We start from the raw sequence: 57,671 nt of genomic DNA on the forward strand, positions 1-57,671 counted from the left end.
CCTGACCATAGCCACGGTGCTGGACCTGGTGGACGGCCTATTGCCAGATGCACAGTTGGCAAGCTATGATGCCATTGAAAAACTGGTGCTGAAAGAAAAGAGCTAAAAAAAACAATCCGTTCCCAATAAGAAGACAGACCAGCCATTTTTTTCAACCAAAAGGGATTTTTGTGAAATCATTACGGAACAAAAGCCCCAACATCTATCGAACTAATACTATGCAATGTTTTTGGTAAATTCAAGGGATGGTTTCGTTTTTCATTAAAATACTCCTTGGTTTTACTGGGACAAGAAGCTTTTTTAATAAAAAAATAGTGAACCGATACCCTTTTATGACCTATAAAAACCAAAAGCCGGCAATACCGATCAACAAAAATTGGCCATATGTTTTTTCCTGTAAATTATTCCCTGTTCATGGGGCTTACGGGGCTTTTTACCGTAAAAATGGGATAAGCAGAATTTGACAGACCCTACAACGGTCCAATATCCACCAGATCATATGAAATCCTATTGGTTTGCCGCAAATAAGTGCCATTTTAATGGGGTCTCAAGAGCTTTTGCCGCAAATCCAAAATAAATGCAACCAATCAAAATTGTTAAATAGCTGGTTTTAAACGGAATATGAACCAGTAACATCGCGCAGCGTGTTACCCTCTTGCTCTTCCCCCTTAGTTTTATAATCACGCTTATGTAGAGAATTTTTTATGATAGTAAATACTTGTAATAAGTAACTTTATATAGGGGGAAAACTCTCAATAATTATAATCTGTGACCAATGAAGAACATAGAGGAACTCAATACGCTAGTTATAAATTCACCAATATCTTAAAGAGCTATAAGGGACTTATAAAACAATCTATGAGCAGGAAAGGAAACTGCTGGAATAATGCAATAGCTGAAAGTTTCTTTAAAAGTTTAAAGGTAGAATGGGTATATAAACACAATTACTGGCTTAGATTAGAAGCTGAGTTATCTATATTTCAATGGATAGAAACTTGGTATAACAGAAGAAGAATACACTCTTATTTAGGGTATAAATCTATAGAAGAGTTTAAAATTGAAATGTTTAATCAAAAAGTAGCTGCATGACTCTTATCTAATTGTCCACTTTTTTATTGCAAGTCCAGCTTTTTTTCAGAAATATATTTTGTAGCTGTTTTTCCATGATGCTTTTTAAATAAGTAATTGAAATGAGTATAGTTGTTTATTCCAATGGCATCCATTGCTTCTTGTATTCTGTCACAACCTTCATCAAACATTTTTGCAACATATTGCATTTTAATAGTATTTACAAAGGAGGTTGTTGTTTGTCCAGATAATGCTTTTAATTTTCGATGAAGTTGCATCCTGCTAAGCCCTATTTCTGATGCAAAATCCTTTGTAGAAAATTCTGGATTGCTCATGTTATCTTCAATTATTTTTGAAATTTTTGCAATTAGTTTTTGATCATAAGGTGAATAGTGGTTTTTTACTTCTACTGTGATATTTTGTGAAATTAAAAATTCTCTGAATTTGTTTCTAGTATCTAAAATATTTACGATTTTTTGATGAAGAGATTGCGTATTGAAAGGTTTTGTAATATAATCCCAAGCACCAGCTTCTAAACCTATTTTTATATGTTCTTCAGCTGTTTTAGCAGTCAGTAAGAGGATGGGTATATGTGATGTCTTAATATTTTGTTTGATTTCTTTACACATTTCAATACCATCCTTTTCAGGCATCATAATATCGCTTATAATGATATCGGGAAGGTGTTCAACAGCTTGTTTAATTCCTTCTAGTCCATTTGATGCCTCCAAAATCGTGTAATGGGTTTTAAGGCTGTTTTTAAGATAGGCGCGTAAATCATGATCGTCTTCAATAACTAGAATGCTCTCAAGTTTTTCTGAACTTTCCTTTTTCGGGTTGTCAAATTCAATGGATAAATCACTGAAGGAATTAATTGATTTACTTGCTTGGGTAAGTTCTTCATTTTGGTAGTCATTTTCAGAAACAGGTATTGTTACAATAAATTCTGTACCACCATAATTACTATCAGAGACATCTATTTCTCCCTTGTGAGCTCGTATTAAGTGATAACTTAAATGAAGTCCTATGCCTGAAGATGAACGATTTTTACCATGAAAAAACCGCTCAAAAACTCTATTCTTTTCTTTATCAGGAATGCCTTTTCCACTATCTTTAATAATAATACTTGCAAACTTTCTGTTCTTTTTCCAAATAGGTTTTATTTCAATTTCAATAATTCCATGTTTTGGAGTAAATTTAAAGGCGTTGGACAATAAGTTGTACAAAACTTTTTCAATGATATCTTTATCAAAAAAGCATTCAAATGAATCTGGCGTTATAACATTAAAGTTAATCTCTTCATTTTTTGCCTGCCACAAAAATGCTTTAGTTGTTTCCTTTGTAAAATCAGAAAGATCATTATGAGATACTTTTAGAATATTGAGATTAGCATTTACTTTACGAAAATCCAAAAGCTGATTTACCAAAAACATCATGCGTTTAGTGTTACGCTTGACTATCTGAAAACAAAAATCACGATGTTCTTTGCTTATTGAAGGGGACATAAGATCGTTAAGAGGCCCAATTATTAGTGATAATGGAGTTTTGAATTCATGTGCTACATCAGTAAAAAAATTGAGTTTAAGTTCATTTATTTCTTGATCCTTGACATGTTGGATGTTTTCTAACTCTAATTGATGTTTTAATTTTTGTCTATTATTCAGAAAAAATATAAAACCTAAAATAATCCCCAATACCAAGGCAAAGTAAAGTAAATAGGCCCATATGGAAAACCATGGCGCAGGTAATATTTTCAAAATGATTTTTTTTTGGCTACCATTCCAAACACCATCGTTATTGGCTGCTTCAACATAAAAAGTATAACTTCCTTGTTTTAAATTTGAGTAAGTAGCGAATCGATGGTTACCAACATCATGTATCCAATCTGTGTCATAGCCCTCTAACTTATATTTATACATGTTTTCGTAGGCATTAGCATAATTGGTGCCAGTAAATTCAAAGAGAAAATTATTTTGTTTGTAATTTAAAGTAAGTTCTTTAGTAAGATTTATTGATTTCTGAAGTACTTCTCGACCAAAATAACTTTTCCCCGGAGAAATACTAATGTTGTGTATTTTAAAATCAGAAATGGCAACATCAGTTCTATATGGGTTATCTATTATTTCATCAGGATTAAAATAGTTTATACCATGAATGCTTCCAAAAAAGAATTTGCCATCTTTATCATTTCCAACAGCTTCAGTGAATGTGCTAGATTGCAGTCCATCGTTATAGGTATAACGACGAGCATTATTTTTATTGATATCGTAGCGAATTAGCCCCTGTGAATTGGTAAGCCAAAGATTATTATGGTCATCCTCAAGAATCCCCATAATTTTTCTGTCTACAATACCATCAATAGTAATTTGGCTTATTTTGTTCGAATCCTTGGGTTTTTTTAAAAGTCCTGCATCCGTCCCAATCCATAGGTTTCCGTCTTTACCTTTAAGAAAGCACCATATAGTATTGTTAGCGATATGGTAATCATTCTGCATGGATTCTTTATAAACTTCAAGCGAAATAAAATTGCCTTCATTGGTCAAATTCAATTTGTAAAGCCCATCTGAAATAGTCCCAATCCATATACAACTTGCATCCTTATCATAAAGTAAGCGAAATATTCTTTTGCCTCTTAAAATTTCTGTTTGTGGGTATAGATAGTGAATCCAGTCAGTATGATCACCATTTCTAACAATAAGTCCTGAAAATGAACCAAAATAAATGTGGCCGTTTTCATCTTTGCATATTGAAGAAACTTGTAACGGGAAAACAGGATCATGTCTTGTAATTAATTTATCTTGCCTTAAAGACACGTCATTTTTGTCATATAAAAATAAACCGATATCTGATCCAATAAAAACCGTTTCATTTATTTTGGTAAGACAAAGTGGATCAAAATTGAATGCAGTATTAATTTTTTGTGTTTTATGATCTTTCAGTGAATATTGAAAACAGCCTTTATTTTGAACACCATAATAGAGGTCATCATCATCTAACATTAAAGTGCTAATGTTTACGTTTTGTAAAAGTTTGGTTGATTCTTCTAACGGAATACTTTTGAATTTTTTTTGAGAAAGATTTGTATAACAAAGCCCTTGACGGTTTCCTATCCATAAGGTATTGGTATTATCCAAAAAAAGTGACAAAGCCGTGTTGCTCAATAAACTTCGTTCTTCATAAAAACTTGATGTGTAATTTTGCTTAATCTTATAATTTCTAGCATCTAAATTAAAAAGCCCTGAATTTAATGTTCCAATCCAAATATTGCCATCATTGGATTTACAAAGGGAAATAATATCCATACCAGAAAATGCTTCTATTTGATCTACTACAACCTTGTTGCCCTGATGTTTTATAACATTTAAGCGTCCATATCCCCCTGCTAAGATATTGTGGTTCTTGTCTTCAATTAATTCAGAAAATTGTTCGCTTTCTATTTCTTTAAGCTGAATGCAATTATTATTTTTTAATATCCATATGCCCCTGTTTGTAGCAAAGTAAATAGAATTATCGAGAGTTATTAAAATCTTATGAACGTTTAAACCCGTTAATGGAAGTTGAACGATTTCTGCTTTTGGTTTTTCATCATCAATAATCTTTAGTAAACCGTTCCCAGTTGCTATAAGTATTTCGCCATTAGCATTTTCAGAAATGTCATATATTAGATTAAATTCTTGGGGAGTATTGATCCTCGTGAATTTTTCTGTTATTAAAGAATAATAATTCAGCCCATTGCCATCAGTTCCAATCCATATTCTTTTTTTAGAGTCTTCAAATAAACATGTTATTCGGTTACTAGAGAGGCTTTCTATGTCTCCTGTTTTATGTGAAAAATTTGTTACTTTAAAACCATCGTATCTGTTTAAACCATCATACGTTCCAATCCAAATAAATCCATAGCTATCTTGTATTATGGAACTTACGTCGTGTTGTGTAAGTCCATCATTAACCGTCAAGGATTTAAATTGTAACTCCTGTGCGTACAAATAATTTTGAGAAGTTAAAGGACACACATAAAATATCAGCCATAATAACAAAATTTTGGGGTTCTCTAGTATTGTTTTCATTTGAATATGGTGCCCTAATATGCTGTAATTATAAATGACTAGGATGAGTTTCCCTTTCTTGATTATTCAGAAAATAAATATGACCAAAAACAAAGCTATAAAAAAGTATGAAGATTTTTAGGGATTAATAAAAGATGTTACAATATATACTAAAAATGTTACATGGTAAGATGTAATGTATATAATCAAGATTATTGTCAATCAATTCATTGAAAAAAAATAACAATTGAATAGGGTGTGCTTTTTTTGAAATAGTAAATTGTTACAATGTATTTGATTGTTGTTACATTATTTATGACGACTTTCTGCAATCCTAAATAAATTTGTTTATCAATGCTTTATAGTCAGTGAAATAAAAAAAAAAATCGTTGATGTTAGTATTGTCAAACTAAAACTAAATAAACTATAACCTTATGAAAAAATTATTACTGTATTATCCTTTAAGGTCTTTACTTTATGCTTTATTAGGATTATTGGTGTTTACCTCATGTGAGAGTGATAGTGTAAACAATCAGCGAACAAAAGAACTATTGGCAACAGTTTCAACTGATAAAACAGTGGCAAATGGTGCTGAAGTGAAATTCATTGATCTATCTCTTGGGGTTTTAAATAGAACCTGGACTTTTCCGGGCGGTGACCCTGCTACTTCGGATCGGCCTGAAGCTGACGTTGTTTTTCAAGAAGAAGGAGATATAACGGCTACATTGGAAGTAGAATATTTTGATGGAACCAAAGAAACAAAGGAATTTCCTATTAAAGTGTATCCTGAGCTAATAGCAGATTTTACACCATCAGCTACTAGAATAAAGGTTGGTGAATCTGTCACGTTTACAGATGCAACAATTGGTAATGCTACTTCATGGAACTGGGTATTTGAAGGTGGCACACCTGCAACCTCAACTGAGCAAAACCCAACAGTAACATTTAATGTTAACAAACCTGTTACTATTTCATTATCGGTAACAAGATCTGGAGATGGAAGTGTCTCCTCGGTTGAGAAAACCGATTTAGTTCAGGTTGGTCCTCCAGAATTAATGCTCAACGGTAATTTTGAAGATGGTTTGATTGTAGGTTGGCAAACCTGGAATGGAGCAGGTTTCCCTTATGCTGTTGAAGATGGTGGCGCCAATGGAACAGCTAAAACATCTTACTTTAATTATGACAGTACCTGGGCTTTTGCTCAATTAATTTCTCGCGACAAAGACCCGAGCATTACCGTAGCTGTTGAAAACGGCAGGGATTACACTATAAGTGCCTATGTAAAAGCTGCTACAGCAGGTGTTGCAAATTTGAACACATTTCGTTTAGTAAATCATCTTCCAGCTTGGAGTAGTTCATTGCCAGTAGGAGGTACACCTGAAGGTTATTCTGAGTATTATCCTATTTCAGGTACAAGTCTCCCAGTGGTTTTAACTACCAATTGGCAACTTGTTTCTGTAGTTGTCAGGATACCTGATGATGGGAATTCAAGGACGAACTGTTTTCCTGATTTAGTATTTGGAAGTAGTTCTAATGTGAAAATTTCAGTTGATGAGATATCGATAAAAGTTGTAGAATAGAAAAATGAAAAAACTAAACATAATTATCATGAAAATAGGTACAATTAAAAATATATTGCTTGTGGTATCATTACTGTTTACCGGTATGATTTATTCTCAAACAAAAATTACGGGAACAGTTACGGATGATAATGGGTTGCCATTACCAGGTGTAAATATCTCAATAAAAGGAACTCAAAAAGGAACAGTTTCTGATTTTGACGGCAAATATTCAATAGATGCCAGCTCCAATGACATACTTGAGTATTCGTATATTGGATACTTGACCCAAGCAATAAATATAGGAGGGAAAACTACAATTAATGTCACAATGAAGCCTTCTATAGAGTCAATGGATGAAGTTGTTGTGATAGGGTATGGATCACAAAAGCGTTCGGATGTTACAGGGGCTGTAACCTCAATAAACACTGATGCTTTAGAGTCTAGACCTATTACAAATATTGAACAAGCGCTACAAGGTCAAGCAGCAGGTTTATCTGTTAGTTCAACAGGTGGACAACCTGGTGCTGCAACAAAAATGAACATTAGGGGTATTAGTTCAGTAAGTGGAAGTTCTCAACCTTTAATTGTTATTGATGGTTTTCCTATTGATCAAGTAAGTACTTCAGGTGGAGGAGGTTTAGAAGCATTTAGCTCACAAATTAGTGCTTTTGCATATGTTAATCCTGATGATATTGCGACAATAGAAGTATTAAAAGATGCATCAGCAACTGCAATATATGGTAATCGTGGTGCTAATGGAGTCATTATGATTACTACTAAAAAGGGGAATAAAAAAGGAGAAGCAGGCATAACATACAGTACTTATATGGGTTTACATGAGATGAATAAAAGGTTAGATGTCTTGGATTTTGCTGGATATGTAAAATACCAACAAACAAGTAATCCAAACAATAGGCTTTTTACTTCAGAGACTGGTGTTCCATATGTTTTTTCTAATCCAGATGCGATGAATGTCAATTGGCAAGACGTAATATATAGAACAGGCTTTACTCAAAATCATTCTTTATCTGCGCAAGGAAGGTCCGATAAAACAAACTATGCGGTTTCGGCTTCTTATACTCAAGATAAGTCAGTTTTAATAGAAACTAATTATAAGAAACTTACCAACCGTATTTCAGTTGATCACAAATTTAATGACATCCTCAAAGTAGGTGGAAGCCTTACTTACAGCAATATTGTTAATAATGGGGTTCCTACTGATGGAAGAGAGGGAACGGCCGCAGGTGTTACTATCACGGCATTAGTGGCAGCTCCATTCCACATGGATAATGATACTCAAGCTTATTTTAGAAGAGCTGGAGTCTCTCAGAGTAACATTGATAATGTAATACAAGGAAATTTAGGCGAACCTGATAATGTTGCTAAAAACACAGATCTTGACAAAAATATTAACCGTACAATTAGTAATCTCTATGCAGATTTCAAATTCTTGGACTGGTTGTCTTTTAAAACTACTTTAGGAATAGATATTTACAATCTTAAAGATCAGCAATTTTATTCTACAAAAACGCCATCAGGTCAATTAAATAATGGTCTTGCAATTCAAGCAAGTGTTAATGCCAAAAATATTGTAAGTGAAAATTACTTTACTTTTTCAGAAGAATTTGGAAAACACAATGTTAATCTTGTAGCAGGGTTTTCATACCAAAAGCACCAGAATGAGTTTAATAGAATTGAAGGTAGAGATTTCCAAAACGAGACTTTAGGTTATAATTCCCTGCAGGGAGCTGGAGAATTTACAGCTCAATCTTCTGCTGATGATTTGGTCATGCAATCCTATTTAGCTAGAGCAAATTATTCCTATGATAATCGGTTTCTTCTTACAGGATCATTTCGTAGAGATGGCACCTCTAGGTTCCAAAAGAATAAATGGGGTAACTTCTATTCAGGGGCTTTGGCATGGAACGTTCATAATGAAGCTTTTCTTAAAGATTCAGAACTTATATCAAATTTAAAATTGAGAGCAAGTATTGGACAAGTTGGTAACGCTAGTGTACCGGTTCAAGGGGCTTTACTGGATCAGACATATTCAAATTATACTTTTAATGGAACTTCAGCCAATGGCGTTAGTCCTCTAAATTTAGAAAATAAAGATCTTACATGGGAGACCACAACACAAACGAATGCTGGTATTGATTTAGGGTTATTTAAAAACGCTCTTAATATTACTGCTGACTATTATATTAAAAAAACTACTAATCTCTTATTGAACACACCTGTAAGTATTTCTACAGGGTTTGCCTCAGGATGGTTTAACATTGGTGAAATAGAAAATAGCGGTTTTGAGTTGTCTCTTGATTACGCATTAACAACTAAAAGAGGTTTTGGATGGAGCACAAAATTTAATTTCACTACACAACAAAATAAAATCAATGCTTTAGGTGGTGACGGTGAACCCATTTATATTGACGTGAATTACGACGCAATTAATACAGATGAGGTTATTCTTCAAGTAGGAGGTTCAATCAATGACCTTTACGGATATACTACTGATGGTATATATTTACCAAGCGATTTTAATCCAGATGGTTCACCAAAAGCTGGGGTAGCTACAGCAGGAGCTGGTGAGAAACCAGGTGATATTAAGTACGCCGATATAAATAATGACGGAGCAATTGATGGTTTTGATCGATCTGTGATTGGAAACACGTTACCAAACTTTTTTGGTTCATGGAGTAATAACTTCTCCTTTAAAGGAATTGAACTAGATGTAGTGCTTCAATATTCATACGGGAATGACGTATTTAATGCAACAACAACAAGAGTTGCATCTTTTCCTGGTGGAAATGGTAATCAATCTGCAGCCTGGCTAGATAGATGGACTCCACAGACTCCAAATAATACGCAATATGCAAGAGTACCATCGTTAAGACCAGCAGATTATTTAATTGAGGATGGTTCATTCATTCGTTTGCAAACAGTTAGGTTGGGATTCAATTTACCATCCAAATTGACAGATGCTCTTAAAATTAAAAGCGCAAAAGTATATGTTGCAGGAGACAATTTAGCGGTATTCACAAAATACTCTGGGTATGACCCAGAAGTCACTTCAAACCAAGTTGACTACAGATATCCATTTGTACAAGGATTTGATTATGGTGCATTCCCACGGGCAAAAACATATTTGATGGGCTTAAACATTCATTTTTAACATTTAAATTATTTAACTATGAAAAATTTAGTATTAATTATATTTTCAACTATTTTGCTTTCATCCTGTAATGATCAATTAGACATTGCTCCTAAAAGCAATTTAGAATTAGGCAACTTCTTTGCCACGCCTGAAGATTTTGATTTAGCTCTTACTGGGGCTTATGATCCAATTGCTGTTCACCAAGGTGATAGGGGGTTTGGCACCTATTTTAAAGGGTTGTTGATGATGGGACGTGCAGGAACTGATGAAATGTACGTTAATCAAGGGTTTTGGGATGCCACTGGTAAAGAAATAGGCAATTATACATTTACTTCCTTTTCAAGGATACCAAGTGCAGTTTGGCAATTGCAATACATTGGTATAAATAGATGCAACGTTTTAATTGATAAAATTAAAAATACCAGTGTTTCTATGCCTGAGGCAACAAAACAAAGAATTCTTGGTGAGGCAAGTTTTTTAAGGGCTTTTTACTATTTCCAACTAGCACGTTTTTATGGAGGCGTACCTATTATAACTGAGGATACAAATTTAAATGAATTTAGAAATATTAGAAGTTCCTTGTCTGATACCTATGATTTTATCATTAATGATTTAAAAGTTGCTGAAGAAAATATTCCAGTAATTAATGAACCAGGAAGAGCAACTAAGTATGCTGCCAAAACATATTTGGCAAAGGTTTATTTGCAAATGTCTGGTGAACCCTTAAAAGATCAAACTGCTGCTGCAAAAGCTGCTGCATACGCAAAGGATGTTATTGATAATGGCCCTTATGACCTTGAACCCAACTATGAAGATATTTTTAAATTGGACCACGAGCATGGAGTGGAATATATTTTTAGTGCAGAATATATTGCAACAGACCTTGAAGGAGGAGAAGTTGCAACTTGGGATGGTCCTCCTGGAAACTATACATACACAATTTCATATTCAATATGTCGTGCCATGCCAGAATTATATAATTCATATACACCGGGAGATGTTAGAAGAGACCACAATATTGTTGACTATGTTGTTATAGATGCTGATGGAAATACACAACCAACTAACGATGGTAATTATTATGCTTATAAATGGAGACATGACCCAAATCCAGCAACTCGTGGATATGCTACAGAATGGCAATCACCATTTAATTTTCCGCTCACGCGTTTTGCAGATGTATTGTTAATGTATGCTGAAGCACAATGTCGTGCTGATGGCAGTCCTAATGCAGATGCTTATACTGCTATTAACAGGGTGCGCACAAGAGCTGGATTAGGTAACTTAAGTGGGCTTTCAGGACCAGCATTTTTACAGGCAGTTCTTGATGAAAGAAAGTGGGAACTTTGTTTTGAAGGCCATCGTTGGGTAGATTTAGTACGATATGGTAAATTGATTGAAGCGGTGCGAGCATCAAGCACAGGTAATCCTATTGCTGCGGCTAATATCAAGGATTATCACGTATTATTTCCTGTACCAGATAGAGAAATACAAGTAAGTGGTGGTGATTTAGAACAAAATCCAGGGTATTTAGCAAATTAATGAGTTTAGTTTAGTTAAAAAAGAGAAAAGTGGATTAAGAATCATCTCTTTTCTCTTTTTAAAAAACTAAAACAAAAAATATTAATTACATGAAGCATATTATTCTTTTATTTTTTGCAGTTTTTTTGCTTTTAAGTTGTAGTAAAGATGCTGCAGTTAATAAAAACGAACCTGATCCTATTGATGAACCTAATCCTATACCTGATCCTGATCCCGTACCTGATCCCGATCCAACTCCTGCAGTTGATTATACCGTAGGTATAGAGGGAGAATGGCGAGCTGATATATACGAATCTGAGGACGTAGGTAACCCTGTTAATTATCCTTATTTCGCATGGTATCCTGACGGACATATATCCGTGCTACCAGATGGAAACCAATATATTATGTTTTGGGCTGAATTTGAATCACATCGATCAATTGGTTCAACCCAATTTGTAGAGGATCAAACAACCCTCCAACCGAGCAATCCAGTATTTGGTGGAAGAGGAGACTATGATGCTTATAATAATGGAGGTTCTTGGCTAATGTCAGTATTTCGTCAAGAAAATGACAATTTTATTGGGTTTTATCATGCAGAAGACCATTGGTATCCTCGAAACAGTAGTGGTATTGCATGGAAATCTATTGGAGTGACCTACTCAACCGATAAGGGAACAACATGGAGCGAAGGAGAGCAGATTATAACAAGCCCCAAAGCAAAACCTGCAGCCCCTGAATGGGGTGGATCAGGCGATTGCTGTGTAGTTTGGGATCATTTTAATAATCGGTGGGTTTGTTATTATCAGGAAAATTGGATATATATGGCTATTTCAGAAGATCCAAATGGAGCTCCAGGCACATGGAAAAAATATTATAACGGAGCATTCACAGAACCTGGACTTGGAGGACAACAAACACAAGTACCGGGGTTGTCTCCTGGAGCCAACCCTTCTGTACACTGGAACACACACCTTGAAAAGTGGGTTATGGTATGGCATGGATGGGGTAATACGGCTAAAATTTTTCTTTCAGTAAGTGCTGATGGCATTAATTGGAGTACTCCAGTAAGCATAATTGGTTCAGAACAAGGTGGTAGGGCTTGGTATGCAACTATAATAGGTAACACAGATGTTGAAGCAGGACAGGTTGCAAAAATTTATTACGCCGATATGACAAATAGTGGTAGAAAGTTTAAAGTTCGAACCATAAAATTTTTTAAACCTGGTGAATAATATTTCTTGTTTTCAATGAATCCCCGAGTAGGTTAAGCTACAGATGGAAATATAATTTTAACAGAAAAAGTTGAATTAAAATCAAGGGTAATTTTTTTAAATCAATTACCATTTATTCTTAAAAAACGGCAAGAATGCGAAGATATATAGCCCTTATAACAATATTAGTAGTTGTATTAACTAGTTGTTCGGCACAAACAAATAAAATAAAACATTATTTTTCTGAAGCATCAAACAATGATGAGGATTTTACATCCAAAGTCTTTGATGTGCTTAATAATGATAAAGAATCAGAATGCACAATAGAGTTCAAGACTGGAATATATAATTTTTATCCAGAGAAAGCTTATGAAAAATATGTAAAAATTTCTAATAATGATAATGGACTTCGCAAGTTTATTTTTGCTTTAGAAGGAAGAAAGAATATAACTATCAACGGTAATGGAGCCACTTTTATATTTCATGGGAGCGTTATTCCTTTTTTGGTTGAAAATTCCACAAATATTAAAATAGAAAATATAAACATAGAATATGATTTTCCTTTTGATTTAGAAGGAGTTGTTGTTGCTAATAACCAAAAAGAAAAAACATTTGACTTAAAGATCAATAAAGAAAACAAATACAAAATAAAAGATGATATCCTATACTTTAGCGGATACGACTGGGAAATAGGTATGGGAGAAAACATTGTTTACAACGCCATAACTAAATCACCGGAATACTTTACTTCAAAATATGAACATAATTTTAATAAGCATTTTTTAAAAGCAACAGATCTTGGCAATAACATTGTTAGGTTCTCAAATTTGGATGCGGCCAAAGTTCCACCAGTAGGTAGCATATATTCTGATAAAGGCCCACATGGTAAAAACAGGAATATAGTTGGTTTTAGGGTTTATAAGTCTAAAAATCTAGTACTGAACAACATCAATGTTTATCATTCTGGGGCAATGGCACTTATCGCCGAAAAGACAGAAACAATTTCATTGAATAAATTTAATGTCATCTTAAAAGAAGGATCTACAAGGGTAATTTCAGCTACTGCTGATGCAACACATTTTATAAACTGTAAAGGTAAGATATCTATGGATGATTGTAGATTCGAAAATATGCTTGACGATGCTACAAATGTTCATGGTACATATATGATTTGTGATGAAGTGATTGATGCTTCAACTGTTGCATTAAAGTTTGGTCACTTTCAGCAACAAGGATTTGATTTTGCAGAAAAAGGTGATACTTTAAGATTTATAGATAGAACTAATCTGCTTCCTGTAGGTATTGGTGTAGTTAAAAGCATTGATATGATTAATGAAAATTACTATAAGATTGCTTTTGAAGATAAAATTCCTGATTTCACCAAAAAAAATATAGCCATTGAAAACATTACATGGATGCCTTCTTTAGAAGTGAAAAATTGTTCTGTAAAACAAAACCGGGCACGCAGTCTATTGATTTCAACTTCAAAGCCTGTATTGATTGAAAACAATTACTTTGCTTCAATGATGGCCGGCATTAGAATATGTGGAGATGCAAATTATTGGTTTGAATCTGGGCCTGTATCAAATGTAACCATTAGGGGTAATACTTTTGAAAATTTAGGTGTTGGAGGTCATTCACCACAGGCAATATTGCAAATAGATCCTATCATTGGGAAAGAATATAGAAAAGACGGTTATTATCATAAAAATATAGTTTTTGAAAACAATAAAATAAGAACATTTGATCCTCTTGTTATTTATGCCCTAAGTGTTGACGGATTAATAATAAGGAATAACACAATTATCCAAACAAAAAAATATCCACAGATTTTCAATGATTTATCTCCGTTTGATCTTCAAAATTGCACAAACATAAAAATAGAAGGAAATACTTATAAAGGTGACAATGAAGCTTCAATTAGCTTAATTAATTGTCAGAAATTGGAAATTGATTCAAAGCAGGAAGGGTTTTTGGAAAACACTATTAAAAATCCAAATAAATATTTCTATCAAAATTAAGTTATTTAATGCTTACGTAATTTGAGTTAGTTTGAGTTTAAGCAGTTTGGATGGGGCTGTTAGATACAGTCCCATCTAATTTAAACAGAAATTACAACTAATTTAGTAACCAGAAGTAATGGAGAGGTCTAAGAAAGAACTAAGAAATAAATTACAACATAAACACAAATTCACTTGACAATAAACAAATGTTTTAAAAATCATAAAATGAAAACAAAATATTTTCAGTTGATTTTTGTTTGGTTTTCAGTAACTATATGTTTTTCGCAGATTAATTTTGATGAAAATCAGGTTCCTGATTACATTTTGCCTGAGATTTTGCTGACTCAAAATGGAAAAAAAATCGAGACTTCCAGTCAATGGGATTCCATTAGAAGACCTGAGATTTTGGACATGTTTAAAAATCATGTTTATGGAGATGTTTGTGATGATGACATTAAAATCAAGTTTGAAACAACAGATGTTGATGATTATGCCTTGTGTGGCAAAGCAATCAGGAAGAACGTAGCCATACATTTTATCAATGGGACAGACACCTTGACGGCTAATTTGCTTATTTACATTCCATCAAAGCATCCCGATGGGCCTGCGCCGTTATTTTTAGGAATGAATTTTTTTGGAAATCATACTATTCATTATGATTTGAGTATTCCAATTTCTGACAGCTATGTTAGAAATAATCCTGGGTTTAATATTTTCAATAACAAGGGAACGGAGGAATCTCGAGGTGTACGTGAAAGCAGATGGCCAGTAGAAAGAATCATTGATAGAGGATATGGAATAGCAACCATTTATTATGGAGATATTGATCCAGATTTTGATGACGGTTTTAAAAATGGTCTGTATAAACTAACAGCCAATTGTGCAAGTAAGAATCCTGATAAAAGAAGTTCCATTTCGGCTTGGGCTTATGCTTTATCAAGAGCAATGGACTATTTTGAAACAGACGATGACATTAATCAAAGCCAAATAATTGTTTTTGGACATTCAAGATTGGGTAAAGTAGCCCTTTGGGCTGGAGCAGTTGATAAAAGGTTTGCTATTGTTATTTCCAATGATTCAGGTTGTGGAGGGGCCGCTCTCTCTAGAAGAAAATTTGGAGAAACCGTTAAACAAATCAATGAAAGTTTTCCACATTGGTTCTGCAAGGCATTCAAAGATTTTAATGATAAGGAAGATTCATTACCATTAGATCAGCATATGTTGATAGGATTGATAGCTCCTAGACCGGTATATGTTGCTAGTGCGGAAAATGATAAATGGGCTGACCCTAAAGGAGAATATCTCTCTTTGTTTTATTCTGGGCCCGTTTATAGGCTTTATGGTTTGCAAACTTTTGAACAAGATTCATTGCCACTAATTAATAAACCACTTTGGATTGGTAACATGGGATATCATATTCGATCTGGCGATCATGATATCACAAGATTTGATTGGGAAAGGTATTTAGATTTTGCGGATAATCATTTTAATAAAATTAAATAATCATGCTTTACGGTAAAATAAACTTTTTACAACTACTATTATTTCTTGTAGTAGTACAACATTCTTTATTCGCTCAAGAATTTAAACTAAGTGATTATCTTATAGAAGGTGAAAAAGATGCAACCCTCTCTGTATTGACGATGTTGCAAGATGCTGCAAAACACAAAAACAGTAAAGTAATTATTGAAAAGGGCACTTATAATTTTTATCCCGAAAAAGCGTATGAACAGTATTGTTTTGTGACAAACCATGACAACGGCATGAGGAGAATTGCCTTTAACATCAAAAATTTTGATGGTTTAACAATTGATGCTCAAGGATCTACCTTTATTTTTCATGGTGTGATGATGCCATTTAATATTGAAAATTCGAAAAATATAGACATTTCCGGTCTAAACATTGACTGGTTTCTCCCTCTGCACAGTGAAGGTTTAATAGAAGCAAATGATACCACCAATCATTCGTTTGATTTAAGACTAGCTGATAATATGCCATATACAATCAGGAATGAGCAACTAATCTTTATCAAAGAAGGATTTGAGCATGATTTAAACCAAGCTATTTTGTTCGATCCCGAGCGAAAAGCTGTGTCATATAATACTAGCAAGTATACACCACTGAAAATGATTGACCATATTGTAATTAGGAATAAAGACAAATTTGATTATCACAATTATATTGATTTTCGAAGACCGGAGTATGAAACTCAGGACTTGGAGTATGCCATAAAAGCCAAAGAACTGGAACCGGGCTTGGTGAGAATTTCAGGACTTAAAGGTATGCCGCCTCCTATAGGAATGGTTTTGGTTTGCAAAGGTCAGTTCGGAAAGGCAAGAATTGCAAATGCGTTTCATATTAATGAAAGCAGCAATGTGAAATTACACGACTTGAACATTTATTACGCTGGAGGAATGGGCGTTATTGGTGAACGCAGTCAGGATATCACTCTTGATCATGTTAATATATTACCAAATCCAGAAAAAAAACTTATGGTGTCTATAACAGCTGATGCAGCACATTTTGCTGGCTGTAAGGGTAAAGTAGTTATTGATTATTGCAATTTTAGAAATCAACTTGATGACGGCTTGAACGTGCATGGAGCGTTTGTTATTGTTGAAGATATACTTGGACCAGACAAAGTAGGTGTAAGAATTGGGCATTTTCAGCAAGCAGGATTTCAGTTTGCGGAAAAAGGAGATCGTGTAGGGATTATTGATGTTGATAAATCCCCGGAAGTCGCATTTCAAACAACAGTAAATTCATTAAACAAACTAAACCAGGACTATTATATCATTACGTTCGATGAAAATATTACAGAGAAACTTAACAAAGGTTTTATTCTTGAAAATTTAGACTGGTATCCGGAAGTTACCATTACAAATAGCCAGTTTGCTGATAATAGAGCAAGAGGGCTTTTACTGAAGTCACCAAAAAAGACAATCATCAAAAACAACTATTTCAGTAATATGATGCAGGCCTTGATCATTAGTGGTGGAATAAATACTTGGTGGTATGAATCTGGAGGTGCGCAGGATTTGCTTATAGAAGGCAATACCTTTGGAGATTGTAGTTACGATGGCAGAAAAAGACCCGTGATAAGTATCGGCGGCGATGAGGATTATAAAGGACGCCAGTTAGGCAAAATCATTATTAAAAATAATACATTCAATAATTTCAATCCTTCTATACTTAAGGCAGGTGGAGTAAACAGACTGGAATTTATTAATAATACCATCAATAATTCTAAAACCTTTCCTCCAACTGATTTTGATGCATATGTTATTGATGTAAAACAGGTTGATACCCTTAATATTAAAAATGTAAAAATCAGTAAGGATTTTGTCAACAAGGAGAACATAAAAGCTGTAAAACATAATCTATCTAATTAGGATTAAGTTAATCAAAGCAATTTGTGTTAAAAATATTCATTTCATAAATTCCAAGAACAAATAAAATATAAGACAAATGCAAAAAAAAGTGATTATTGTTTTGGTATTAACACATATGCTTTCGATTGCTTTGGCTCAAAACAATGAAAAAGAGACATTTAGGCTTTTCTTTTTAGGCGGACAATCAAATATGGAAGGTCATGGACTGAACACTGAATTACCAGACTCCCTCAGGGGTACGATTGAAAATGTATGGATTTATCAAGGATGTGCCGTAGGAGATGAAAATCAAAAAGGCGGGTTGGGGAAATGGGATAACTTAAAACCGGGAAATGGAGCCGGATTCATTTCAGATGGCGTGACAAACAAACTCTCGCGTAAGTTTGGACCAGAACTATCTTTTGGCAAAAAATTACAGGAGTTGTATCCTGGTGAAAAAATTGCCTTAATTAAATATGCTAGAGGTGGTTCTTCAATTGATAGTTTGGCTGCTCGTGAATATGGTTCATGGGAATTTGATTACCAAGGCTCCAATGGGATTAATCAATTCGATCATTTTTTGACTACAATTATTGGAGCATTATGTGTAAAAGACATAGATGGCAATGGGATTGAAGATGTATTAGTCCCAAGTGGAATCATTTGGATGCAGGGGGAAAGTGATGCTGTGTTATCAAAAGATATTGCATTTCGGTATTATGCGAATCTCAAGAGGCTCATGGATTTGATACGGGCAGTATTTCGCAATGATGATATTCCAGTAGTGATAGGCAAAATTTCAGATTCTGGAATGGATAACCAAGGGAAGACCTGGGAATTTGGCGAATTGATACAATATGCACAAGAGGAGTATGTTAGAAAGGATAAAAATGCAGCTATCGTAAGAGATACCCAGTTTTATCAATATTCTGATCCTTGGCATTATGACAGCAAGGGATATATTGACCTTGGAATAAAATTCGCAGAAGCAATCTCTATTCTCAGTAAAGCCAAATGATTATCTTTATTAAATCATAAAAATCAAGAATGAAAAACATATATACCACAGTTCTTTCTATTTTATTCATTTTAAACACCATTGGACTTCTGGCCCAAACTGAAACAATTGCTTCAAACAGGAAAAGCATAAGTCTGGATGGCAAATGGAAGTACATAGTAGACCCCATGCAGAATGGTTATTATAATTACAGGTATCAAGTAAATCCAAATGGTTTTTTCAAAGACAAAAGGCCAACGGATGAAAGTGACTTGGTAGAGTACAGTTTTGACAATTCAGATCAATTGAATGTCCCTGGAGATTGGAATACCCAAAAAGAGAATTTGTTTTTTTACGAAGGAACTATTTGGTACAAAAAATCATTTATTTATGTTAAGAATGGCTCGCGTGTATTTCTCTACTTCGGAGCGGTCAATTATGAAGCTAGGGTTTATCTGAATGGCGAGGAACTAGCTGTGCATCAAGGAGGTTTTACCCCATTTAATTTTGAAGTGACTGACTTGTTAAAATCAGGAAAAAACGATGTGGTAGTTAAGGTGGACAATACTCGTAAACCAGAGCAAATCCCTACTGTTAATAGCGACTGGTACAACTTTGGAGGTATCACGCGTTCCGTTAGATTGATTGAAGTGCCTCAGACATTCATTCAGGACTATTCAATACAACTAAAAAAAGGTTCACTATCAGAAGTGGAAGGATGGGTCAAACTTCAAGGGCCTTCCCGTAGTTTGGTGAAGATAGAGATTCCTGAAGAAAAAATATCAATAATAGCACAGCCTGATGCAAATGGTTTGGCCAAAGTGACTTTCAAAAGCAAGTTAAATCTGTGGTCAGATATCAATCCAAAGCTTTATGAGGTGAAGATTACCACTAAAGAAGACACAATTACAGACAAAATCGGATTTAGAAGCATTGAGGTAAATGGACGTGATATTCTGCTTAATGGTAAATCAGTTTTTTTAAAAGGGATTTCTATCCATGAAGTAGCTCCTTTTACTGCCGGAAGAGTGATTGCACCCGAGCAATGTCGTACATTGCTTAATTGGGCCAAAGAACTTGGATGTAATTTTGTGAGGTTGGCACATTATCCCCACAATGAGGATATGGTTCGCATGGCCGATGAAATGGGACTTATGGTTTGGTCAGAGATTCCTGTCTATTGGACTATCGATTGGAAAAATGAGAACGTTTTTTCTCATGCACAAAAACAATTGCTTGACATGATAGCCCGGGACAAAAACAGAGCTGCGGTGATTATGTGGTCTGTTGCCAATGAAACACCAATTAGTGAAGCAAGAACAGACTTTCTAAGAAGATTGGTAGAAACTGCTCGTGAAGTTGATTCTACAAGGCTTCTAACCGGAGCCCTAGAACCTCATGGTAGTGATAGTTTACGACTTTTGGATGATCCCTTTGGTCAATACCTTGATGTGATAGGGGTTAACAACTATTGTGGTTGGTATTATGAAACCCCTTCGTTCTGTTCTGATGTTAAATGGAAAATGATCTACGAAAAACCACTAATAATAAGCGAATTTGGGGGTGGTGCGCTCCAAGGACTGCATGGCAACGAATCAGAGAGGTGGACCGAGGAATATCAAGAAGCCGTTTATAAAAACAACATTGATATGCTTGAAAACATACCTTATTTAAGAGGTACTACGCCATGGATATTAATGGATTTTTTGTCGGCAAGGCGTCCGCTACCTAATATTCAAGATTATTGGAACCGTAAAGGGTTAATTTCTGATCGAGGCATAAAAAAGAAAGCATTTTATACTTTACAAAAGTATTACTTAAAAGAGAATAGCAATTAATAAAACTTAATGATTGAGTTTTTTCATTGGATTTACAAAAATTTTATACAATTAAGTTTAAACTGGTTTGCTAATTTTTTTTAATAGTGAAGTAATTCAAATATTAGGGTAAATAAAAAAATATTAATGTCCAAAAGGTTTCATTCATAAAAATATTGGATCATTAAAGTATAAACTGGACTTACTATATTTGACTGGACATTAAGTTTAGGGAATAACAGTTACATAATTTACCTTCGGATTATGTCAAAACGCAAAAGAAATTACACAACAGACTTTAAGAAAAAAGCTGTAGAATTAATTTATGCCAGGGGCAGTATAGCCCAAGTATGCAGAGAAATGGATATTCCTTCCTCAGTACTGAGTAGCTGGCGAAGAGGAATTATTGAATATGATAAAAATAGTTTTCCAGGACGCGGTAAGTCAAAATTAACAGAAGAACAACGAGAGATTGCCAACTTGAAGAAACAATTAAAAGATATGCAATTAGAACGTGATATCTTAAAAAAGGCGATCAGCATCTTCTCCGAGAGCGACAGGAAAATTTAGGCTCATAAAACATCATAAGTTTAAATTTCCAGTTGAGAAGATTTGTAGTACATTAGAAGTAAGTAAAAGCGGGTATTATAATTAGTTGAAATCAGGCACATCCAATCGATGGTTAGAAAACGAAGCTGTATCTCTAGAAATGCATGATATTTTTCAAGATAGTTTTGAGAGTTACGGAGCTCCAAGAATTAGAATTGAATTGTTAAAACGAGGTTATCGTATTTCCAGACCTAGAGTCGCTAGACTGATGATGGCTAACAAATTATTTGCTAGAAGAAGACGTAAATTTATAGTGACTACGGATGCAAACCATAACTATCCTATAGCTCCTAATATCTTGAATCAAAATTTTTTAGTTAATAGAGAAAATCAAGTTTGGGTCTCGGACATTACTTATATATAACTTGGTCAAGGCTGGATGTATTTGACTGTCATTATAGACCTGTTCCATAGAAAAGTTGTAGGATGTTCAATGAGTCAAACATTAAGTACTAATGATACTATCATTCCTGCTTTCAATATGGCTGTAGCATCAAATACTATTACTGAAGAACTTATATTCCATTCTGATAGAGGGACTCAATACGCTAGTTATAAATTTACCAATATCTTAAAAAGCTATAAAGGACTTATAAAACAATCTATGAGCAGGAAAGGAAACTGCTGGGATAATGCAGTAGCTGAAAATTTCTTTAAAAGTTTAAAGGTAGAATGGGTATATAAGCACAATTACTGGCTTAGTTCAGAAGCTGATTTATCTATATTTCAATGGATAGAAACTTGGTATAACAGAAGAAGAATACACTCTTCTTTAGGGTATAAATCTATAGAAGGGTTTAAAATAGAAATGTTTAATCAAAAAGTAGCTGAATGACTCTTATCTAATTGTCCTCTTTTTTATTGAAAGTCCATTTTACAAATTATTATAATTTATAAATCGCTATAAAATTATGGTTACAATTAACATCACATAAACATGTGATTTTTAATTTTTGATTACGTTGAAATAAATGTTTTCTTAACTTTACTTTAAAAGCAATAAATGATCCGTTTAATTTGTTTGAGCATTTTTTTTGTCGTCAATTTTTCAACATTTGGTCAAACCCGTAATGTGTTTAATCGGCTTTCTACTGCCGATGGTTTGAACTCAAATAAGATTAACTGCATTTGGCAAGATAAAAAAGGCTTTTTTTGGATAGGAACTGAAAATGGAATTCAACGGTTTGATGGTAAAAAGTTTGTAACTTTTAGATCAGATGGATTGGACAATTCAATGCCCCCAATTGGGGTTGATCAAATATTGGATGCTGGAAATGGCAGATTCTGGCTGCGTCAGGGAAGAAATATAGGGCTGTATGATCCATTATCATTTAAATATTTTCCAGTATCGGTTTTATCAGATAATAAATCAACCACAAATTGGGATCCAACACTATTTAAAGATAGCAAGGGAAATGTTTTTCTTTATAATATTGGCTCAAATTTGATGTGCTTTGACAAAACAAGCAATGCATTTTCAGACAAGAAATTACCAATTAAAATACCCGAAAAATGGTTGGTCAATTATCTTTATGAAGATGTTGAAGATAACAAATACTACATATGTAGTAACAAAGGTATAGCTGTTTATAACGCCAACACTCAAGAGCTAAACTTTGATAATCTTAATCATGATAAAAAATCAAATCCTGGTTTGTCAGGCTTTAAGTTTGTTTATAATTTTTACATAGACAGCAAAAAAACCTGGTGGATATTTTATTGGGATACTCAACCACGTAATGAAGCATATGTGGTTAGCCATATAAACCCTGAAACTGGAGTATTGATTGATAATGTTTCAGCGAAATTAGTTGATAATGATAGACACGAACAGTTTGATTGGATATTTGAAACAAATGATGATCAGCTTTGGATAGGAGGGGTTAACACCCTTTTAAATAAAGACGAAATCAATCACACATTTATTCAAAATAATAAATCTTTTAAAGCCGAATTTGATATAAACTGTAGAGTAATAAAACAAATGTTTGAAGATAGAGAAAACAATTTGTGGTTTTGTACAGATAATGGTTTATATGTAATTGGAAATGATCAAAAAAGTGTTTTCAATTATGTGTTTGAAAACGGTTATAATGATGATTTATTAATTAATTCTATTTTGGAGACTAATGATCTTGAAAGTTGGATAAGCGTTTGGGGGAAAGAAATTCAAGTTTTTGACGAGCATTTCAAAAAGCAAGATGTTAATCTTTATAAAGGATTGAAAGATGATTATTTAAAAATGTCATGGTCATTATGTCAGCATAGTTCAAGCGGTTTAATTTGGGCAGGCTGTCAAAACGGAAATATAGTAGTCTTTGAACCAAAAGCCAAAAAAGCTATTCATGTTTTAAATCCCCCTGGAATACAGATGGCTTCTGTGCGTCAGATTATTGAAGACAAAAAAGGGGATTTATGGTTTGGTGCACAAAACGGAAAATTATTTAAATGGAATAAAGGAGATAAAATCATCAATCAGAATTTTAAAGTAGTAAATGATTTTAATGCAGCAATTTTCTGTTTATATATTGATTCACTTGATCGTATTTGGATTGGAACAAGGAAGAGAGGGGTATTTGTTCTAGATAGTACAGGTACTAAAGAGCTATTTCATTTTTTTGATGAGGAAGATAATGGCTCAAAGCAATTTAGTAATAATGTTTATGATATAGAACAATATAATGACAGTATTTTTTTTGTTAGCAACGGCCTTTTGAATATTTTGGATATTAACTCTCAAAAAGTAAAACAATTATCACAATATGATGGATTACCAGGGACTAATGTGTCAAAACTAATAAAAGATAAGGAAGATATACTATGGTTTACTTGTAACAATGGATTGGGAAGCTTTAATTATAAGAAAAATATATTTGCTTCTTACACCAATAAAAATGGTTTTGCATATGCTGAAAAACCAGCCTATGCAAAGTTTAAAATGCAAAATGGGGAAATATGGTTTGGAGGGGAAAACTCTCTTTATGGGTTCGTTCCAGAAGAATTATCTCCTAAATCAACTCCATTTAATGTAACGTTAACAGATTTTAAATTATTAAACAAGTTTATACCACTTGACTCGCTTATGGCTTATAAAAAAGTTTATTTAAAGCCTGATCAAAATACATTCACTATTTATTTTTCATCTTTAAGTTACTCACAACAAGATAGACTATTGTATTATTATAAAATGGATGGAATAAACAATGACTGGATTAGAGCGGACCAAGAACATGCTGCCAAATACACTGTTTTGCCTCCCGGAGATTATACTTTCAATGTTAAGTGTGTCAATTTGCAAGGAGAGGAGTCAAGTAGTATTACGTCTCTAAGTTTAATTGTCTTGCCTCAATTTTATCAAACGTGGTGGTTTATAGCTATGGCCTTGGTTGTTATTTGTGCAATTACATATTTTATTTATCGCCAACATATCAACAAGATATTAGCTGTGGAATTAATAAGAAACAAGGTTGCTAGAGATTTACATGATGATATTGGCTCCACTTTAAGTACTATAAATATTCTTAGCTCAATGGCTAAAAGTAAGATGAATACAGATCCCGTTAAAACCAGTTCATATATTAGTAGGATTACAGATAATAGTCAGCAAATGATGGAGGCTATGGATGATATTGTTTGGAGCATAAAACCGGATAATGATAGCATGCAAAAAATTGTGGCGCGTATGCGCGAATATGCTTCTGGAATACTTGAAACAAAAGATATAGAAATTAATTTCAATGTTAGCGAACAAGTACTCTCACTTAAGTTAAATATGGAAGCACGTCGTGATGTGTTCCTAATATTCAAGGAAGCCATAAATAATATAGCAAAATATTCGCTATGTACTAAAGCTGAAATGTCTTTAAGATATCAAAATCAAAAGCTTATAATGAAAATAGAAGATAATGGTATAGGTTTTAATGTTGATTTGGCAGATGGGGGGAATGGTATTGGAAACATGAGGAAGAGAGCAGAATCTTTGAATGGAATAATTGAAATTAAAAGTAAAGAAAAAGAAGGAACAACAGTTATCCTAAATTTGCCTGTTAATATGTGATTTTCACATATTTATGTGTATTTTTTTTGATTTTGCGTTTGTATTTTTGCAAATAAAAGTGTCATGATAAAAGTACTTATTTATGAAGATAATCCACAACTAAGGGAAGGTTTAACCATGCTTATAGATGGTAGTGATGGTTTTAACGTTGTGGCTTCATACAAAAACTGTAACAATATCATATCTGAACTTAAAACATGGAAACCCGATGTTATTTTGATGGATATTGATATGTCGGGAGTAAATGGATTAGAGGGACTCAAGAGAATAAGAGAAGTTGATCAAGAAACAAAAGTATTGATGCTTACTGTTTTTGATGACAATAAAAACGTTTTTGAGGCTTTAAAAAATGGTGCAAATGGTTATTTGTTAAAAAAGACTCCTCCTGCAAAATTATTGGAATATATAGGAGATGTCGCTTCAGGCGGGGCTCCTATGACCTCATCAATTGCAACCCAAGTTCTTAAAATGTTTTCAGAATTGCCCCACCAGACAAACAATGAATACAATTTAAGTGATCGTGAAAGACAAGTCCTTCAGTTTCTTGTAAATGGATACAGTTACAAGATGATTGCCAATGACATGTTTATAGCTATAGATACGGTTCGATCCCATATTAAAAAAATCTACGAAAAGCTTCATGTTAACAGTAAAAGCGAAGCAGTTGCAAAAGCCTTTAAGGATAGATTGCTCTAGATAGATGAAGAAGCAGATAAGATGTGGTCATTAAATCACATCCTTTTTCATTTAAGCCTAACTTTCACCTTTTTATGCGATTGCCTTGAAATAATTAACTTCATTTTTTTGTAGCAGAACAACTTTCAATTCTATTGAAAAGAAAAAGCTTTTTTAATAAATTAATTAAAACTAAAAAAATGAAAATTACAACACTAAAAAAGGCAAAATTATTGGCCTTAATTTTAATATTGCTTACCTCATTAGCAATTGCCCAAATTAAAAAAATAGACTCAATTTTAATCACTTCAGCTAAAAACAATAACTTCTCTGGCTCGGTATTGATAGCAAAAAATGGACAAATACTTTACAAAAAAGTATTGGGTTATTCAAATCAGGAAAAGAATGTTTTAAATAATGACCAAACCGCTTTTAGTATAGCTTCTGTTGGAAAGATTTTTACAGCTACACTTATTATGAAATATGTTGAATCCGGGCAACTTAAATTGAGTGAGCCAATAAAAGCATATTTGCCGAATTTGTCTATTCCCAATAGTGATAAAATAACCATTCATCATTTACTGTCTCACACATCGGGTTTAGGAAACTATATGGAGCATCCGCTAATTATTGAAAAAATGAATCAAAAAAGCATACGGATAGATGACATTATACCTTTAATAGAAGACCAACCATTGGTTTTTGATGAACCGGGACAAAAACATCAATATTCAAATTCAGGATATATTATTTTAGGTAAGATTATTGAAAATCTTGCCAAAAAAAGCTATTCTGAAGTTCTATATGAAGAGCTTTTAAATCCTTTGGCTATGAATTCAACTAAAATCAGTATAGATATGAACAATTTTAAAGGGATGGCTATTGGATACAGAAGGCTGATTCCTAACGGAAATTGGGAATCAACAATGAATATGCTTCCAACACCACTTTCTGATGGAGGAATTTTCACAACAGCAAAGGATATTTTAAGCTTTGATTGGGCATTGTTCTCTGGGGTAATTTTAAAAGATAAAACGCTAGAACTAATGACTCAACAACATTCTGAAGGAGAACAACCGGGATTTGGAAAGATAGCTTATGGTTACGGACTTATGCTGGATACATTTGAAGAAGGAATTAAATCTGTTGGACATAATGGAGGATCACCCGGTTATAATGCAGAATACAGACATTATAATATTGATAAAGACACTAATTATACACTCATTATTCTTTCAAACCATGAGCGAGTTATAAGGCCTATTTTCTTTGATATTCAGGAGATGATTTTAAATGGAAAGATTTGATAAAATCATTATTGCTTACAGAAAGATGTGATTTTAAATCACATCTTTCTTGTTTCTAATATATCATTTTCACATTTTCATGCTATTGTCAAATTTTGAAATTGATACGTTCTTTGTATTGGAAAATTTTATTTATCAAAGTTATATTATGGGAGCAAAAACCTTTTACTGACAAAACATAATATATAAAATCAAAACAAAAAGGATTTAATCAGTCTTGTAACAAAATTTATTGGCTATCGTCATTAAATCTTTTAAAAATCAATCATCAATCAAAAAACGAACAAAATCATGAAAAAAAACATTTTAAAACTAACAACAATTGCTACTGCTTTATTATTAATTGGGTGCAATAACTCAAACGAAGAAAAAAAGAATTATCAAAACAAAGTATCCATCCAAGATCAAATTGAACGAGGAAAAAAATTAGTTAATGTTATTGGCTGTAATGATTGTCATTCTCCAAAAATAATGACAGAAAGAGGTCCAATTCCAGATCCTAGCAGGTTGTTATCTGGACATGATGCAAATGAAGCATTACCTCCGTTAAATCCTGAATCTGTTAAGGGATATGTTCTGTTTAACATGAATAGTACAGCAACTATAGGTCCTTGGGGGACTTCTTTTGCTGGAAACTTAACACCAGATGCTACGGGTATTGGAACATGGTCTGAAGAACAATTCTTAAAAGCAATGAAACAAGGAAAATTTAAAGGTCTTGATGGCAGCCGACAATTATTACCTCCTATGCCATGGCCAGCTTATTCACAAATGCCTGATGAAGATTTAAAGGCTATTTTCGCATATTTAAAAAGCATTAAACCTGTTGAAAATATAGTTCCACAGGCAATAGCACCAAAAATCTAAAGTATAACTAATTTTTATAGTAGTGGTCTACGCCCCATTTTTTGGGGCTAGACGATCTACATCTAAAAACTAAAAAAAATCATTTAATAATATAGCTAACAATGAAGTATTTAGTATTTCTTGTATGGATTTTATTTTCACAAATCATACAGTCACAAAACTTGTTTAAAAAAATTAAAGAAACTGCTAAACAAGCATCAGAAAATGTTATTCTAAATAAAACAAAGGAAAAGTCAACAGAAACCATGGATAGTGTTCTTTCAAAAAGAACTAATAAAAAGTCTTCAAAAGAGCAAGCAGTAATTAAAAGTAAAACCGTTTCTCAGACAGATTCTATAAAACCTGTTTATTTAAAACAATATTCTAAGTTCGATTTTACTCCTGGGGAAATGGTTGTTTATTTTAGAGATTTTACCAGTGATAATATAGGAGAACTTCCAGTTGGTTGGAATACTAACGGTTCAGGTGAAGTAGTAACATTTAATAACGTATCAGGTAATTGGCTAAAACTGATGCAGAATTCAACATTCTTATCAGATAACACATCTTTTTTTGATGAGAACTTTACTGTTGAGTTTGATTTAATGTTTGATAATTATGGTAATGAACTTATTTATTACCCAGCTTTATATTTTGGTTTTCTTTCCTCTGGAGACAAATCTTCAAATCATAATTCGCTCTTAGGGTTTCCAGAAGAAGATTTTTTAACAAAAATATATCTAGGATTAATTGCTGATGGTAATGGCAGCCCAATGCTACAATTAGAAAGTTCGGAGTATGGTGGTGAATATTTTAAATCAGAATTAAAGTTATTTCCAAAACTAGAAAAATTGGTTGGAAAGCCTATCCATATAGCTGTACAGGTTCAAAAAGAACGCTTCAGGTTTTGGGTAAATGAAGATAAGGTTTTTGATGTTCCTAAAGCTATTTCAGCATCACATAAAATCAATCAGTTATACTATCAGGTAAGTGATTCTGGTCTTTCGGATGATAAATTAGGGATTTTTATTTCAAATATACGAGTTGCCAAAGGCATTCCAGATTTAAGGAAAAATCTTTTAAGTAAAGGTTCATTTTCTACTTCTGCCATACTTTTTGATACTAATAAAGCCTCCATTAAACCAGAGTCTTATGGTATTTTAAATGAAATAGGAAACATTCTTAAAACAAGCCAAGATTTAAAAATTGAAATTGTTGGACATACTGATAATGCTGGAAATGAAAAAGACAATTTGATTCTTTCACAAAAAAGAGCATTAGCAATCAGAGATTTTTTAAGTAATGAATTTAAGATTGATAGTAATCGCATGAAAACAGCAGGTAAAGGAGAACAGTTTCCTATTTCGGAGAATAATACCCCAGAAGGAAGAGCCAAAAACAGACGTGTAGAATTTATAAAAATTTAATAATAGTGAAATTATGAACTTAGAAAGAGTAAGAGGTAGAATTCAATACTTTGGTGAATTTAAACCCACATTAGATGTTTTAAACGACTTGCAGAAGCAGTTTTTATTGCATGTCCCTTTTGAAAACCTTGACATTCATTTAAATATCCCATTAGACTATTCATCAAAAAATGTTTTTAATAAAATTATTGAAAACCATAGAGGTGGAGTTTGCTATGAGAACAACAGCCTTTTTTATGATATTTTAAAAGCAATTGGTTTTCAAGTGAATTTTATAAGTGGAGAAATGTTTAAGGGACTACCGCTTAAAAATGATTTAGACCATATGCACATGGCCTTATTGGTTCGTATTGATGATGAAATTTTCTTGGTTGATGTGGGTAATGGCAAATCATTTGGTAGTCCCATTCCAATAATAAAAAAAACATATTCAAAAGGTGAAGACTCAGATTATATAGTTGATGATTTTCAGGATATGAAGGCATTATATTTTAAAGATTCCAATGGAGTATTAACACCTAGATATGTTTTTGATTTATTTCCTAAGAAACGAGAAGATTTTAAACAAGCATGTGTTTTTATTGAAACATCAACGGATTCAGTCTTTTTAAAGGAAACCTTGGTTTCCCTATATCAAGAAGAAGGCAGAACAACTTTAACAGGCGCAAAACTGATAAGCACTAAGGGAGTAAATAAATTGACTTCTTACATGTCTTCAATAGAAGAACTAAAAACAGTCTTAAAGAGTACGTTTAATATTGCTTTAGACGAAGCTCAACTTGAGCAATTACATAAAAAAACAAATGAACTCCTTATACTCTAAAAATCAAAATTTAAAATTAATATAGTCATGAAATTATCATTTACATTTTTGTTTTTAATAATTACAAACAGCATATTTTCACAGCAATCAAAACCATCAATACTAGGAAACGTAGATTTTTATACCCTATTAAAATCAGTGCCGACATTACAGTCAACTCCAGAGGCTGCATTTGAGTATGCATGTAATAAAAGCATTAATTGCCAAGGTGATTCTCAGCTTGAAATACAATATGAAAATTTTAAGAAAAAGATGGAGATGTACTCCAATCAATTGGCCTCTTCACTAGAGTCGAAGGCTCAAGGCTTTTATGACAAGAAGGGGCAGGATGGATTGTATAACGATTCAAAAAGGCAGGTAAACCAAAATGAATTAATACAACAAATGGGCGGAGTAGATAAAATTAGCCAAATGAGTGAAAAAGAGCGAGAGGCAGCTGCTAAAAAAGCACTTGCAAAAAGCACTTCTGCTTCGGCATTCAGCCCCTTTTCTGAAGCAGAAATGCAGCGAATGATGAATGATCCAGAATATGCTAAACAAATGGCTGCTAAGTATAATAATATGTCAGAAAAGCAGAAGGCAGATATGGTTAAAAATCAATTGGCAACAAAGGATATTGACGTATCTAACGAAGAATTTGAAATAACAATGAAACAAAATCAAATAGCTAAAAACACTATGGATGTAACCAAGTTTGTTGGTAAAACAAGTGCTGAATTATCAACAGCAACAGAATTGTACGCTTCAAATGTCAAGAGACTGAGAAACACATCTGGAAAGCATGAAGACCTAGATAAAAGTTATGAAGAAGAATATAAAAAAATACCCCTTATTATAATGGGAGAAGGAAAAGACCCGGATCCAAAAAAGGTAAAAACACTTAATGTTAGTTACGCTCTAAAACATAAAAAAAGGGCTGCTCAGGAACTTTCTCAGATACAAATTGAGTACAAAAGATTACTGGCTACAATTAATGAAGTGATTTCAGAATATCATTCTTATTTAGAAGCCAATGGATACAGAATAAATGGCAAAATGAAAGATGTGTACAATGGCACCAATACAGAATTATCATTGGCGCAATTAGAAATGACCATTGGAGAGTCTATTAGCAAATTGGCCGAAATCAGTTATTCTGAAAACTCAACGGCTTCAGGTCATGAACAACATTATCAATATGTATTAACTGAAAAATAAATTATAATCAATTATCAATCAAAAATCAAGTCATGAAAAAAACAATCATTAAAAAAGGAATTATTCTAGCAACAATTATTTTATCAAGTATTTCATTAAAAGCTCAAATCAAATATGGTGTACAGTTACACGGGACTTTAAATACGGCTTCTTTCACGGCTGAAACAGACACATCTCCTGAAAAAGACTGGAAGTTTGGATATGGAGGAGGTCTGTTTGCCGAAATAACAGTTTCAAAAGCATTTTATCTAAGACCATCTATTAATTACCTACAAAAAGGAGCAAAAGTAGCAGAAGATTTTGTAATTGAAGGAGGGAACACCTCTACCCAAGAGTCTCGTGTAAATCTTAATTATATAGAGGTACCAGTGGTTTTAATTTATAACATTGGTAATACCTCAAGCAAATGGTACGTGGGGGTAGGTCCCTCATTTGGTTATGGAATATCCGGTAAGGCAGAGGTATTTGAAACCACGCATATAGGATCCCAAACCCATACAGAATTTTATGACGCAAAAGCTTTTAAAAATATTGAAGATGGTGGTGCTGGTTTTAAACGTTTTGACTTTGGGCTTAATGCAGTGGTAGGTGTACATGTTTTAGAAAAAGGAATGATTCAATTAGGATACATACATGGTTTATCTAATATTGCCAATAAAGATGATTTTCAAGGAAACAAGTACAATAACAGAAGTATTATGTTAACCTTAGGTTATAGGTTTAAGTAATATGAGGAGCATTATGAAAGGGAAATTTTCAAAAGCAACCTGGATTTTTTTAATATCTACAACAATTTTTAGTTCATTGGTGTTCATCATTGGAGGATCTTTAATGAATTTTATTATGCTAGCTCCTGGTTTAGGAGCTGTTATGGCTACTGCTTTAACAAACAGGAAATGGAGTGATTTTGGATGGAAATTTCCCTTGAGATATGTAATACTTGCATGGTTATTGCCAATATTTTATGCTGCATTGGCCTATATGGTAATTTGGTTGACTGGGATAGGAGATGTTCCAAACCCATTATTCATTGAAAGAGCAAAAATGACTATTGGTTTAGAAACCAATTCAACAGCAGAAGTAATAACGATAGCATTTATTTACATAACTCATTTTATGATAATCCCTGCTGTAATTTTTGCTTTGGGAGAAGAATTGGGATGGCGTGGACTTTTGTTTCCTGAATTAAGTAAAAGCTTTTCATTTTTGAATTCAGCAATAATAAGTAGTCTCTTTTGGGCCATATGGCATTTACCTGCAATGCTACTGGATAATTACGGAGTAGGTGAAACCCCTTTTCCTTTTCGTTTTATTATGTTTCTGTTGTTGGTAGTGTTTACAGGGATAATGATGTCTTGGATATGGTTAAAATCCAAAAGTGTTTTGGCAGTGGCCATCTTTCATGCCAGTCATAATGTGGTGATTCAAATGTTTTTTGATAGGATTACTTTAGATAAAGAATATACCAATTATTTTAAAGGAGAATTTGGTATAGCACTGGTAGTTTCCACCTTCATCTTTATGCTTTTGCTATTAAAATTTGGTAATCATTTTTTTAAGGATCGTATCTAATAATAAATTTTAAGTGGCTTAAAATGAAAAAGCATATCACAATTGGTGTTTTGTTTCTTTCAACATTAATTTTTGGACAGACCTTACCAAAGATAGATTCAATTATTAAGCAAGAAATGAAATCAGATAAAATAGCAGCTTTGGCAATAGCTGTAATTGACTCGGGCAAAGTAGTTCATTTGAGTGCTAATGGATTTAGAGATATAAAGGATAAGCTTCCTGCAACAATTAATACGCCATTTCATATTGCTTCGGTTTCAAAAACAGTAACCAATTTGGCCGTTTTTAAACTTGTTGAGTCTGGTAAAATTGATTTAAAGATGGATATTAATAAATATTTACCTTTTGAAGTTAAAAATCCCTTTTACCCAAATGATATAATAACGGTTCGCGATTTGCTTAATCATCGAAGTGGAATAAAAGACGATTCAGAAATTTATGAGCCTTTTTGGAATATTCCTAAAGGTGACTCACCTTTTAAACTAGGTAATTTTTTAAAGGATTATTTAAGTGAAGACGGCAAACAATATAAAAAGGACCATTACGAAAGTGATTCAAACTATAAGTCTTTCAACTACTCAAATACAGGAGTCGCCTTATTAGGGCTAATTGTTGAACAGGTTTCAGGAATGGATTTCGAGGATTTCTGTCAAATCAATATTTTCAAACCTATGGAAATGACAAATACAAGTTGGTTTCTGAAAAATTTGGATTCATCACTTGTGGCCAAAACCTATGTTCATCACGATGCTATAGGTCTTGTTTTTAAAGGACATAATGGTTATCCTGATTATCCAGGGGGACAATTAAGAACATCTATTTCAGATTTTGCAAAGCTTTGGGCTGGATATTTAAATGTTGAGAATTCTAATTTTATGCTTACTCCTATAACAACAAAATTTATAACTCCCTCTCCAAGAATTGCTCAAGAAGGTTTCTTTACGTGGTTTTTAACTTCAATAAATAGTCATCTTTATTATTTTCATAATGGTGGGGATACTGGTGCAAGTACAGTAATAGCGATTGACGTTTATAACAAAAGAGGCATCATTATATTTTCTAATTCAGAGGTTAGATTAAATAAACTATTAAGTAAAATTGAAAAAAAAATTTAAAAAATAGCATAATGAAAAATATTCTTTTAAAATTAACAGCAAATCGAATAGCATTACTCTAACGTCCTATTTAGTGTAGAAATGAATGACTCGGAATTCAAAGTGGTATAACACTACTAGAACCAAGAAATGAGTTGAGAGGAAACTGGTTAAAATGATTAAGGTGCGCTGTGCTTTCATTAAATAGTTTTTTTTGATAAAATACTTATCTTAGTAACAGAATAAAACAAAAGATCTTATCAAATAAGTTACCTTTTCGGTTACTAAGAGTATTTAATAAATTGTAACTTTTTGATTTTTAATAAAATAAGGAGCTGGTAGGACTACCTGCCACCCCGACGAAATAGTATATTAACTAATATCGAAAAAGCTGTTAGCCGCAAGGCTAACAGCTTTTTTTTGTTCAACTCTCCATCTTAATTATTGTATTCTAAAATAAGAGTTTTAGTTTATGTACAGCTTTGGTAATATTTTGAAAAGCTCATGGGACAGTCTATATAATTTTGTAAATTGCAAGATAGCAATTCAAAATAACTATGTTAAACAAGCTATATCCTTTATTAATGCAATTACCCATAGGCACACCAAACCCCGATAACAATAGCCCCATTGACCTTACAAGGCCATTTGATCTTATGGTGTACATTATTCTGCCAATACTAGTTATCATCTTTTATATTATTTGGAGAAGAAAAAAGCGTGATAATGACTGACATATATTGCTAATAAGTTATTTGGGTATTTCTTGTAAAAGTCAAGAAAAAAATCCAACCATTTTACTAGCAACTGACTTAAAAACTTAATTCTAAACGATATATTTACACTTACTCTGTAATTAAATTAAATACTCCTTTTGTCACAAATTCAGTCTTATCATTAAAATCATTGCTATTTAAAATTTGGGTAAATCCGTTTGATGATAATCCAACTTCTATCGGTACCTTTTTGTAGGTGGTCTCATCTTGTTTTGTCAACGCATAAAAGGCATTTTCAATGTTTACAATGGCTTCATTGGGCAAAGCATCAAATATATGGCTTCTGGTTATGATATCCGTTTCAATATACATGCCAGGAGCAAACAGGTTGGCGTCTTTATCATTTACTAAATCACCGTGAATATTAATGGTTCTGTCTTCAGTATTGACTGCTTTGTTAATTAAGTGCACTTCACCGTCATAAATGCTATCAGAGTTATTTAGGAGATGAATTTTTATGGGCTGACCTTCTTTTACCAATGGAAGATCTTGTTCAAAAATCTTTAATTCTAAATGAAGATGATTAGTATTTGTAACGGTTAGGGCCACATCTGAGGGGTTTAAAAACATACCTTTTGATGCTTCAATGGATGTCACAGTCCCTGAAATTGGAGCCAGAACGCTGATAGTTGATGTGATAGTTTCTCCAGAGAGCGTGTTGGGATTGATGTTCATTAAACCCAGTTTCTTTTTTAATGATTGGTACTGTGCCAAAGTCATCTTGTATTCAGATTCTGCTTTCAGAAAATTCTTTTTTGAGGTAATATTATCAGCCAATAATGTTTGTTGTCTGTCATAGTCTGCTTTTAAATACTCCAATTTTGATTTTGCTTCTAAAAAATCTTGTTGCATTTGAACATATTCGGGGTTTTCCAATGTAAACAGTACTTGCCCTTTTTTTACCGCATCGCCTGGCAACAATGAAATACTTTTTACATAACCAGCAAAATAAGCGCTAACAGTTGCTTTGTTTTCTGGCGGCACATCAAACATACCATTGGCTTTAACAGAGCTATTAAATTCTTGTTTTGAAATGCTTCCCAGTTCCATGTTTGAAGATTCAAATTGTGATTTGGTAATGGTTACAAGATTTGTTTCTGGAGTTTCTGAATTGTTGATTTCAATCACATCTTGTTTATTTTTTGAATTGCAGGACATCATGATAATTGATAAAATTATTAGAAAGCCTTTTTGTGATATGCTGTTTTTTATTTGATTTGACATGGTTTCTTATGATTAATAGGTTAAATAGTTTAATTCCAAAACGGTTGAATTATAGTTGAACAAGTTTTGTAAATAATTGAGTTCAATTGTTCTTGAATTTTCAAGCAGTTGCACATATTGAAGGAAATCAATCTCACCATTTTTGAATGCTTTGGAGGCGGTCATGGTAAGTTCCTTTGCCAATCTTTTGCCTGTATTGGTATAATAATCAATGGCTTCTTTATATTTTTTTAAATCAGAATACAGGCCATTGTATTTTGATTCAAGTTGAATTTTATAGTTTTCATATTCGTTCTCTTTTATCATGGTTTCGGTTTTGGCTGCATTTATTTTTGATTTGTTGGCACCAAACCAAAGTGGAATGGATAGTCCCGCTTGAAAACCTGAATAAGTTTTGGCATTTAAGCCGTTATTAGTTCCTTGGAAAACAGATACATTAATGCCTGGTAAAAGCTGTTGGCGTTCTAATGACAAGGCTGTTTGTGAAAGTTCCTTTTCTGTTTCTAAATATTGTAATGCAGGATGCTCAGAAATATTCCAATCGTTAAGTTGCAAAAGGGGTGAAGGCTGTTCAATGACCACGTATGTAGAATCAGATTGTAGCCATTGGTTCAAGGTCATGTAGGCTTTTTTGAGATTCTCTTTACTTTGTGACAAGAGTAATGATATATCCTTTTGTTTGCTCTCGGCCGTAAGTTTCTCAAGCAGATTGGTTTCGCCTACAGAATAGCGCTTTTGGGCCGCATTTGAAAACTGACTGTACAAACTGTCCAAATACCTATATTGTTTAACTACATGGATTCTGTATACCACATTGTAATAGGCTTGATAGACTTCTTTTTTCAAGATGCGTTCATTAACTGTATAGGCTTGAAGTGATAATTGAGTCTTTTGTTTTTCAGCTTTACGTTGGGTTCCATAAATTGTTGGAAATTTTATGGACTGGCTCAACCCGAACACTTTAAGCGGCTGCCCGTTTTCGGCCACATTGTTTTCGTCATAATGATAATAAACTTCTGTTTTATCAAAATTAAAAGCACTTCCCACCAATTGTTTTGATTGATTGACTTTGTTGGCAGAAGCCTGCAATCCTTTGTTGTTTTCCAAAGCTATTTGAACGGCTTGGTCGGCTGTTATGTTTTTATTCTGAGAAATGCTTAAAAACGGCAACAGAATGAATGCAAAAAATGGTAATGCTTTATGTTTCATTTTAAGTTTTGGATACTTTTTTTTTCTGTCAAACATGGCATACAATATTGGTAAAACAATCAGGGTGAGGGCCGTTGCACTTATAAGACCTCCAACTACAACAGTAGCTAACGGCCGTTGAACTTCGGCTCCAGCTGATGTAGAAATGGCCATGGGCAAAAACCCAAGGGCAGCAGCAGCAGCAGTCAATAAAACAGGGCGTAATCGGTTATTGGTTCCCATAAGAATACGTTTGTTGATGTTTCTTATTCCGTGCGCCTTTAGTTCTTTAAATTCCTCAATGAGAACAATACCATTTAACACGGCAATACCAAACAAGGCAATAAAGCCAACACCGGCCGAAATACTAAATGGTAATCCTCTAAAATAGAGTAGGAGTACACCTCCAATGGCTGAAAGTGGAATGGCACTGTAAATAATAAGGGCTTCTTTTACGGAATCAAAAGCAAAATACAAGAGGACAAATATTAAGACAAGTGCAATTGGCACCGCTACTTTTAATCGGGCAGAGGCTGTTCTAAGGTTTTCAAACTGTCCACCATAGCTTACTGTATAACCCACGGGTAGTTTAACATCCCGATTGATGATCTCTTGAACATCATTGACCACCGATTCTAAATCACGATTCCTAACATTAACGCCCACAACAATGCGTCGTTTTGTATTGTCTCTTGAAATCTTGGCAGGACCTTTAGTATAGCTAATGTCTGCAAATTCACTTAAGGGTAAACTGTTTCCGTTTGGCAGTAAAACGGATGCCGTTTCAATGTTTTGAATATCCTTTCTGTGTTTTTCATCATACCTAACAACCAAATCAAATTGTTTTTCACCTTCAAACACAGTTCCTGCAGGCATGCCCGCAAATCCCATGGTGATAATCTTGTTGAGGTCTTCAATGTTCAGTCCATATTTGGCAATGTTTTTTCTGTTGTACTTTACAGTCATTTGAGGTAAACCAGCTGTTTTTTCAACAGATATGTCTGCAGCACCATCAACATGTTGAATGGCTTTTTGTACCTCCAGTGCTTTTTTATAGAGGATATCTAAATCTTCTCCAAAAATTTTGATGGCCAAATCGGCGCGAACACCAGTAATCAGCTCATTAAATCGCATTTCTATAGGCTGCGTGAATTCATAATCAACGCCTGGTATTTCAGAAAGTGCTGCTTTAAATTTATCAGCTAGTTCATCTTTAGAATTGGCCGATACCCATTCGCTTTTAGGTTTTAGTTTTATGATTACATCGCTCTCTTCCATAGACATGGGATCTGTAGGAACTTCAGCTGCTCCAATACGGCTCACAACTTGCTTAACTTCAGGAAACGTTTTGAGAATCTTTTCCATGCGCGTTGTGGCTTCAACCGTTTTTGTTAATGAGGTTCCTGTTTTTAAAACCGGTTGAATTACAAAATCACCTTCATCTAAAGTTGGCACAAATTCCCCACCCATTTGGGAGTATAATAAGGCTGTGGCCAAAAGCAGGGAAACAGCAAGACCTAGAACGAGTTTCTTTTTGCGAAGTGCCCAAGAAATTGTGGGTTGGTATTTTTCCTCAAGGAAGGCAATGAGCTTTGAAGAGAGTGTCTTTTTTTCTGTATTTGCAGGTTTAATAAATAGCGATGCCATTACAGGAATGTATGTGAAACAAAGCACCATGGCTCCAATGAGGGCAAAACAAAATACCAATGCCATCGGGCGGAACATTTTGCCCTCAACATTGACCAATGATAAAATAGGAATAAAAACAATGATAATGATAAGTTGGCCAAACACGGCCGATTTCATCATTTTTGTGGCTCCTTGATAGGTAATGTTATCAATTAAACCTTGTCGTTCATTTTTTGGAAGCGTTAATAATTTAGCCCTTTGGCTCGTAATTCTGTAGGCAATGAATTCAACAATAATCACGGCGCCGTCAATGATGATACCAAAGTCAATAGCTCCCAAGCTCATTAAATTGGCGTCCACACCAAAAATGTACATAAGCGATAAGGCAAACAATAAACATAATGGGATTACGGATGCTACAACCAACCCAGAGCGGAGGTTTCCTAACAGAAGTACCACTACAAAAATAACAATCAAACAACCTAAAATTAAGTTTTCAGCAATGGTTGTGGTCGTTTTTGCAATGAGTTCACTGCGTTCTAAGAATGGATTGATGCTAATGCCTGGAGGTAGTGATGACTGAATGTCTCGTACACGATCTTTTACAGCATTGATAACCGCATTAGAGTTGGCATCTTTTAACATCATGACCTGGCCAAGTACTTTTTCGCCCTCACCATTGCCGGTGATGGCTCCAAAACGATTGGCTTTTCCAAACCCAACAGTAGCAATATCCTTTACATAAACAGGGATATTGTTTCTGGTGGTAATTACAATGTTTTTAATATCGTCAAGAGTGGTAACAAGACCTTCTCCACGAATAAAATAACTTTCATTGAGTTTCTCAATATAACCTCCACCAGCAATACTATTGTTTTTTTTAATGGCATCAAAAGCATCAAAAACAGAAATATTCATGGCTCTCAAGCGCTCTGGATTTAAGGCTACTTCATATTGTTTTAAATAGCCACCCCAAGTATTTACTTCAACTACACCCGGTATTCCAGACAATTGCCGTTTTACAATCCAGTCTTGTATGGTTCTAATATCAGTTAATGAGTATTGGTCCTTATATTTTGGGTCAACGTTTATGATGTATTGGTAAATTTCACCAAGACCTGTTGAGACAGGCCCCATAAAAGGCGAGCCAAAACCAGCAGGGATTTTCTCTTCGGCATTTTTTATTTTTTCAGCAATCAGCTGCCTAGGTAAATAAGTACCCATATCATCATTAAAAACAACGGTCACTACGGATAATCCAAATTTTGAAACAGAACGAATATCTTTGACGCCCGGTAGGTTAGCCATTTCCAGTTCAACTGGATAGGTCAAGAATTTTTCTACATCTTCTGTTGAAAGATTCCTGGAGGTTGTGATTACTTGAACCTGATTGTTTGTAACATCAGGCACAGCGCCAATCGGGATGTTAGACAGTGAATAGATACCAAACCCAATAATACCAGCAGTAAAAAGTAAAACAATGAGTTTATGATGAATGCTATATTGAATAATTTTTTCTAACATCTGAGCTGTTTTTTTTAATACAGCACAAATTTAAATGGCACAGATAAAATTAAACTAAGAGCTTCCTTAAGATTTGCTTAAAACTGCCTGACTTATTGGGCTGGATTTAAACTAAAAAAGGTTCAGAATTTATCTGAACCTTTTCCCAAACAAACCAAAAACTAAACAATCCATAAAATGGAATATAAACTGATGACAAATAAAATTAAAGTTTTTTGAAAGCGGGTTGGTTTTTTCCTTAAGAGTTGCTTAAAATCATGTTGCAGATTAACTAATGGTAATAAAAAAAGGTTCGGGAACCACCCCGAACCTAACCAACCGTTTAAGAAAATTTATTAATTAGAAAATTAACTATTTCTTAAATTTGAATCAAAAATAGGAATTATTTTAAAATTATTGATAATATATTTTCTTAATATTTGGTTAAAATGTAATAAAAAATGTTGATCCTTTACCCATATTGCTTTTGACTGTAATAGAGGCATTGATTGAATCTGCGGATTTTTGGGCAATTGAAAGCCCTAAACCATTTCCTGTAATCTCTTTATGCTCTAAGGCATCAGACCTAAAAAAATGATTAAAGATATTTGGTATGTCTTCTGTTTTAATACCTATACCTTCGTCTGTGATTTCACAAACAGACCCTGCTTCTGAATCATATAAGTTGATGTGAATTGTAGTTTTGTTTTTAGAATATTTAATAGCATTATTGATGATATTATCAAGAATGAGATTGGCATAATATTTTGGAACCAAAACATTACTAGTAAACGCATTTTTAAAGTCTACCGAAAGTTTTTTTGATTCTATACTAGTGCTGTGTTTTAATAAAATATCGTCAATAAGAGCTGGCAATAAAACACCTTCATCTTTATCTGGTTTACGTGATGAATCCAGTCTGGCCAAAAGCAAAAGCTGCTCAATGGTTTCGGTCATTTTATCAATTTCAGAAAGGCTGTACTTTATTTTGTCCTCGTATTCTTCACGGGTTCTTTGTTTTCTTATTAAAACTTCTAAAGTGCCTCTTAGTGAAGACAGCGGAGTACGTAATTCGTGAGAAGCGTCTGATGTGAATTGACGTTCTCTTTCCAGAGCATTTTCTATTCTCTGAAGCAGTTTATTGATTCCAGATGATAAATCATAAAGTTCGTCATGATTTGCCGGTAAATCCACGCGCTCGTTTAAATTGTTTTTGGTAATTCGGTTAGTGGTTTTTGTAATGTTTTTAACGGGAATAATGCTTCGACCTGCCAAATATCTTGAAATGAAATACAGAACGGATAATAACAGCAAATACGATATTATCAAAACATTTCTAAGTTTAATCAAAACCATTATGGATGGCTCTAATGACATAGCGGCCAGCAAATAGCCTTTTGTTTTACCATCACTTTGAATGGGTTTTTGAATTTGCCTGATAGCTTTGTCATTTAAATAGGTATTAAAGTGTGGACCAAATGTTTCAATATTTTTAAAGGGCAATTCGTTATTTTTAAGGTTGGGGGATTTATCCATCATGCGACCCTTAGCATCCATGATTTGAATAAAAACAGGATTTATTTGAACCTCTCTATGCTCAATTTCTTCCCATTCGGCTTTGTTTGTAAATTTAATGGTATCATGTGCCAGCTTTATTTCTCCAGCATGTTTTGAAGCTTCAAACGACAAATCTTTGTCAATGTTTTGATACATGGATTCTTTAACAACCAAGTACACAACAACAAAAATAATGGCCACTATTATAGAGGTGGCTATCATATAATGAAGGGCTATTCTGTTTCTAAAACTTAAATTCATCAGTTGCTTAAAAAGGTATTTTTAGAGCTCACTGGCCATATAACCAATGCCTCTTATTGTTTGAATATAATTTGTACTGGTTGAGAGCTTGAGCTTTTTTCTCAGCGCATTGATGTATACGTCAATGACACTTGTATTGTAATCAAAGTGAATGTCCCAAACGTTTTTTATAATTTGAGAGCGTTTGCAAACGCTGTCTTTATGTCTCATTAAATATTCCAGTAAGGCAAATTCTTTTTGGGTTAAAGAGATTTCTTCAGAACCTCTAAACACTTTGTGACTATTGGTATTGAGGGTAATGTCTCCAAGTGTAAATATGGCATGTTCACCAGATTTTGGCCTTAATTGTACTTTGATGCGCTCTAACAGTTCATCAAAATGGAATGGTTTTTTTATATAGTCATTGGCTCCAGATTGAAGCCCAAAAATGGTTTCATCAACGGTGTCTTTTGCGGTGAGAAATATAATGGGGGTTTCAGTAAACTTTTTCCTGAATTGGTTGCAAATTTCAATACCGCTCATTCCTGGTAACATCCAGTCCAATAGCAATAAATCATAATCACCAGATAAGGCAAGCTCTAACCCGTTTTTGCCATTTTCTGCAACATCAACGACGTATGATTCTTCCTCTAATCCTTGTTTGAGAAAGTTTGAAATACCGGGCTCATCCTCAACTATTAATAGTCTCATTCTGCAAAATTTATTTTTTAATTTCAAATATTCACTAAAGCAGCCTTAAGATTTGCTTAAAAGTTTTAATAGGTAACAATAAAAAAGTCTGAGAATATATAAAATCCCAGACTTTTATGCTATTAATAAATTCAAATAATATTCTGATAAACGTTATTAGGAAAACCAAATCCTTTTTTAACTTCAGAAAAAATATGTTAGTGGTTTAATTCATCAATCATGAAATGAAACAACAGGGCAATATTAATAATTAGAAAAAAAAGGTTTTATGATAAATATCATGAAATTGAAAAAACCTATTCAATTCTTTCATAATTTTCAGCGTAAATGGGATTGCCTTCTTCATCTATTTGTACTTGTGAAAACTTGTTTTGGTTCAATTTTAACTCAAAAACAAATCTTTTTTGCTCTTTTATGGCTTTGTTCATGGATTTTGAGCCAAAATCAAGAATTTCTGTTAATGAATCTTCTTTTATAAAATAATCACCATAACCAAACCAATCAACAGAATCGGCCTCTTTGTATCGGCTCCACATAACTTTTGATTTTGTGTAAATTTTTATTTGTTTGTACTCGTCAGACGCTTTGATGGTATCAACAATCTGGTTGTCCTTGTAATTGTAATAGCTCGCTAATTTCCAAACGCCATTCATGGTTAGTTCCTCAGAATTGGTTTTCATGTTCACATCTGAATCAGAATTGTTTTTGCATGAAGTCAAGCACATCAAACACAAAATAAATAATATGGATTTCATAATCTGTTTAGTTTTAGAATTGTTTGTATTCTAATTTACAAAAAAAAACATCCAATAGCTAAATGGATTTTTTGCTAATTAGGTATTTGTGATAACTTTTAATAATTATGATGTAAGTTTTATTGCAAAAATTCTACTTTTGTTTCAGTTAAAATTAATTAGGATTATGTCAGAAAGTATTGAAAAAGTAAAATGCTTGATTATTGGTTCAGGGCCAGCAGGATACACGGCTGCTATTTATGCGGCAAGAGCCAACATGAAACCAGTTTTGTACCAAGGAATGCAACCCGGCGGACAATTGACTACCACAAATGAAGTTGAAAATTTTCCAGGATACCCACAAGGCATTACAGGGCCAGAAATGATGATTGAGCTACAAAAACAAGCAGAACGTTTTGAGGCAGATATTCGTGATGGTTGGATTACGAAGGTTGATTTTTCTGGTGATGTCCATAAAGTCTGGGTTAATGATGTTAAGGAAATCCACTGTGATACAGTCATTATTTCTACTGGTGCGTCAGCTAAATATTTAGGAATAGATTCCGAACAAAAATATCTGAAACTAGGTGGAGGCGTTTCTGCCTGTGCCGTTTGTGACGGGTTCTTTTACAGAAATCAGGAAGTAGTGATTGTAGGTGCCGGAGACTCAGCATGTGAAGAGGCACACTATCTGTCTAAACTTTGTAAAAAAGTGACCATGTTGGTAAGAAGAGACGAGTTCAGGGCTTCTAAAATCATGGCTGACAGAGTCATGAATACAGAAAACATAGAGATTTTGTTCAATACGGAAACCGATGAGGTTTTGGGTGACGGACAAGTAGTAACTGGTGTCAGAGTGTTCAATAACAAGACCAATGAGAAACATGAAATTCCGGCCACTGGATTTTTTGTGGCCATTGGACATAAACCAAATACGGATATTTTTAAAGAGTATTTAAAATTGGATGAAACGGGATACATCATTAATGTGCCAGGTACCTCTAAAACCAATGTTGAAGGCGTTTTTGTTTCAGGTGATGCGGCCGACCATGTTTACAGACAGGCAGTAACTGCGGCTGGCACAGGCTGTATGGCGGCGTTGGATGCGGAGCGTTATTTAGCAGCAAAAGATTCAACGTTTGAAATATCAACTTCAACGTATAATTAATAATAAGTATTTATAATATACAAGCCAAAACAGCAATGTTTTGGCTTGTATATTTTTGTAATTATAGTAAAAAGTGTTTTCTTTGAACCCCAAAATAAAACGGGATGTGGCGCAGTCCGGTTAGCGTACACGGCTGGGGGCCGTGTGGTCGCAGGTTCAAATCCTGTCATCCCGACAAAACAGTATATCAATCTAAATCAAAAACCTGTTAATTGTATGATTTACAGGTTTTTGAGTTTTTAACAGTTTCAAAAGAAAACAAAAAATTATGTTAAAAAAGTCAACAATTCGGATAACAAAATTAATTTTCGAAATGTGTTGACCGAATTGTAAAAATCCATCGGTTGGTCAGAATAATAAATGTATCTTTAAAGTGACTTGGCTTTCGTCTGGTAATAAAAAGTATTAACTAAAAGACGAAATCATGAAAACAACAAGTACTTTAGGTATTCTGTTCTGGGCAGATTTAGCAAGAGTAAAAGACAGCCAAGCTTCCATTTATGCAAGGATAACAGTAAAGGGCAAGCGAGCAACACTGAGTTTAAAACGCAAAGTTCACGTATCGGATTGGGACGCCCATAGGGGTAGGGCCCGCGGAAAAAACCAAAAAGCAAGAACACTAAACAACTATCTAGAAGAGGTGAACAGTGACCTTTTCAAGTGCTACCAAGATCTGAAGACAGAGCGTAAGCTAATAACCTCAAATGCCATCAAGGCAAGATACATGGGGGAGGATGAACAGAATCATTCAATCAAAGATATCATCGAATACCATTATGAGGACATGGAGGGCAAACTTAAGTGGGGCACTCAAAAAAACTACTACACTACTGAAAAGTATATATTAAAGTTTCTACTGAAGCGTTATAAAACCACTGATATGTATTTGAGGGAACTCAATTATAATTTCATACTCAAGTTTGAAAAATATCTGAGAGGATATGTTCCAACGGATCACCAAAGGAAAATGGGCAACAATACGGTGATGAAACATATAGAACGCTTTCGAAAACTTATTAATCTAGCGCTCAAATTGGGATGGATTGAAAAAGACCCATTTATAAACTTTAAAGCTCATATTATAAAAACCGAAAGAGGGTTTTTGAGTTCAGATGAGTTAAATGCGATAGAGCAGAAACAGCTCACGATAGAGCGGTTGCAACTGGTAAAGGATCTGTTTGTATTCAGTTGCTATACTAGTTTAAGCTATATCGATGTGATCAACTTAACAGAAGACAACATCAATATTGGGATTGACGGCGAATTGTGGATTCACTATAGAAGGGAAAAAACAACCAAGGTCATTAGAATTCCCTTATTGCCTAAAGCTTTACAGATTATTGAAATATATAAAAACAACCATAAATCGAAAGCGCAAGGGAGCATATTCCCTAAAATATCAAATCAGAAACTGAATTCCTATTTAAAGGAAATTGCCGATGTGTGTGGTATCAAAAAAAATCTGACCTTTCACATAGCCAGACATACATTTGCCACCACGGTCACACTGAGTAATGGTATTCCCATAGAAACAGTTTCAAAGTTGTTGGGTCACTCTAAAATATCCACGACCCAAATCTATGCGAAGGTTATAGAGAGAAAAGTCAGTGACGATATGAATAAGCTAAGGGGGCAATTTTTAAACACAAAAAAGGAGCTGGATGAAGCTTGTCAAAATTTATGACTCTTAAGAATAATTCTTATTTGATATCATAAATTCTTGATAATAACAGGATTTGGATAAGAAAAAATTAAATAAATTATAATGTGGACTTTGTGAAGTGGGTATGTAGCCTATTCCTTTTTAGGGAGGCTAAAGGTAGATATGCTAGATTTAGGTGCTAGGCAAGTATAAGTTCTTAGAATATTGATAAAAGCTGGTGTGGTGGAATTTGCAGCCTCGTCAGACTAAGGATCTGGTGCCGCGAGGTGTGGGAGTTCGTATCTCCCCACCCGCACTTTTTCAAATCTTAATTAAACGTTAAAAGCGTCTCAATTTTGAGAGGCTTTTTTGTTTGGGTACAACATAGGTACAAATTTTGTTAATTTTCAACTTAAATTTTATTTGACAATATTTAGGTTCATTTATATTAAATAAAAATTTAAGTAAAATGATGAGCGATCAGAAAACTAAAAACCGAACACGTTTTGGAACTGGACTTGCAACAAAAAGTCGGCCATTATTTTAAAGGACTATGCTGCATTATTAATTGATAAAATTCTTGTTCCATTTCATGGGGAGTTTTATAACCTAATGTTTGGTATAATCGTAATTTAGTATACCAGATTTCAACCCATTCAAAGACTTTAGCTTTAGCCTCATCTATAGTTTTAAATTCATTATAATATACTAATTCTACTTTCAAAGACTTAAAGAAGGATTTAGCTACTGCATTATCCCAACAATTACCTTTTCTACTCATAGACTGTGCAATGAGCTCATTATATTTTAGTAATTCTCTAAATGCTTTTGAAGCATATTGTATGCCTCTGTCAGAATAATGTATAAGCACTTTAATATTTTTGATTTTGTAAATAGCCTAATTACGAGCTCTCGCTTCGACTGCTCGATACAGGGAGATATTTAATATAAGTATTGGCATTTAAATTTTAAGATTTTTCATAGTTTTATTATAACCATTGAATATGGTTTTGGTTGATTTTAAATGAAACCAAATACAAAGTTGTTAATTATATGTAATACATAATACAATCAATTAATTTTTATTAACTTTGTCGTTGGATTTTCAACTAGGATTTGAAGCAAACAGCACTAATATATAAAATAATCTTTCTAAAATGAAGAAAATCGAGAATGTCGTAATCTTAGTACTTATAGTTTTAACTAGCCTTCAATTCTATGGACAGGAGGTAACCAAATTAAACATTGAGGAACTGGCTAGTTTACCTGCGGATAAAGAGGGTGCTAAATCATTTGGTTATGCTGGTATGCTGGGAGGAGTTCATAATGGGATTCTATTGGCTGCAGGTGGCGCAAACTTTCCAAATGGATTGCCTTGGAAAGGTGGTAATAAAAAATGGAGTAATAATATCTATATTTTTCAAAATGGTCAGTGGCGGTTATCCAAAAAGCAATTACCCATGCCACTCGCATATTCAGCCTCAGTATCTACAGAGAACGGAATTTTGTGTATTGGAGGTAACAATGAAACACTTACAAGTGATAAAGTGTTTTTAATGGCTTATAATCCATCTTCTAAAGATATTGACATATCCGAATACCCTGTACTACCAGAACCATTGGCATTTACATCTGCCGTTGTTTTCGAAGATTTTGTGTATGTAGTAGGAGGTAAAAATTCTAAGAGCAGCACGAATTCATTTTACAGGCTAAACCTAAAGGAAGCGAAGAAGTGGGAAAAATTGGCAGATTTCCCGGGGCCTCCCAGAGCCCTCCATTGTACTGCGATCCAAGAAACCTCTACCAATGACAAGTTATTTGTTATAGGTGGAAGGAATGAAAAAGCAGGGCAAAAATCACAAATACTGACCAATTATTTATCATATGATTTTAAAGAACAAACTTGGAAAGACGAAGGTGACCTTAAGATAAATGGAAAGAATAGAGTGCTTATGGGAGCTTCAGCTGAAACTATGGGCTCCATGCACATTATGATATACGGTGGAAGCGATGCTGTGCTTTTTGATGAGTTGGAAAATATTTCCCTGCAATTGCGTACCGCAAAAAACGATACAATAGTAAATTCGTTGAAGAAGAGAAGAGACTATATTTTAAATAATCACCCAGGCTTTTCAAACGAAATTTTGGCATACAATACCATCACCAAAAAGTGGTTTGTTTATGATAGTCTTACTACAAAGATCCCGGTTACGGCACTTGCATTTAAGGACAATGATAAATTCGTAATGGTTTCAGGAGAAATCACACCGGGAATTCGCACGCCCATTGTACGAATGTTTAAGATTGTTGATGCCGCCCATCCTTTTGGATTTCTTAATTATGGCGTCCTTGCACTATATCTATTAATATCGGTGTTGATCGGCATTTATTTTGCTCGTAAACAGAAATCTACAGCAGATTACTTTACAGGTAGCGGCCGAATACCTTGGTGGGCTTCTGGCTTAAGTGTTTTTGGAACGCTGTTAAGTGCCATAACCTTTATGGCTATTCCGGCTAAAACTTTTATAACCGATTGGTCTTTCTTTTTCATGAGTATAGCAGCTATCCTCATAACACCCCTAATTTCAATTATTTTCATTCCCTTTTTTAATAAACTCAAAATCAAAACGGCTTATGAATATCTTGAGGGCCGATTCAACTATACAGCTCGTGCCTTTGGAAGTCTGTCTTTTATCATGTTTCAAATAGGAAGAATAGGAATCGTATTGTTATTGCCTTCTTTGGCTATTTCAATTGTAACGGGTATTCCAGTTGAAATTAGTATTTTAATCATGGGAGTTCTCTGTATATTCTATACCACTTTTGGAGGTATTGAAGCTGTGATATGGACAGATGTTATGCAAGTAATTGTACTTCTTGGTGGAAGTATTTTGGCCATAGTATGGATTATGTTGCATACTGAAACATCTTTTGAAGATATGATGACCTACGCTTCGGAAAGGAATAAATTCAATATTGCTAATTTTGAACTTAATTTTACAGAGTCTACATTTTGGGTAGTCTTTATTGGGGGTCTTGCTTCTTCCATGGTTACCCAAGGTACGGATCAAACTATTGTACAACGTTATTTAACAAGTTCTGACGTTAAGGATTCCCAAAAAATCTTATACACTAATGCCGTACTTACACTACCTGCAACCATAATCTTTTTTGGTATTGGAACTCTCTTGTTTATTTTCTATACCGAAATACCAGACGCGCTTTCTCCTGCTATTTCCAATAATGACTCCATCTTCCCTTGGTATATTGTACGAGAGTTGCCCATGGGGGTTTCCGGACTGCTAGTAGCCGGTATTTTCTCTGCCGCTATGTCGAGTATTAGTAGTAGTCTAAATTCTGTATCAACAGCATATTGCAATGATTTTCATGCGCATTTTAAACCTCTCGTAACTGATGTGAAACTACTACGAATTGCAAGGGTGGCAACAATGATTACTGGTATTCTTGGATTATTGTTAGCTCTTTGGATGGCAAATTCCAATATTAAATCGCTTTGGGACCAGTTCTATCGATTTTTAGGTCTTTTTACAGGGGGGCTTGGAGGTATGTTCCTTTTAGGAATGCTTGCTAAAAAAGCCAATGCCACAGGAACGTTGATAGGTTTAATGGTTAGTGCCATTTCAATTTGGTATATAAGCGTCTTTACGGAAATCAACTTTTTAATGTACTCCTTTTTCGGTGTAGCTTCATGTTTTTGTTTTGGGTATATTTTTAGCTTGATATTTCCTGGTAAGAAAAAAGTATAGATATAGGTTTAGTTATAAAGTAAACAATTAAAAAAGCAAACTATGATTACTGAGACGATGCTTTGTGAAGTAGACTAATTTATTGGAAGGACTAATCAAAAAATAAAATGGCCCTCTATAGTGGTTAGAATATGAAAACTTAATCATTTGAATAATGTGTTACTTTGAATTGAAGTTGACTTTTCAACAATAAGCGAGAAGCGATTTTTTGTAAAGATTTTCGGGAAAGATAGAAAATGATGGTTCAATTATGAGCGATCCTGCGATGGCACAGGAACTTTTAATTATTGAGAAAAATAAATAATTATTTGAAGAAAAAATCGACTTGAAAAATATTGGGATTTGGTTGTCACCCGCGAAAAAAAAGATTTCATGTTAAAATTTTTGAAAGCGTAAAATATCAAAGTGAAGTTTTGTTCATGTAAATTTATGGTAAATCAAAATTTGTTTGGTAAACTATTACATTTCAGATATGCTCTCCAGCACTACTAACATTGAGTTTTCTTAAGCAAGAAAAAACATCTTATGGGAAGGCTCAAATTTGGAGACAATGTGATATCAGAATCAAAATGTCGTACCCAACCATAATTTAATGCAAAACGGATATGTGTAAGGGGGGGGGTAGAACCTGTTTCAAACAAGTGTAGTATCAATCTAGGAATCATTTTTTGATTATGTCTTCGCATGCAACAAAATCGAGAGATTTGCATAAATATATTGTAGATAATGGTGGAGGAAATTATCCAAATGCGAAATTCAAATTTGGTGATATTTTCGCCAATACTTTTGAAACTTAAAATTACAAAATCATCATTATTACAATGACTGTAGTTGGCCGAGACCCTACTGCTTGGGTTTAGAGTTCATGGAACTGAAGGCTGGGGATTATTAGTTTCCCAAACTTCATTAAGAGTTTTGTTTTTCTTTAACTTTATTTGTGATTTTATGTTAATTATTTTTTTCTAGATAATAGTTTATTTCAACCATTAAAAAAATGGCCTTCTAACTGATATCTAATTTTATGGTTGTTAAAATCTAACTTGTTTTTAATAGCAACATTTAGAAGACCATATTTCGAGTATGGTTTTTGTTAGAATATAATCCAATCAAAAGAACTACAATAGTTTTTAAGAGCTGTTTCATAATAGATAAATTGTTTTGTTTATCCAATCGTCAAAAAGAAAATCTTTTTTATCACTTAGTAGAGGTTAAAAAAAGGAAGAAGGTAAACTACGCCTTCTTCCTTCAACTAACTCAATAATAACTAAAAACTCTACTCATAATTAAATTTATTCTTAATTATGCATACTGTATTTTTTTAAATATGTATAACATAATACAAAAATATAAAAAATATAAGAAATAGGAAAGGTTTTATCTTAATTTTTTAGTTTTCATAGGTAAATAATGTAAAAATAATTATGTTATTTCTACGAGTTCTTAGTGATTGAATTTGTAAATGTGGTTTAGAGTTGAAATGTTATTTTGAATAAATAGTTAATTGGTTGATAGGTATTGTATTAGCTTACAAAAATAAACTCGTTTAATTTCGTAAAATAAAAACTTATTTTTAAATTTGAGTTATGTAATACATAAAAAAATATGGAAATCAAAAATTTGATAGCTGCTACTTATGCACCATTAAAAGAGGACGGATCATTAAATTTAGGGATTATTAAAGAGTATGGGTTTTTTTTAAAGTCTAATAAAGTGGCAGGCGCATTTGTAAATGGATCGACAGGAGACTTTGCGTCCTTAACACCTGATGAAAGAAAATTGATAATAGATGCATGGGCTGCGGATAAACCTTCAAATTTTGCTTTAATAAATCATGTTGGAGATATTAGTTTGAAAACAGCTAAAGACTTAGCTAGTCATTGTGCGGACAAAGTTGATGCTATAGCAACATTGTCACCTTTTTATTTTAAACCAAGGAGTTTGCAACAGTTAGTTGATTATTGCACAGAAGTAGCAATGTGCGCACCTAACTTACCCTTTTATTATTACCACATACCTGTTCTAACTGGAGCTCATTATTCTATGGAGGACTTTTTGGAATTGGCAGAGAACCAAATTCCAAATTTAGCTGGCATTAAGTTTACTAATAATGATGTCCTAGGTTTCAAACATAGTAAGAATTTCAATAATAATAAATATAATATCTTATATGGAGTTGATGAGATGTTTTTGTCTAGTTTGCCATATGAAGCAACTGGTTGGGTTGGAAGTACATACAACCATCTAGCTCCTTTATATTATAAAATTAAATACGCATTCGAAAATGGTAACATTTCATTAGCTGCTCAGTTAATGGATAAATCAGTTCAATTTATAGAGCTATTAGACGGTCGCGGAGGGTTTAATGGAGCGGGTAAATCTTTTATGAAAATATTAGGAATTGATTGTGGACCAAGCAGATTTCCTCATAAAACGTTCTCCAACGAAGAACTAGTTGAGATAAAAGGTGCCCTAAAGAAGCTTGGAATTATGAGTTATACTAATCGTTTGTAAATGGCTTAATAAGTATGCTTCATTTAATTTATAATCAACAAAAACACTAATTATTAAAGAAAGTGTTTTTGTTGATTTTAGTTGCGTTTTTTTATAAATTTAATAAAATAGAAATTTTAGATGATAAAAATATATTAAATAGTTTTTGGACATGGATTGAAACGTGCTGAATAGAAATTTGAAATGCACTAGAAACGCATAGGTATTCATTAGGTTGTTAAAGAAGAGCAGTCTGTTTAAAAAGTTTTAAGCGATAAAATTTAATTAAAAAAAGAATTTACTTTTGATTGATATTAATAATATTATGAAAGTGGGGTTCTAAATGTTGTCTCATTGCATTTCTAAAAGTTTCAGGGTTCCCAATTTTAATATTATCTAATAAATCTCTGTGTGAAACAGATTTTTGGTTAGAATTTTTAAACTGATTGGGAAAGCCTTCATGTTGCTCATGGACAAATTCAAAAACAGGTAATAGCATATTTTGAAAGCGTTGAAGTGTAACATTGTTCGAAATGTCATATAGCTTACCATGAAACGAAATTTCATTGACTAAATTAAAACTCCTGTCACTTTTTTGGTTAAGCGCATCTTTTTCCTCTTTTTGAACAATCATTTCTAGTTCATCAATGTCTTTTTGAGTCTTTCTTGCAAAAAGAATATCTGCCATTCCCATCTCTAGGATTAGCCTTAATTCAAAAAGATTTTTTAATACAACATTGCCTAATAGCTTAGGGTCAAGTACACGCTCCATGTTGTCCATAACATCAGGGTGTGTTAAAATCATGCCGCGATGTTTTTTCGACTCTATTAAGCCTAAAGTTCTTAGTCTAAGAATGGCTTCTCTAACAGCCGTTCGACTAACTCCTAAAGATTCAGCAAATTCAGTTTCTTTAGGAATGGCGTCACCAGGGGCTAAGTCATTTTCCTTAATGAAATCTATAATACGAAGTTCTACTTTATCGACTAACGATAAGTTTTCTAAAGGTTTGATTTTTTTAAATTTTTTTTTGACATCCATTATTTGATACTCTGTGTTTTAAAATATTTTTAGAAACAACTTCAAATATTAGAAATAAATCCAAATATAAGAAATTAAAAAGATTAGTTTGAAATAAAACTGCAAGATACAAATAAAATTATTACATTTGTATTATGTAAGACATAAAAATGAAAAAATATATTAAATTGTACAGGGATGCACTCCTAAAGGATGTTATCCCTTTTTGGGAAAAATATTCAATAGATTATAATAGCGGAGGCTATTTTTCATGCTTGGATAGGTTTGGAAATGTGTATGATGAAGACAAGTTTATGTGGCCCCAAGCTAGGCAAGCATGGGTTTTTTCAATGTTGTATAATAAAGTTAAAAAAAAGCGGGAATGGTTAAAAATAGCTAAGAATGGTATAGATTTTATTAAAAATCATGGAATGACTAATGATGGTGATTTTTACTTTTCCGTTGCTAAAAATGGAGTCCCACTAATTCAGCCTTATAATATTTTTTCGGATTGTTTCGCAGCTATGGCTTTTAGTCAATACGCTGTAGCCTCTGGCGATGAAAGTGTTAAGCAACTGGCAGTTCAAACCTATTTTAATATTTTAAAAAAACAGAATAATCCAAAAGGAGCATACGAGAAATCAACTGGCAATCGTTCTTTAAAGAGTTTTGCGTTACCGATGATTCTATCAAATTTAGTTTTAGAGTTAGAACAATTTTTAGACAAAGATGAAGTTGAAAAAATGATAGATACCAGTATTAATGATATTATGACGATTTTTTTAGATAAGGAATCTGGATTAATTTATGAGTTTGTAAAACCAGATGGGTCGTTAGAAAATTCCTTTAATGGACGACTTATAAATCCAGGGCATGGTATAGAAGCTATGTGGTTTATGATCGATATAGGAGTTCGTAGAAATGATATTGATTTAATTAATAAAGCAACCAGTACCATTATTAGAATTCTTGAATATAGTTGGGATGATAAATATGATGGCATCTTTTACTTTATGGATGCTAAAGGGAAACCACCGCAACAATTAGAATGGGATCAAAAACTTTGGTGGGTTCATTTAGAGTCTTTAGTTGCTTTATCCAAGGCTTATTTACATACAAACAGGAAAGATGTATGGGATTGGTTTGAAAAGGTACACGACTATTCATGGAAGCATTTTTCTGATCCAAAGAATGGGGAATGGTTTGGCTATCTCAATAGACAGGGAGAGGTTTTGTTAGACATGAAAGGTGGTAAATGGAAAGGCTGTTTTCATGTGCCAAGAGCTATGTATCAATGCTGGAAAACATTTGAAAATATATAAATTAGTCTACTATTTTTTTAAAATACTATAATTAAACTATGAAGAAAAAAATATTTGTATTGTCTATTATTTTAATCCTACTATTTGTTTCATTAGTAAGCTGTAAAATACAAAAAAAAGACACTTTTCGTCAATCATCTAGTCTATCATCAGGTATTGATCAGGTTTTATTTCAACCTGGAGATGATGGTGTAAGAGAATTTAGAATTCCATCTTTAATAACCACTAATAAAGGGACTTTACTAGGTGTTTGCGATGCTAGAGTAAATCGCGGAGGAGATTTGCCAAACCATATTAACATGGCAATCCGCAGAAGCACTGACAATGGGAAAACATGGAGTACAATAGATTATGTAATGAAATCTAAACCAAATGAAGGCGTTTGTGATCCCACTTTGGTGGTCGATAAAGAAACAGGAACAATATGGGCGTTTGGTTTGCATGGAGATAAAGGCGTTGGCCTGTTTAATTCCAGGGCGGGCATAGACAATCCTGAAACGGCGCAAATATATGCGTTTAAAAGTGATGATGATGGCCTAACCTGGTCTGAGCCTAAGAATATGAATTTTCAAATAAAAAATCCAAAATGGCTATGCGCATTAGGAGCTCCCGGAAGAGGAATTCAAATGACCAATGGAACAATTGTGGTGCCAGCATATTATAGAAGTTATGGGGATGAAAAATTATTAAATTCTTATTTGTTTTATAGTAAAGACCATGGGAAAACTTGGGAGTATAGTAATACGCCTGCTGAAAACACTACAGAATGTACCATTGTAGAAACTGCAGATGGCAGGCTTATGTTAAATATGAGAAATCATTATAATAAAGGATGTCGAGCTACGAGCTATACCTCAGATATGGGTAAAACTTGGACTCCATTAAAATTCGACCAAGCACTTATCGATCCTGTTTGTCAAGCATCATTACTAGAATATCAGATCGGCGATAAAAGACTTTTGTTGTTTTCAAATCCAGCATCCACTAACTATAGAAAAAATCAATCCATAAAAATAAGCTACGATGAAGGAAAAACATGGCCAGTAAGCAAAGTTATCTTTAAAGGTAAATCAGGTTACTCGTGTTTAACACAATTACAAAATGGTAGGATTGGTTTATTATATGAAAAAGAAAATAGGGGAGCAATCTATTACAGAAATATGTCCTTAGATTGGTTAGAATCTAAAGAAGAACAAAAAAATATTGTTGTTTTCGGGAATTCAACCACTGCATGGAGACCTCTGGCAGTTAAAAAAGTTTATGGTTTAAGATTGGAAGAAAAGCTACAGCAGGCAGGTTTTCAATGTAATGTTATAAACTCAGGTGTGGGTGGTAGTCATACAGGAACCATTGAGGATAATAATTACCATAAAGTTAGACATGCTAGAGATAGGTTTCAATCAGATGTTTTGGATTACTCTCCAGAAATTGTTGTTATGCAATATGGGATTAATGACTCTTATGTAGATAAGGGAGGTGAAGAAGGCGAAAGTAGAATACCGCTGGACAAGTATTATGAAAATTTAACTTTTATGGTAAAAGAAATGCAAAAAGCAGGAATTAAAGTGGTGCTAATGACGCCTAATCAATTTGATGAAAGAAAAGAGGCTTGGAGGCTTGAACGTTTGTCTCTTTATAAAAATGAGCTAAAACGTGTGGCTATAGAAAATAACCTTCCCTTGGTTGATGTATGGGAACTAAACGAACAATACAAAAAAGAGAATGGTTCTTTATCAGCGTTACTTTTAGATGGTGTACATCCAAATGATAAATTACATGAGGTTATTGCAGAAAAATTGTTTACCCTAATAAAAGGAATGCTTTAAACTAGTTTAGCTATATAGCTTTGGAAAAAAAAGATGATGTTGATATAAAATGTAATCTTGATAAAGCGCATAAAATAGAATGCATTGGATATTCAATTACATATGATTCATTTTCTGCTATTAATATCGCACAAGATTATGAAAACTTGAAAGTTTATGGCAAGGTAGCTGCTAGAAGAATTGTCTGATTTTTTTCAAAATGGAGTGCGGTAATTAATCTGGGTTGGTGTATATAAAGTGACGCCAAGAATTTAAAATAAAAAGTATAGATGAAAAGGTTCAAAAACTATTTTGGGTTAATGTTTCTAATGTGTTTAGTCTCTAGCTATGCACAACAATTAGATGAAAATGTTTATGATCTAGCTAAATATTATCCAAATATTCCAAATGCTAAACTTATTTATGTAGGAGAAAACCCTATGAATGAAGCTTCGGTTCAAGTATTTGAAGATGGGGACATACGAATTTTTCACACGGACCAGAGGTATAGTAAAAAGGTCATGATGCAAGAATCTC

At 33.5% G+C, this 57,671-nt stretch carries 35 protein-coding genes, 2 tRNA genes and 2 pseudogenes (1 of these 39 running past the window's edge); 31 read left to right on the top strand and 8 right to left on the bottom strand.

Translation table 11 applies throughout. The features are described 5' to 3' along the window. Positions 1-786: 786 nt before the first annotated feature. Positions 787-1,089 (top strand): annotated as a pseudogene (locus IEW94_RS15375) (integrase core domain-containing protein); the annotation flags it as partial. A 23-nt stretch (positions 1,090-1,112) separates the two neighbouring features. Here IEW94_RS15375 and IEW94_RS15380 read toward each other — a convergent pair. Next, positions 1,113-5,135: a hybrid sensor histidine kinase/response regulator transcription factor gene (locus IEW94_RS15380; protein WP_188654698.1), complete on the bottom strand. Its 4,023-nt coding sequence runs from the start codon at positions 5,133-5,135 to the stop codon at positions 1,113-1,115. Positions 5,136-5,548: 413 nt separating this feature from the next. Here IEW94_RS15380 and IEW94_RS15385 point away from each other — a divergent pair, with 413 nt between their 5' ends. The 20 genes and pseudogenes from IEW94_RS15385 (at position 5,549) to IEW94_RS15480 (ending at position 34,381) form a co-directional block, all read left to right on the top strand. Next, the gene (locus tag IEW94_RS15385; RefSeq protein WP_188654699.1) at positions 5,549-6,694 is read left to right on the top strand and encodes a PKD domain-containing protein; all 1,146 of its coding nucleotides are present in this window, start codon (positions 5,549-5,551) and stop codon (positions 6,692-6,694) included. A 4-nt stretch (positions 6,695-6,698) separates the two neighbouring features. Further along, positions 6,699-9,848: a SusC/RagA family TonB-linked outer membrane protein gene (locus tag IEW94_RS15390; protein WP_188654700.1), complete on the top strand. Its 3,150-nt coding sequence runs from the start codon at positions 6,699-6,701 to the stop codon at positions 9,846-9,848. Positions 9,849-9,866: 18 nt separating this feature from the next. After that, positions 9,867-11,372 (top strand): RagB/SusD family nutrient uptake outer membrane protein, encoded by a 1,506-nt coding sequence (locus IEW94_RS15395; RefSeq protein WP_188654701.1) that lies wholly within the window; start codon positions 9,867-9,869, stop codon positions 11,370-11,372. 89 nt (positions 11,373-11,461) lie between these two features. Further along, positions 11,462-12,586, top strand: coding sequence for a sialidase family protein (locus IEW94_RS15400; RefSeq protein WP_188654702.1), 1,125 nt, complete (start codon positions 11,462-11,464; stop codon positions 12,584-12,586). 134 nt (positions 12,587-12,720) lie between these two features. Then, complete coding sequence (locus tag IEW94_RS15405) at positions 12,721-14,586, top strand: alpha-1,3-galactosidase-related protein (protein ID WP_188654703.1); 1,866 nt, start codon at positions 12,721-12,723, stop codon at positions 14,584-14,586. Between the two features lie 207 nt (positions 14,587-14,793). Next, positions 14,794-16,071 (top strand): glucuronyl esterase domain-containing protein, encoded by a 1,278-nt coding sequence (locus tag IEW94_RS15410; RefSeq protein WP_229669546.1) that lies wholly within the window; start codon positions 14,794-14,796, stop codon positions 16,069-16,071. 2 nt (positions 16,072-16,073) lie between these two features. Further along, positions 16,074-17,960 carry a right-handed parallel beta-helix repeat-containing protein gene (locus tag IEW94_RS15415; RefSeq protein ID WP_188654705.1) on the top strand — a complete coding sequence of 629 codons (1,887 nt, stop codon included), beginning with the start codon at positions 16,074-16,076 and terminating at the stop codon, positions 17,958-17,960. Between the two features lie 76 nt (positions 17,961-18,036). Further along, entirely contained in the window at positions 18,037-18,957 is a 921-nt protein-coding gene (locus IEW94_RS15420; protein ID WP_194446404.1) for a sialate O-acetylesterase, read from the top strand. A gap of 29 nt (positions 18,958-18,986) precedes the next feature. Further along, positions 18,987-20,774 carry a glycoside hydrolase family 2 protein gene (locus tag IEW94_RS15425; RefSeq protein WP_188654709.1) on the top strand — a complete coding sequence of 596 codons (1,788 nt, stop codon included), beginning with the start codon at positions 18,987-18,989 and terminating at the stop codon, positions 20,772-20,774. A 243-nt stretch (positions 20,775-21,017) separates the two neighbouring features. Beyond that, a pseudogene (locus IEW94_RS15430) lies at positions 21,018-22,197 on the top strand (IS3 family transposase). A gap of 168 nt (positions 22,198-22,365) precedes the next feature. Continuing rightward, positions 22,366-25,419: a ligand-binding sensor domain-containing protein gene (locus IEW94_RS15435; protein ID WP_188654711.1), complete on the top strand. Its 3,054-nt coding sequence runs from the start codon at positions 22,366-22,368 to the stop codon at positions 25,417-25,419. A 63-nt stretch (positions 25,420-25,482) separates the two neighbouring features. After that, complete coding sequence (locus IEW94_RS15440; RefSeq protein WP_188654713.1) at positions 25,483-26,115, top strand: response regulator; 633 nt, start codon at positions 25,483-25,485, stop codon at positions 26,113-26,115. Positions 26,116-26,294: 179 nt separating this feature from the next. After that, entirely contained in the window at positions 26,295-27,401 is a 1,107-nt protein-coding gene (locus tag IEW94_RS15445) for a serine hydrolase domain-containing protein (RefSeq protein ID WP_188654715.1), read from the top strand. A gap of 291 nt (positions 27,402-27,692) precedes the next feature. Continuing rightward, positions 27,693-28,268: a c-type cytochrome gene (locus IEW94_RS15450; protein WP_188654717.1), complete on the top strand. Its 576-nt coding sequence runs from the start codon at positions 27,693-27,695 to the stop codon at positions 28,266-28,268. Positions 28,269-28,369: 101 nt separating this feature from the next. Continuing rightward, a complete protein-coding gene (locus IEW94_RS15455; RefSeq protein ID WP_188654720.1) occupies positions 28,370-29,674 on the top strand; it encodes an OmpA family protein in 1,305 nt (434 codons plus the stop codon). 13 nt (positions 29,675-29,687) lie between these two features. Further along, entirely contained in the window at positions 29,688-30,497 is an 810-nt protein-coding gene (locus tag IEW94_RS15460; RefSeq protein ID WP_188654722.1) for an arylamine N-acetyltransferase family protein, read from the top strand. A gap of 27 nt (positions 30,498-30,524) precedes the next feature. Beyond that, positions 30,525-31,694, top strand: a complete 1,170-nt coding sequence (locus tag IEW94_RS15465; RefSeq protein ID WP_188654724.1) for a hypothetical protein — start codon at positions 30,525-30,527, stop codon at positions 31,692-31,694. 32 nt (positions 31,695-31,726) lie between these two features. Continuing rightward, complete coding sequence (locus tag IEW94_RS15470; protein WP_188654726.1) at positions 31,727-32,422, top strand: porin family protein; 696 nt, start codon at positions 31,727-31,729, stop codon at positions 32,420-32,422. Positions 32,423-32,435: 13 nt separating this feature from the next. Beyond that, complete coding sequence (locus IEW94_RS15475; RefSeq protein WP_188654728.1) at positions 32,436-33,266, top strand: CPBP family intramembrane glutamic endopeptidase; 831 nt, start codon at positions 32,436-32,438, stop codon at positions 33,264-33,266. Between the two features lie 23 nt (positions 33,267-33,289). After that, positions 33,290-34,381 carry a serine hydrolase domain-containing protein gene (locus IEW94_RS15480; protein ID WP_262890544.1) on the top strand — a complete coding sequence of 364 codons (1,092 nt, stop codon included), beginning with the start codon at positions 33,290-33,292 and terminating at the stop codon, positions 34,379-34,381. An 824-nt stretch (positions 34,382-35,205) separates the two neighbouring features. On the opposite strand, the gene IEW94_RS15485 is transcribed toward IEW94_RS15480, so the two are convergent. From IEW94_RS15485 to IEW94_RS15505, 5 genes are all read right to left on the bottom strand, one after another. Further along, complete coding sequence (locus IEW94_RS15485) at positions 35,206-36,360, bottom strand: efflux RND transporter periplasmic adaptor subunit (RefSeq protein ID WP_188654732.1); 1,155 nt, start codon at positions 36,358-36,360, stop codon at positions 35,206-35,208. Between the two features lie 12 nt (positions 36,361-36,372). Beyond that, entirely contained in the window at positions 36,373-40,701 is a 4,329-nt protein-coding gene (locus IEW94_RS15490; RefSeq protein WP_188654734.1) for a CusA/CzcA family heavy metal efflux RND transporter, read from the bottom strand. A gap of 423 nt (positions 40,702-41,124) precedes the next feature. Continuing rightward, positions 41,125-42,498, bottom strand: coding sequence for a HAMP domain-containing sensor histidine kinase (locus IEW94_RS15495; protein ID WP_188654736.1), 1,374 nt, complete (start codon positions 42,496-42,498; stop codon positions 41,125-41,127). Between the two features lie 21 nt (positions 42,499-42,519). Continuing rightward, a complete protein-coding gene (locus IEW94_RS15500) occupies positions 42,520-43,188 on the bottom strand; it encodes a response regulator transcription factor (protein ID WP_188654738.1) in 669 nt (222 codons plus the stop codon). 296 nt (positions 43,189-43,484) lie between these two features. Then, positions 43,485-43,943: a hypothetical protein gene (locus IEW94_RS15505; protein WP_188654740.1), complete on the bottom strand. Its 459-nt coding sequence runs from the start codon at positions 43,941-43,943 to the stop codon at positions 43,485-43,487. A 166-nt stretch (positions 43,944-44,109) separates the two neighbouring features. Here IEW94_RS15505 and trxB point away from each other — a divergent pair, with 166 nt between their 5' ends. The 4 genes from trxB to IEW94_RS15525 all read left to right on the top strand — a co-directional run bounded on the left by trxB (position 44,110) and on the right by IEW94_RS15525 (position 47,048). Continuing rightward, on the top strand, positions 44,110-45,090 hold the full coding sequence (gene trxB, locus IEW94_RS15510; protein WP_188654742.1) for a thioredoxin-disulfide reductase: 981 nt from the start codon (positions 44,110-44,112) through the stop codon (positions 45,088-45,090). A gap of 100 nt (positions 45,091-45,190) precedes the next feature. Beyond that, positions 45,191-45,265, top strand: a tRNA-Pro gene (locus IEW94_RS15515). 249 nt (positions 45,266-45,514) lie between these two features. Further along, positions 45,515-46,774, top strand: a complete 1,260-nt coding sequence (locus IEW94_RS15520; RefSeq protein WP_188654744.1) for a site-specific integrase — start codon at positions 45,515-45,517, stop codon at positions 46,772-46,774. A 192-nt stretch (positions 46,775-46,966) separates the two neighbouring features. Continuing rightward, positions 46,967-47,048 (top strand) — tRNA-Leu (locus IEW94_RS15525). Between the two features lie 222 nt (positions 47,049-47,270). Here IEW94_RS15525 and IEW94_RS15530 read toward each other — a convergent pair. After that, complete coding sequence (locus IEW94_RS15530) at positions 47,271-47,603, bottom strand: integrase core domain-containing protein (protein WP_188654746.1); 333 nt, start codon at positions 47,601-47,603, stop codon at positions 47,271-47,273. Between the two features lie 286 nt (positions 47,604-47,889). On the opposite strand from IEW94_RS15530, the gene IEW94_RS15535 reads away from it, so the two are divergent. From IEW94_RS15535 to IEW94_RS15540, 3 genes are all read left to right on the top strand, one after another. Further along, complete coding sequence (locus IEW94_RS15535) at positions 47,890-50,499, top strand: sodium:solute symporter family protein (RefSeq protein ID WP_188654747.1); 2,610 nt, start codon at positions 47,890-47,892, stop codon at positions 50,497-50,499. 668 nt (positions 50,500-51,167) lie between these two features. Next, on the top strand, positions 51,168-51,296 hold the full coding sequence (locus tag IEW94_RS17040; protein ID WP_373286647.1) for a hypothetical protein: 129 nt from the start codon (positions 51,168-51,170) through the stop codon (positions 51,294-51,296). 805 nt (positions 51,297-52,101) lie between these two features. Next, positions 52,102-53,010, top strand: coding sequence for a dihydrodipicolinate synthase family protein (locus tag IEW94_RS15540; protein ID WP_188654749.1), 909 nt, complete (start codon positions 52,102-52,104; stop codon positions 53,008-53,010). A gap of 277 nt (positions 53,011-53,287) precedes the next feature. Here IEW94_RS15540 and IEW94_RS15545 read toward each other — a convergent pair whose 3' ends face one another. Beyond that, on the bottom strand, positions 53,288-54,028 hold the full coding sequence (locus tag IEW94_RS15545; protein WP_188654751.1) for a FadR/GntR family transcriptional regulator: 741 nt from the start codon (positions 54,026-54,028) through the stop codon (positions 53,288-53,290). Positions 54,029-54,171: 143 nt separating this feature from the next. Between IEW94_RS15545 and IEW94_RS15550 the strand changes: the two genes are divergently transcribed. The 3 genes from IEW94_RS15550 to IEW94_RS15560 form a co-directional block, all read left to right on the top strand. Beyond that, positions 54,172-55,329, top strand: coding sequence for a n-acyl-d-glucosamine 2-epimerase (locus tag IEW94_RS15550; protein ID WP_229669551.1), 1,158 nt, complete (start codon positions 54,172-54,174; stop codon positions 55,327-55,329). Positions 55,330-55,367: 38 nt separating this feature from the next. Further along, the gene (locus tag IEW94_RS15555; RefSeq protein ID WP_188654755.1) at positions 55,368-57,155 is read left to right on the top strand and encodes an exo-alpha-sialidase; all 1,788 of its coding nucleotides are present in this window, start codon (positions 55,368-55,370) and stop codon (positions 57,153-57,155) included. 269 nt (positions 57,156-57,424) lie between these two features. Then, a protein-coding gene (locus IEW94_RS15560; RefSeq protein ID WP_188654758.1) for a sialidase family protein crosses the window boundary here: on the top strand, positions 57,425-57,671 show its 5' portion. 1,463 nt of this gene lie beyond the right edge of the window; 247 of the gene's 1,710 nt are visible here — the first part of the coding sequence; the start codon lies at positions 57,425-57,427; its stop codon lies beyond the right edge, outside the window.

Origin of the sequence: Yeosuana aromativorans, assembly GCF_014646655.1 — a bacterium.
GTDB lineage: Bacteria > Bacteroidota > Bacteroidia > Flavobacteriales > Flavobacteriaceae > Yeosuana > Yeosuana aromativorans.

Excerpts from the sequence above, each read along its gene's own strand:
- IEW94_RS15495 (WP_188654736.1), bottom strand. The coding sequence starts at position 42,498 with ATGAATTTAAGTTTTAGAAACAGAATAGCCCTTCATTATATGATAGCC.
- IEW94_RS15420 (WP_194446404.1), top strand. The coding sequence starts at position 18,037 with ATGCAAAAAAAAGTGATTATTGTTTTGGTATTAACACATATGCTTTCG.
- IEW94_RS15540 (WP_188654749.1), top strand. The coding sequence starts at position 52,102 with ATGGAAATCAAAAATTTGATAGCTGCTACTTATGCACCATTAAAAGAG.
- IEW94_RS15485 (WP_188654732.1), bottom strand. The coding sequence starts at position 36,360 with ATGTCAAATCAAATAAAAAACAGCATATCACAAAAAGGCTTTCTAATA.
- IEW94_RS15450 (WP_188654717.1), top strand. The coding sequence starts at position 27,693 with ATGAAAAAAAACATTTTAAAACTAACAACAATTGCTACTGCTTTATTA.
- IEW94_RS15440 (WP_188654713.1), top strand. The coding sequence starts at position 25,483 with ATGATAAAAGTACTTATTTATGAAGATAATCCACAACTAAGGGAAGGT.
- IEW94_RS15455 (WP_188654720.1), top strand. The coding sequence starts at position 28,370 with ATGAAGTATTTAGTATTTCTTGTATGGATTTTATTTTCACAAATCATA.
- IEW94_RS15445 (WP_188654715.1), top strand. The coding sequence starts at position 26,295 with ATGAAAATTACAACACTAAAAAAGGCAAAATTATTGGCCTTAATTTTA.
- IEW94_RS15425 (WP_188654709.1), top strand. The coding sequence starts at position 18,987 with ATGAAAAACATATATACCACAGTTCTTTCTATTTTATTCATTTTAAAC.
- IEW94_RS15460 (WP_188654722.1), top strand. The coding sequence starts at position 29,688 with ATGAACTTAGAAAGAGTAAGAGGTAGAATTCAATACTTTGGTGAATTT.
- IEW94_RS15400 (WP_188654702.1), top strand. The coding sequence starts at position 11,462 with ATGAAGCATATTATTCTTTTATTTTTTGCAGTTTTTTTGCTTTTAAGT.
- IEW94_RS15475 (WP_188654728.1), top strand. The coding sequence starts at position 32,436 with ATGAAAGGGAAATTTTCAAAAGCAACCTGGATTTTTTTAATATCTACA.
- IEW94_RS15465 (WP_188654724.1), top strand. The coding sequence starts at position 30,525 with ATGAAATTATCATTTACATTTTTGTTTTTAATAATTACAAACAGCATA.
- IEW94_RS15390 (WP_188654700.1), top strand. The coding sequence starts at position 6,699 with ATGAAAAAACTAAACATAATTATCATGAAAATAGGTACAATTAAAAAT.
- IEW94_RS15470 (WP_188654726.1), top strand. The coding sequence starts at position 31,727 with ATGAAAAAAACAATCATTAAAAAAGGAATTATTCTAGCAACAATTATT.
- IEW94_RS15415 (WP_188654705.1), top strand. The coding sequence starts at position 16,074 with ATGCTTTACGGTAAAATAAACTTTTTACAACTACTATTATTTCTTGTA.
- IEW94_RS15545 (WP_188654751.1), bottom strand. The coding sequence starts at position 54,028 with ATGGATGTCAAAAAAAAATTTAAAAAAATCAAACCTTTAGAAAACTTA.
- IEW94_RS15380 (WP_188654698.1), bottom strand. The coding sequence starts at position 5,135 with ATGAAAACAATACTAGAGAACCCCAAAATTTTGTTATTATGGCTGATA.
- IEW94_RS15395 (WP_188654701.1), top strand. The coding sequence starts at position 9,867 with ATGAAAAATTTAGTATTAATTATATTTTCAACTATTTTGCTTTCATCC.
- IEW94_RS15505 (WP_188654740.1), bottom strand. The coding sequence starts at position 43,943 with ATGAAATCCATATTATTTATTTTGTGTTTGATGTGCTTGACTTCATGC.
- IEW94_RS15405 (WP_188654703.1), top strand. The coding sequence starts at position 12,721 with ATGCGAAGATATATAGCCCTTATAACAATATTAGTAGTTGTATTAACT.
- IEW94_RS15435 (WP_188654711.1), top strand. The coding sequence starts at position 22,366 with ATGATCCGTTTAATTTGTTTGAGCATTTTTTTTGTCGTCAATTTTTCA.
- IEW94_RS15385 (WP_188654699.1), top strand. The coding sequence starts at position 5,549 with ATGAAAAAATTATTACTGTATTATCCTTTAAGGTCTTTACTTTATGCT.
- IEW94_RS15410 (WP_229669546.1), top strand. The coding sequence starts at position 14,794 with ATGAAAACAAAATATTTTCAGTTGATTTTTGTTTGGTTTTCAGTAACT.
- IEW94_RS15555 (WP_188654755.1), top strand. The coding sequence starts at position 55,368 with ATGAAGAAAAAAATATTTGTATTGTCTATTATTTTAATCCTACTATTT.
- IEW94_RS15480 (WP_262890544.1), top strand. The coding sequence starts at position 33,290 with ATGAAAAAGCATATCACAATTGGTGTTTTGTTTCTTTCAACATTAATT.
- IEW94_RS15500 (WP_188654738.1), bottom strand. The coding sequence starts at position 43,188 with ATGAGACTATTAATAGTTGAGGATGAGCCCGGTATTTCAAACTTTCTC.
- IEW94_RS15490 (WP_188654734.1), bottom strand. The coding sequence starts at position 40,701 with ATGTTAGAAAAAATTATTCAATATAGCATTCATCATAAACTCATTGTT.
- trxB (WP_188654742.1), top strand. The coding sequence starts at position 44,110 with ATGTCAGAAAGTATTGAAAAAGTAAAATGCTTGATTATTGGTTCAGGG.
- IEW94_RS15535 (WP_188654747.1), top strand. The coding sequence starts at position 47,890 with ATGAAGAAAATCGAGAATGTCGTAATCTTAGTACTTATAGTTTTAACT.
- IEW94_RS15520 (WP_188654744.1), top strand. The coding sequence starts at position 45,515 with ATGAAAACAACAAGTACTTTAGGTATTCTGTTCTGGGCAGATTTAGCA.